The following is a 52,450-nucleotide window of genomic DNA, read 5'->3' as shown; positions in this document are numbered from 1 at the left end:
CCCGCCCGGCGCGCGCCCGGCTGCTCGACCCGCCGCCCGAGGTGTGGGAACGGCAGCCGCCCATCCGCGAGCGCAAGAGCATTCCCACCGCATGGATCGAGCTCGCGATCCGCGAGGGCCGCAACCGCCAGGTGCGGCGCATGACGGCGGCCGTGGGGCTGCCGACGCTGCGGCTGATCCGCGCCGCGATCGGCCCTCACACGCTCGAAGGCCTCGCGCCTGGAACCTGGAGCGGATAGCGCCCTCCATCCACCGACATTCCGACCTTCTCTTCAAATGAAGCAAACGCCCTCCTATTCCCTCACCCATCTCGCCCTCGACCGCCGCAGCGCCGTGCTCGGCACCATCGGCCTGATCGCCGCGATGCACGCCTGCGCCGCGACCAAGTCGACGGCAGCAAAGAAACAGCCTGCGGCAACACCCGGCGTATGGCCACGCGCATCGCAGGTGCCCGGCGGCGTCGCCCGCCTGTCGCTGGGGCCGTCGGCCAAACGGCCGCAGGCCTTCGCGGGCGACATCCCCCTGCTGGTGGTGGGCGACGCCATCGAATGGACCGCGCTCGTCGGCATTCCGCTCGCGACCGAACCCGGCGAGGCAAGTGTCACCGTGCGCGCCGAAGGCAAGCCCGAACGCCAGATCGCCTACACCGTGGCCCCGAAGCAGTACCGCGAGCAGCGCCTCACCGTGGCCCCACGCACCGTCGACCTGTCGCCCGAGGACGAGGCGCGCTACATCAAGGAGCGCGACCACCTCACCGGCGTGATGGCCACCCTCACCGACATGAGCCCCGACTCCGCCCTGCAGATGCGCGTGCCCGTCCCCGGCCGCCGCTCCAGTTCCTTCGGCCTGCGCCGCGTGTTCAACGGCCAGTCGCGCAATCCGCACAGCGGCATGGACATCGCGGCCGGCACCGGCACGCCGGTGCTCGCGCCCCTGCCCGGCAAGGTGATCGATACGGGAGACTATTTCTTCAACGGCGGAACCGTCTGGCTCGACCACGGCGGCGGCCTGCTGACCATGTACTGCCACCTGAGCCGCATCGACGTGAAGGTCGGCGACGTGATGAAGACCGGCGAACAGCTTGCAGCCGTGGGCGCCACCGGGCGGGTGACGGGGCCGCATCTGCATTGGTCGGTGATGCTGAACCGGGCGATGGTGGACCCGGCGTTGTTCATTGCGGCCTGACATAGACGAAACCGCTCCAACGATGGCCGCCGATCCCGCCTTCACCGAAGCCTGCCTCGCCACATCGATCCGCCCCGGCAGCCGGCGCGACATCCTCGCCCTGCTCAACGAGCGCCTGCACCCGGCCCTGAAGGCGATCGTCGCGGCCGAGGTTTCGTCAGGCAACCGCGTCTGCGACGCGGGCACCGACTGGCCCGACCCCGGCTCGGTGCACGTCACGCTCGACAAGCACTTCGACGCCCGCCACGCCAGCGCCGAAGCCATCTTCAGCCCTTGCGACGACCCGCACTACTGGCACGCGGACTACAGCACCGCGGACAAACCGCGGCACCTGCTGATCTGCTGACCGACCGACCGGCCTCAGATCGGCTTGGTCAGATAAACCGCCTCGCGCCCCACGATCGCACGCTGGGCCGGCATGAAGATCGTGCAGTCGTCGCACAGCGCACGGATCTCCTCGTCGCCGTTGGTCGCGATCAGCTCGCCCTTGGCGAAGGTCTCGAAGCCGATGAGCGGGCGCACGAAGGCGAAGTCGGGCGACTTGATGACGTAGGTCTGCAGCAGCTGGAAGCGCCGTTGCGGCTCGGGTGGCGGGGTGGCCGGGTCCTTGTCGACGAGGCCGAAGTGGGCGAGGAAGTCGTAGGTGACGGCGGTGGCGAGATCAGACGCGGAGCGCAGGAAGTGCTGGCCGCATTCGACCACCATCGCCACGCCCTTGCCGTCGGGGCCGCCGTGGCTGCCGTACTGGATGAGCGGCGTGCCGGAGCCCAGGCCGTCGGGCATCACGAGGTGCACCGCGGGGCGGCCGATGGCCTGCGCGACCCGGGCGTTGCGCTCGAAGCCCGGGTACACCCAGAAGGGCACGACGGGCTGGCTGGTCGAGTGGATGTCGAGGATGTGGTCGGCCGCGTCCACCACCGGGCGCAGGATGCGCGCGCGGCTCAGCTCGGGGCTGTCCTCCTTGCCGTCCAGCCATTCGGGCGACCAGATGCGGTTGAGGTTGTGCACCAGCTGCCGGCTGTCGAAGGGCAGCGCCTCGTTGAAGGATTCATACGCCGCCACGTTGGCGAAGCTGACGGTGAGCGTGCCGATCTTGGGACGCACGTCGTTGTCGAGCAGGTGCGTGGCCGCCGTCATGCCGCAGATCTCGTTGCCGTGCGTGAGCGCGTTGATCAGCACGTGCGGGCCAGGCTTGCCGGACTCGAAGCGGTGCACGTAGTCGACGCCGACGTTGCCCTTGCGGTAGGCGGACAGGTCGCGGGGGAGGACTTCGAGGGCGGGGGGAGCTTGGGTCATGGGGCGATGGATGATGAAAGCGAAGCAGCCGGCCAGTTTGCTACAGGGCGCGCCTTTGCGCCCGCGGGCGCCGCAACACCGGCCCGCGCCGCTCAACCTTCATCGCTGGCTCAGCGCACCTGCTGGTAGTCCACCGGCACCCAGGCGTAGCCCTTGCCTTCGGCCCGCACGTGGCCGAGCCCCGGGAACGGCAGGTGCGCGCTGCCGACCAGGTAGCGGCCCTTGGCCGCGTCGGCGTACGCCTTCTTGCGCTCGGCCGCTGCGGGCCTGGAGTCGACGTCGAACGAAATGGTGATCTGCGGCTGCGCGAACTGCACGGCGGCCACGTGCATCAGGTCGCCCCACAGCACCAGCTTCTGGCCCTTGGACTCGACGACGTAGATGTTGTGACCGGGCGTGTGGCCGTGGGCGGGCACGGCCCTGATGCCGGGCGCCAGTTCGGTGCCGCCCTTCATGCCCTTGAACTTGCCGGCTTCCACGTAGGGGTTGAGCGAGGCCATCGCGCCCTGGAAGAAGCCCTTCATCTCGGCGGAGGCCTTCTCCAGGTTGGCCTTGTTCAGCCAGAAGTCGGCGTCTTCCTGCCCGGCGTGGATGGTGGCGTTGGGAAAGACCAGCTTGCCGTCCTGCACCAGGCCGCCGACGTGGTCGCCGTGCATGTGGGTGATGAGCACGTCGTCGACCTGCTCGGGCTGGTAGCCCGCGGCCTTGAGGTTGGCCTGCAGGTTGCCGAGCGTGGGGCCGAAGAGGCCGCCGGCGCCGGTGTCGACCAGCACCAGCTTGCTGCCTGTGTTGATGAGGTAGCCGTTCACCGATGTGGGCACGGCGTCCTTCTCGAAGCCGCGGTCGAGCAGCTTGCCGACCTGAGCTTGGGTGGTGTTGGTGAGCAGCTTCTTGGGCTCGAGGTCGAGGGTGCCGTCGAACAGCGCCGTCACCTCGAAGTCGCCGAGCATCATCCGGTAGAAGCCCGGCGCCTGGGTCTTGACCTGCGGCGCGCCGGCCTGCGCCACGGAAGAGAACGAAAGGATCAGCAGGCTGCCGGCCAGTGCGGCGACGCCTTTGCGCAGCCAGCGAGCGGGTGTCGTTGTCATGGGTCTACTCCTCGGCGGTTGTAAGGGGCGCCGAGAATAGCCCAAGCCGCTGCACCTTGCCGCTTACCAGTTGACTTCGCGCTCCGGTGTCGCCGAGATGTGGTGGATCGACAGGTCGGCGCCGTCGTATTCCTCTTCCTGCGACAGCCGCAGTCCGGCCACCGCCTTGAGCGCGCCGTACACCGCCGCGCCAGCCAGTGCGGCCCAGGCCACGCCCATCACGGTGCCGATGAGTTGCGCCCACACGTTCACGCCGCCGATGCCGCCCAGCGCCTGCGTGCCGAAGATGCCCGCCGCGATGCCGCCCCAGGTGCCGCACAGGCCGTGCAGCGGCCACACGCCGAGCACGTCGTCGATCTTCCACTTGTTCTGCGTGAGCGTGAACAGCTTGACGAAGATGCCGCCGGCCACGCCGCCCACCACCAGCGCGCCCAGCGGGTGCATCAGGTCGGAGCCGGCGCACACCGCCACCAGGCCGGCGAGCGGGCCGTTGTAGACGAAGCCCGGGTCGTTCTTGCCCATGGCCAGCGCCACCAGCGTGCCGCCGACCATCGCCATCAGCGAGTTCACGGCCACCAGGCCGGAGATCTTGTCGATGCTCTGCGCGCTCATCACGTTGAAGCCGAACCAGCCCACGCACAGCACCCACGCGCCCAGCGCCAGGAACGGGATGTTCGACGGCGGATGCGCGCTCAGCGAGCCGTCGCCGCGGTAGCGGTTGCGCCGCGCCCCCAGCAGCAGCACCGCCGGCAGCGCCAGCCAGCCGCCCACCGCATGCACCACGACGGAGCCAGCGAAGTCGTGGAACTCGTGGCCCGTCAGCGAGGCGATCCATTCCTGGATGCCGAAGTGCTTGTTCCAGGCGATGCCCTCGAAGAGCGGGTAGACGAAGCCGACGATCACCGCCGTGGCGATGAGCTGCGGCCAGAACTTGGCGCGCTCGGCAATGCCGCCCGAGATGATGGCCGGTATGGCCGCGGCGAAGGTCAGCAGGAAGAAGAACTTCACCAGCTCGTAGCCGCTCCTGGCCGACAGCTCGGTGGCGCTCACGAAGAAATGCGTGCCGTAGGCCACGCCGTAGCCCACCAGGAAATACACGATGGTCGAGACCGAGAAGTCGACCAGGATCTTCACCAGCGCATTGACCTGGTTCTTCTTGCGCACGGTGCCCAGTTCGAGAAAGGCAAAGCCGGCGTGCATGGCCAGGACCATGATGGCGCCGAGAAGGATGAACAGCGCGTCTGCGCCCTGTTTGAGTGCGTCCATTGGAGCTTCTTGCGGATTTTTGGTTTGAATTGGTGCGTCGCACCTGAATCAACCGGCGCGGCGGGCCAATGAAGCAAAAATGGTGCCTGAAAGCTCTCTGATGGTGCGAAATGAACCAATACCGGGCCGATCACGGCCCGCCGCGCACCGGATCAGGCCGCGCCGATGCCCGTGCGCAGGGCATCGCGATAGCGGCGACTGCAGGGCACGGTGGTGCCGTCGCGCATGTGCAGCCGGGCGTCGCCGCCGTCCAGCGGCTCGATTTCCTTGATGCGCCCCAGGTTCACTGCATGGCTGCGGTGCACGCGCACGAAGAGCGCCGGGTCGAGCTGGGCCAGGAAGTCGGTCAGCGTGGAGCGCAGCAGGTAGTCGTGGCCGTTGACGTGCAGGCCGACGTAGTTGCCCTCGGCCTGGAGCCAGTCGATGTCTGTGGCGGCGATGAGGAATTCGCGGCGCAGCTTGCGCACCAGGAAGCGTTCGGGGCGGGCTGGCGGTGGCGGGGGTGCGTCGGGCACGGAGGGTTCGAATCCCTCCGGTGCCGCCAGAGCCGGAATCGGGACGGGAGCCGGCGCAGTCACGCCCTCCTCCGGCGCATCCAGCACCCGCGCCTCCCCCTGCAGACGCAGCAGGAACAGCCGGTACGCCCAGATGCCGAACACGATGCTCGCGTACACCCGCACGTCCTTCAGGTACTCGTAGCTCCACTGGCCGGCCCAGTTCCAGAAGTCGTAGCGTTCGCCCGCCATGGCGTAGACCATCGACCGCAGCCCGAACATGCCTGCCACGTGCACCACGCTGAACACCACGCTCGCCACCAGGTGCCAGGCCAGGAAGCGCAGCAGATGGGTGCGCGCCAGCGGCGACAGCCGGCGCTCGACCGCCGCCAGCGCCGGCACCAGCAGCAACAGCACCAGGTGGCTCGACACCTCCCAGGTCGCGACCTCCCAGTTGGGCCGGGGCACGGCGCGCGTGCGCACGTCCATGATCGCCACCATGGTGCTGAACGCGGCCTGCAGCGTCATCAGCACGATCCAGAAAGCCACCTCCAGCGGACGGCGGATCGGCGCGTAGCGTTCGTACAGGTTCTTGCGGGGGTCTCCCATGGCCGGGATTCTCCCGAAAACGGGCCCCGGGACGGCTTTTCGGGGCCGGATTTCGTCCCCGCGGGCCACCGCTCGTCACAAAGCGGGAGCGATCCGTCCCCCGGCCGCGCCGCGCGGGGCGGCCGGGCCGAGCATGGCGGCCTTCCCGCTTCGAGGAGCCGCCCATGACCGCCGATCCCGTTCCAGCAATTCCATTCGACCACCGCCGCCACGACATCGACGCCCTGCGCGCGCTGGCCTTCCTCTTCGTCATCCTCTATCACGTGGGCATGTACTACGTGGCCGACTGGCCCTGGCACCTCAAGAGCCCGCACGCGGCCGAATGGCTGCAATGGCCGATGCGCATCCTGAACCTGTGGCGCATGGACCTGGTCTTCCTGATCTCGGGCGTGTCGCTCGGCTTCCTGAGCCGGGGCCAGGGCACCTGGGGCCTGCTGCGCAGCCGGGGCCTGCGGCTGATGCTGCCGCTGGCCTTCGGCATGGCGGTGATCGTGCCCTACCAGGCCTACGCGCAGGGCGTGGCCAACGGGATGGTCGCGCCGGGCTTCGGCGCCTTCCTGCTGCGCTACCTGTCGATGGCCCAGCCCTGGCCGAAGCAGGCCTTCGACGGCGCGGAGTTCGGCATCACCTGGAACCACCTCTGGTACCTGCCCTATCTATTTACCTACACGGCACTGGTCGCGCTGACGCTGCCGCTGTGGAAATCCGCTGCCGGCCAGCGGCTGCGCGCAGCCTTCAACGGCCTGCGCGGCTGGAAGCTGCTGCTGTTGCCGGTGGTGCCGCTGCTGGTCTTCACGGTGCTGCTGGCCTCGCGCTTTCCGGCCACGCACAACCTGGTGCGCGATTTCCACCTGCACAGCCTCTACTTCACGATGTTCCTCTACGGCTACTGGATGGGCGTGGACACCGGCGTGTGGAAGGAGCTGGAACGGCTGCGCCGCATGTCGCTCGCGCTGGCGGTCGCGGTGATCGCCGCCTTCATCGCGCTGCGCACCGGCATGAAGAGCCCGCCCCCGGGCCTGCTGATGGACACGCTGCGCATGCTCTACCTGTGGCTGGCCGTCGCGACCATCCTCGGCCACGGCCATCGCCACCTGAACCGCCCCTGGCCCTGGCTGCGCTGGGCCAACGAGTCGGTGTACCCGTGGTACGTGCTGCACCAGACGCTGATCATCGCCGGCGTGACCCTGCTGGCCCCGTTCGCGCTCGGTCCGGTCATGGAGCCCGCGCTGCTGGTGGCGCTGACGCTGCTGGGCTGCTGGCTGCTGACGGAAGGGCTGATCCGCCGCACCGACCTGCTGCGGCCGCTCTTCGGGCTGAAGCTCAGGCCGCGGGCTGCGCCTTCTTCGGCAGCGCGGAAGCAGGATCTTCGACCGGAACCAGGATTGCGTTCCCCGTCGCCACGAGCTTGAGCGAATCGGCACCCTCGCCCTGCGCATAGAGTTCGGCCGCCGCGAACACCTGCTTGCGCCCGGCCTTCACCACCCGCCCGCGCGCCACGAAGGCGCGGCCGATGGCGGGCGAGACGCAGTTCACCGAGAAATGCGACGCCAGCACGCGGCCCGCCACGGTGGCGGCCGCGTAGCCGCTCACGGTGTCGAGCATCGCGCCGATCATTCCGGCATGCAGGAAGCCGGCGTACTGGCCCATATCCTCCTCGCGCCAGTTCATGCGCAGTTCGGCTTCGCCGTTGGCAGCGCTGGTCACTTCGAAGCCGGCCCAGCGGTTGAAGGCGGCGGTCTTGTTGATGGCCTGGATGGTGTCGAGCATGGCGGTGTGTCCTTGTCCGGGGTTGGGTGGAAAGACGATGCAACCACTCTATGAAGCACGCACCGCATCCGCCGTCGCGCGCGCGACCGGAAACGCCGTGCCGGTTGCATTGGCGACAGCGCCGCCGGCTGCATGAAGTTTTTTTGACGATGCCTTAACCCCGATCGCCGGGGCCGCCCGTATGAGCCTGGGTCATTCATCACCTTCGCTCCAGAGGCATCCCATGAAAGCATCGACTTCCGCCCTCCTCCGCGCCACCGCCGGTGCCGCCGTCCTGCTGGTCCTGAGCCTGAGCGCCCAGGGTCAGGCGACTACACAACCCTCCACGGCAGCCACCGACTCGCGCATCACCCAGGTCAAGGTCTACCCCGGCAGCGCCACCGTGGAGCGCGTGGCGCGCGTCGCGGCCGGCGCGCGCTCGGTCACCTTCGCCTGCCTGCCCGCGGGGCTGGACGTGCAGAGCCTGCAGGTGTCGGCCGATGCTTCGGTGCGCATCGGCGAAACCTCGGTGCTCAGCGAGCAGCGCGAGCTCTCGGCACGCTGCTCGACCAGCCCGCTCGACGGCCGCATCCGCGAGCTCGAGGACCAGAAGGCCGCCCTGCAGGCCGAGAACGACGCGCTGGGCATGGTCACCGGCTACCTCAAGGGCCTGGCCGGCGGCGGCGGCGACGCCCCCGGCGCGCGCGCGCCGATGGACGCGCGCAACCTCGCCGCCATGACCGAGGCCATGCGCCGCACCGGGCAGGATTCGCTGCTCAAGCAGCACCAGATTCAGCGCAAACAGGCCGAGATCGACCGCCAGCTCAACCCGCTGCTGGCCGAGCGCACCCGCACCCAGGGCAACGGCGGCCAGGTGACGGCCGTGACGGTGACCCTGGCCGCGGGCGCCGACGCCGACGTCAAGCTCAGCTACCAGGTCAACGGCCCCGGCTGGACGCCCACCTACCGCGCGCTGCTCGACACCACCACGCGCAAGGTGCGCATCGAGCGCCAGGCGCTGGTGGCGCAGGCCACGGGCGAGGACTGGCGCGGCGTGAAGCTGGTGCTCTCCACCGGCCAGCCGCGACGCGAGACCGCCGGCCGCCTGCCCACGGCGTGGCGCATCGGCATCGAGCCGCCGCCGCGCCCGCTGGCGGAGATGGCCTACCCCGCCGCGCCGGCGGCGGCCATGGCGCCCTCGCCCATCATGGCCAGCAAGTCCATGGACAGCCGCGAGCGCCGGACGGAACCGCTGTTCGACGTGAGCGTGTTCGACAACAGCTTCGCCACCGAATTCTCGGTGCCGCAGGCCATCGACGTGCCCTCCAACGGCCAGCGCGTGACCATGGCGCTGGGCCAGCACGAAGATACGGCCAAGCTCGCCGCGCGCACCAGCCCGCGCGTGGACGCCAGCGCTTTCCTCGTCGCCGAACTCGACCAGCCCGCCGGCGTGTGGCCCGCCGGCCCCATGCAGCTCTACCGCGATGGCGCCTTCGTCGGCAGCGGCCGCTGGAACGCGCCCACCGATGCGCGCCTGACGCTTTCCTTCGGCCGCGACGAGCTGGTGCGCGTGCAGGCCGAGCCCGAGCGCGACAACCAGGGCACGGGCGGCTTCGCCGGCTCGCGCGCCGAGCGCAAGGTGCAGCGCGCCTACGTGGTCGAGAACCGCCACCGCACGCCGATCACCGTGCAGGTGCTCGAAGCCGCGCCGGTCTCGGTGGACGAGAAGGTGCGCGTGGCCTCGGAGTTCTCGCCGCAGCCCGCCGAACTGGCCTGGAACAAGCAGCCCGGCCTGGCCATGTGGCAGCTCGACCTCGCGGCCGGCCAGACCGCACGCGTGACGGCCGACTACACCATCGGCTATCCGAAGGACGCGCGGCTGCAGATGCGCTGAGCCGCCTGCTCCGTCAGAAGTCGAACCTGGCCGACAGCTCGAAGGTGCGCCGCGGCGCCAGCAGCACCTGCGAGGTCGCGCGGCCCACCCAGGTGGCGTAGAGCTTGTCGGTCAGGTTGCGCACGCGGAAAGTCAGCAAGGCGTTGCGCATCCTGTAGCTCACCGCCGCGTCGAGCGTGGTGAAGCCGTTGATGCGGATCTGGTTGGCGTTGTCGGTGTACATGTGGCCCGTGTGGTTCAACGACGCGAAGTACTCGAACTTCGATCCCTCGGGCCGGTAGGTCGCGAAGAGATTGGCCACCCGCTCGGGCACGTTCGGCGGCGTCTTGCCCACGCGCGAGACGCCGCCGGCCTCGATCAGCGTGTCGTAGCGCGCATCGAGCGCGGCGAGGTTGCCGGCCAGCGTCCATTCACGCGTCGGCCGCCACACGGCCGAGAGCTCCACGCCGCGAGAAGACTGCCGCCCGTTGTTCACCGTGTTGCGCGCATCGTTGGGGTCGCGCGAGAGCACGTTGTCGAGCTCGATCCTGTAGAGGGCCGCCGTCCACTCCAGCTTCGCCTCGGGCAGGCTCTGCTTGAAGCCCACCTCGGCCTGCTTGCCGCGCGACATCGGAAAGGCCGCGTTCGACGCCGAAAGCAGGAAGAGCGAGTTCACCGGCAGCGTCGCGTTGGTGTACTGCGCATACACGCTCGAATCCGGCGTGATGTCGTACACCGCGCCGATGCGCCCCGAGGTCGAGCGGTAGCTGGTGCCGAAGCGGGAGTAGCTGCCCAGGTTCAGGTCGGCGATGCTGCGGTCGACCTCGGTGCGGTCGTGGCGCAGGCCGCCCACCAGCGTGAGGCCGCGCACCGGCTTGATCGCGTCTTCCACGAAGGCCGACGCGACCTTCACGTTCGACGTGGTGTCGGTGCGGTTGCCCGCGCCCGTGGTGAGCGCGAGGCTGTCGTTGAAGGGTGCGATGTACGGGTCGAACACCGGCACGCGCAGCAGGTTCGCGGTGGCGGCACTGCCGTTGGAGAAGCGGCGCTGGCTGCCGAAGCGCGTCTCGCTGTATTCGCCGCCGGCGACGAAGCGGTTGTCCATGCCGCCGAGCGTGCCCTTGTGCGTGGCATCGAAGCGGTTCAGCCAGAAGTCCTGGTCGTGGGTGATCAGCGTCTGGTCGCGCGCGATGCTGGCGGGCGCAACGAAGACCGCGCTCTCGGAGTTGCGGAACACGCGGTTCGCCTTGTTGGCCGAGAACTCGTTGCGCCACGACCAGCCGCCGTCGAGCTGGCCCGTGAGCCGCGCGCGCAGCCAGTAGGTTTCAGACGAGTTCTCGTCGTCGGGCACGTTGTAGTTGCTGCGTGCCAGGCGCCGGTCGATCACGCGGCCGTCGGGCGTGCTGACCACGTTGGTCGGCTGCGTGGCGAAGCTGGCCGGCACCAGCGGCGTGCCCCAGTAGGCCTGGTTGTTGTCGCGCAGGTAGTCGAACGAAAGATCCAGCTTCACCGAGCCGCCGAAGTCGACCATCAGCCCGCTGGTGAAGTGGTCGATGCGCTCGCCGTTGCGCGCGATGGTGCCCACCTTCGTGTCGTTGCGGCTGTAGTCCAGCCGGTAGGCGCTGGCATCGCCCAGCGCGCCGCCGAAGCCGAATGCAGCGCGCGTGGAGCCGTAGCTGCCGTACGAGAGCAGCGCCTCCTTGTTCGGGTTGCTGCGGTCGGGCCGCTTGGTCACGAAGTTGACGACGCCGCCGATGGCACCCTCGCCATCGAGCACCGAGGCCGGGCCCTTCAACACCTCGATGCGCTCGTAGTTCCAGGTGTCCTGCACGCGGTTGGTCACGCCCGCGCCGGAACTGCGCACGCCGTCGTACAGGTACATGAGGCTGGTGAAGCCGCGCGTGGACAGCGTGGTCGGCGACGACGGCGGCCCGCCGCCCGAGAGGCCCGCCATGCCGCGCAGCGCCTCGCTGAAGGTGCGCGCGCCGCGCTGCTGCATGGTGTCCTGCTGCAGGATCTCGACCGAGGCCGGCGTCTCGCGCACCGAGAGGCCGAGGCGCGAGGCCGTGCCGCTCGACTCCTCCAGATGCAGGCCGCTGGCGTCGCGGCTGCCTTCGACGGTGATGGTGCCGAGCTCGCCGCCGCCGGCCTGCTGCGCGTACGAAACCTGGAATGCGGTGGCTGCGGCCATCGCCATGGCCGTGCGGATGAGGGTTGTCATTGGATTGATTGCAAGGAATTGCGGGAAGAAAAGAAAAGCCGGGTGGCCGCTAGGCGACCGAGAAGCGCCGCAGCCGCCACGCCGCGAGGCCGAACAGCAGCAGGCTGGGCACCAGCAGTTGCATCACGGCGATGGCCGCCTGCTCGCGCACGAGGCCGGCGGACTCTTCCTGCCAGGCGAATGCGGGAATGCGGTCGAACTCGGTGGGCACCAGCGCGTCGCGCGCGTCGATGCGTGGGGAGAAGAAGCGCTTCCAGGCCTCGTGATAGGCGACGGTCTGGGCCTCGAAGCGCGCCTGGCGCCGCGTGCCGGTGCCGGCCAGCGCCGTCATGCCCTCGTAGGCCACTGCCGCCGGAGACACCGCGCTGAAGCGCGCGAGCAGCGCCTGCTGCCCGGCCTGCTGCGCGTCGAAGCGGTCGAGCTCGGGCTTGATGGCCTCGTCGACTTCCTTCTCGATCAGGTAGTTGCCCAGCGCACGGCCGGCGATCTCGACCTTGCCGTCGCGCGGCACGAGGATCGCGCCGCGGCCCACGTGCCGGTAGTCGGTGCTCATCAGGTCGGCGTGCCGCTTCATCGCCTCGGCGGTGACGATGCGCTGCCGCGTGGCCAGCTCGGTGCGCGATGGCGCGGGGCTGGCCTGCGTCACTGCAAGGTTCAGCAGCACCGGAGCCACCAGCACCAGCAGCACCCAGGCGATGACGAGCACCATCGCGTTGGTCGCCGACGAGGCGCCGAAGGCATTCACCGCCACCACCAGCGCGAACCAGAAGAGCACGTACGCCCCCACCAGCAGCGCCCACCACCACAGGGCGGCACCCGGCGAGCCGGCCAGCCCGGCCTGCCGCGCCACCAGCAGCACGGCCACCGGCAGCAGCACGGCGGGCCCCAGCAGCACCGCCGCGCGCACCGTAAGCTTGCCGGCGAGCAGCGTGCGCAGGCGCAGCGGCTGCGACAGCAGCAGCCTCAGCGTGCCGTTCTCGCGCTCGGCCGAGAGCAGGTTGTAGCCCAGCGCGAAGATGAGCAGCGGCAGCAGGTAGACGATGACGAAGGCCAGGTCGAAGTGCCCGCTCAGCAGGTGCCAGGGGCTTTCGATGTCGCTGGGGTTCATGAACACCACGCGGCTCTGGTTCGTGACCTTGAACTGGCTCGGATAGAGGTCGCTCTGCCCCAGCGCGAGCGGGCCCAGCGGCGCGGTCGGCAGGATCGCGTGCTGCCCGCCGTAGCCGCTGGCCATGCGAGAAGGATCGGCCGGGTTCTCGAAGGGCGTGGGCTGCGCGGTGCCGGCGAGGATGCTTTCGAGCAGCGCGCGCTGCGCCGCGCGCGTGTCGCGGTCGGCCTGCGCGACAGCCGCCTGCGCGCGGTCGCGGCTCGCCGTCTGCAGCAGCCCGTTGCCGAGCGCATAGGCCACCAGCAGCAGGAACAGCAGGCCGACGGCCCACAGCGTGCGCTCGGCGAACATCAGGCGGCATTCCTGGCGCATCACGGCCAGCAGCCGGCGGCCCTGCGGCGGATCGACGATGGAAACGGGAACGGAGGAGGAAACCGAGGAAGAAGTGGTCGTCGTCATGTACGGCTTGCCTCAGAGCGCGCGCTGCCGCGAGGCGGTGAATGCCGCGAAGGCGGCGGCCAGCAGCAGGCCCGCGCACAGCACGGCGAAGCTGCGCATCTGGTGCATCAGCGCCCAGGCCGCGCGCGGCGGCTGGTAGTCGAAGGGCGGCACCGTCGCCCACAGTTCGGGCGTCGCCTGGTAGGCGAAATGCTGGTCGCCCAGCGGGTCGGCGTGCGCCACCAGGTCTTCGCTCATCAGGTCCTGGATATGGCGGCGATGCAGCTCGGCGGCGGTGGTGAAGCTGCGGTGGTGCGCGAAGTCGGTGCCTGCCATGCCCATCGAGAAGCTGCGCACCGCGAGAACGGGCACCAGCAGGCCGCTCCATTCCTGCACCGCCTGCTGGCGCTCCCAGGTGTCCCACAGGCGGCCGTAGTGGCGGTCGTACACCGGGTACGAGGCCTGGTCGTCCAGGCGCAGCGCGATGCCCCACTTGCTCAGCGGCACGTCGCGCCCCCAGCGTTCGGTGGAGCCGAAGTTCTTCTGCCACACCTCGTCGGACACGGTCTTGAGTTCCGCGCCGAGCTGGCGGTTGAACTCCAGCCGCGTCGGGCTCGGGAACCATGCGCGCGACAGCTCCGAGAGCACGCGCGGCGCCATCACCGCCTGAGCGATCCAGATGGCCAGCAGCAGCGTGATCGCCATGCGCGAGGTCGAGCAGGCCGCGGAAACGCCGAGCACCAGGAACACGAAGATGCCCAGGTACACGGCATAGCCGACGGTCCAGGCGCCCAGCCTGAGCAGCGCGTCGAGCCGCTCGCCGTCGTCCGCGCCGGCCCCCACGGCGATGGCCGCGACAAGCCCCGCCGGCACCAGCAGCACGGCCAGCGACGCCGTCAGCGCCAGCGCCTTGCCGCCAAGCAGCCGCAGCGGCGACACGCCCAGGCTCAGCGTCTGCCGCAGGATGCCTTGCTCGCGCTCGGCCGCGAAGGCGTTGAAGCCCAGCACGATCACCAGCAGCGGGCCGAGCACCTGCAATATCCAGCCGACCGAGAGATTGCCGAAGCGCTGCAGGCCGGTCGCGTCCTGCGCCGCGTTGAACTTCACCTCGCTCTGGCGATGCGCCTGCAGCCACACGGTGCTGCCGATGAAGAGGTTGATGCCCGGATCGATCATCGACAGCACCGCCTCGGGCTTGAAGGCGTGCATGCCCTGGTGCGCGGCGTCGTGCGGATGGCGGCGGTCCTGCCGCAGCCAGTCGCGGTAGTCCATGGCCTGCGCGGCGCGCTGCTCGGCCTGCGCGTCGCGCTGGTGCGCCCAGCCCACGGCGAGCGCGGTCAGCAGCAGCACCGCCACCAGTCCACCGGCCCAGTGGAGGCGCCCGTCGCGCAGGCGTTCGAGGAATTCGCGGCGTGCGATCCAGTTCACGAGCTGCATGTCATGCCCTCATGTGCGCCAGGTAGAGGGACTGCAGGTCGGTGCGCGCGATCTGCGCCTCGCCGTCCAGGCTCTCGACGAGGCGGCCGCGCTTCATGATCCCGACGCGCGTGGCGGTCTGCTGCGCGTGGAACAGGTCGTGCGTGGTGGTGAGCACGGCCACGCCGTTATCGGCGGCGCGGCGCAGCAGGCCCGAGAACTCGCTCGCGGCCTGCGGGTCGAGCCCCGAGGTGGGCTCGTCGAGCAGCAGCGCCTTCGCCTGCTTGGCCAGCGCGACCGCGATCCACACCTTCTGTCGCATGCCCTTGGAGTAGGCCGACACGCGCCTGTCGGCCGCTGCATGGTCCAGCCCCACCTCGGTCATCAGCTCCAGCAGCCGCTCGCGCGGCAGCTCGCGGCCCAGCGCGAGCCCGGCGAAGAAACGCAGGTTCTCCAGCCCCGAGAGCGGCCCGTACAGCGTGACCTGCTCGGGGATGTAGGCCACGTGCTGCTTGGTGGCCACCGGGTGGCGCACGACGTCGATGCCGTTGATCTCCACCGTGCCGGAGGTCGGCTCGACGAAGTTCAGGAACAGGTTGATGGTGGTGGTCTTGCCCGCGCCGTTCGCGCCCAGCAGGCAGTAGATGTCGCCCGCGCGGATGTCGAGGTCGAGGCTGTCGAGCGCGGTGTGCGCGCCGTATTGCTTGGTGAGGCCGGTGGCTCGGAGCATGGAGGAAACCCGGTGAATGGAAGGACGAACGGGACGCGCGCAGGCACGCACCGGCGCACGCGCGCCGAGGCGGTCAGTCGATCGTTCGTTTGTTCGGTGTTGGGGAGATTCGGGCGCCGGCTCTTCAGTCGCCGCGCCCCTCAGCGGCGCATGCGCTCCTCAGCGCTTGTGCCTGTTCTTCGCGCCGCCCTGTCTGGCCTTGAAGCGCGGATTGGACTTGCAGATGACGTAGGTGCGGCCGCGCCGCGTCACCACCTGGCAGTCGCGGTGGCGCTTCTTTGCTTCTTTGAGCGAGGACAGGACTTGCATGATCGGATCGGAACCAGAGGATTCGGACCCGCGACTATACGTTATTGAGAATTCATTCTCAATAAATTGAAAGCCGGATGAAAGCCGACTGGTCAGTGCGCCTTGTCGGCCGCTCCCGAGCAAGACGCGCACACCCCGTGCAGCGTCACCTCGTGGCTGCTGACCTTGAAGCCCTCGGGCACCAGGTCGTCCATCGGCCCGGGGCAGGAATGCAGCATGTACACCTGCCCGCAGCTGGAGCAATGGAAGTAGTGATGGTGATGGTCGGCGTGCTTTGCGCCGCGGCCCGCCTTGCCATGCGCCTCGGGCTTGCACGCCACCTCGTAGCGGGCGGGCTCGCCGGGCAGCTCGACCTTGGCGATTTCGCCGTCCGCCAGCAGCAGCGAGACCTGGCGGTACACGGTCGAGAGGCTGATCTCGGGAACGATCTCGCGCGCATGCGCCAGGATCTGCGGAGCGGTGAGGACGCGGCCTGCGTCGCTGAAGGCGGAGAAGACGGCGTTGCGTTGACGCGTGAGACGTTGCATCTGGAGTCGGGTTGCTGGCGATGGGCTGGCTGTGGGCTGGCGTGGGGATGACCGGTCAGCCTACGGTGCCGACAACGTTCCCCTGCGGGTCCCTGATTGTCGTCTTCTGCACCTTCCAGCGCACGGCGCCAAGACCCTGCACCTCGTAGGTGCCGGCGACCGGCCTCAGCGTGCGGGCCAGCTCGCGCACCGTCGCATCGGAAAGCCGCAGCGTGAGTTTGCCGTCTTCTTCGGAAACGCTGTCGGTCTCGCCGTGCGCGAAAACCAGCGCCCGCTCGCGGCTCGCGAAGTGGAAGTCGCGCCCGAAAGGCAGCCGCAGCGGCAGCAGCGCGACCAGCTCGTCGACCTGCCGCGCGCCCAGCGTGATCTCGGTGACCGGCGCGCGCAGCAGCCGCTTGCTCGTCTCCCAGCCCAGCACTTCGGTGAAGAGAAAACCGCTGGACGAGCCCTCGCGCGCCGCGCCCTCCTCCACGCGCCCGCGCACTTCGGCATCGTCGAGCAGCGAGGGCCGCCCGAGGTCGGTCACCCACAGCGGCATCGCCGGCTGCAGCGCATCGAGCAGCCGGCGCGTGTCCCAGCGCTTGCCCGCGCGCTCCTCGTCTTCCGTCAGGCCCACGACCTGGATGAAGCTCACGCGGCCGTGGGGCGTGTCGATGGCCGGCAGCTCGGGATCGAACACGAAGCCCATCGAGCGGATCAGCGTCTCGCGCTCCAGCGCGATGGGACCGTTGGCGGTCATCCAGTGGCCGTCGTCGAACACGTTGCCGCTCTTGAACACGTAGCGCGCGAGGTTCTGCAGGAAGTTGATGGCCCATGCGGGCGGTTCTTCGTCCTCCGGCTCGCAGGCGAGGCGGAAAGTGAGTTCGAAGCCGTAGCCGCTGGTTTCGGCGACCTCCGACTCCTTGGTGTAGAGCTCGCTGAGCCCGTAGCTCAGGTAGTGCCAGTGCGGCACCGGCTCCATGCGCTTCCACACGCTCACGCCGTCCAGCGGATCGGGCCCGCCGAGCATCCACTTGATCACCGTGCCGTAGTGCTTCGGCTCCTGGCCGGGGTAGAGGCGCTCCATGGCGGCGGTGATGGCGTCCCAGCCGGGCGAGAGTTCGTCGTCACCGTCGTCGTCGTTGCCTCGGTCCTGCGCTGCTTCGGTCATGTCGCTCCTTGCGATGTGGATGCGGCGAGCCTACACCGCGCCCCTGACGCTCCCGATGCCCCGGCCGTCCTCAGGCAGATGTCAGGCCCGCATGGCATCCTCGTGCGCCGGACAGATAGCTTTTCCCTGGAGAGAACAAATTGAGATGGTTCCATCGGCGGGATGCGCTGGTACTTTCTGCCGCATGCGCCGCAACCGCCCTGCTGGCCGCCTCGGGCTGCGGCCAGTCGCAGGATGCGCCCGCATCCGCCCCGACAGCGCCGCCCCAGCCGGGCAGTATCGAGATCACGCAGGCCGACATCGACTGGTTCCGCCGCAGCCACGCCGAGTGGGTCGGCTGCGAATCCGGCGCGCCCGCCATCGTGCCGCCCGACATGACGCTCGAGCAGTTCGGCGACGTGCTCGACGGCGGCAGCTCGCCGGTCTTCGACCGATTCGTGAACGTGGCGGCCGCCTTCTTCCTGCACGCGAGCTTCGTGGCCGGCCACTACGCCTTCCAGCCGCCCTTCGAGAAGCGCGCGGCCTTCGACGTGACCGAAGAGCACATCCGCCTGCTGCAGCACGCGAACTGGAGCAGCTTCGTCATCGACTGCAAGCGCCCGTACGGCGACTTCACGCACTTCGAGATCGACATGGCCGACATCCTCGGCCTGCCCATCACCAAGGACGCCAAGGGCTACGCGCAGATCGGCAAGGAGGCGGAAAAGCGCATGAACGCGCTGCACGCCGACGTGCTCCCCACGCTGCAGGCCTACATCCGCTTCGCGCGGCTCAGCCCGGGGCGCTACGTGGTACCCGGACGCGGCATCGCGCAGACGCGCGGGCGGCCGCTGTGCAGGCCGGTGTCGGCCACGCGCGTGGCGATGTATCAGCGCGCGCTGCAGGCGGCCGGCCCGCGCTCCGACTCGCGCAGGGTCGCGGCGCTCGACGAGGCGGCGGCCGCGCTGTTCGCGCTGGACTGAGCCGCGGCCGATTCAGCCTTCCGGCGCCGCCTCTGCCTTCGGCTTGCCCTTCTGCTTGCGCGCGGCCTTCTTCGCCGCGCGCTCGGCGTCGGCGCGCTGGCCGTCGGCCAGCCACACGGCGAACTCCCCGGGCGTCTCGAGGGTGATGCGCCCGAGGTTGCCGGCGCGGAACTCGTGCATCACGATCTCGGCGGCCTTCTGCAGGTTGACGCGGCCCTTGCCCAGCAGCGCGCCGCGCTTGCGGCCGATGGTGTCGAGCAGGGCTTCGTCCTTCATGCCGGCCATGGTCTCGGCGTCGAGCTCCACGAGCTTGAATCGCGCGGCCAAGCCGGCGGCGTAGTTGGCCTTGAGGTAGCCGAGCAGTTCCAGCGCCACTTCCTCCTCGTCGAAGGCGTTGCGCCCCACCGCGCCACTGGCCGCGAGGTTGTAGCCGCTCTTGGGCACGATGATGCGCGGCCACAGCATGCCGGGCGTGTCCCACAGGTAGAAGTCGTCGGCCAGCGTGATGCGCTGCTCGAGCTTGGTGATGCCAGCCTCGTCGCCGGTCTTGGCCTTGCGCCCGCCAGTGAGCGTGTTGATGAGGGTGGACTTGCCCACGTTGGGAATGCCGCAGATCAGCACCCGCATCGGCTTGGCCAGCCCGCCCCGGTTGGGCGAGAGCTCGTGGCAGGCCTTCACAATCTGCTGCGCGGGCGTGGTCTGGCTCGCGTCGAGGGGAATGGCGCGGGTCGCGGGCAGCGCGTTGTAGTGCGCCAGCCAGAGCGCGGTGCGCGCGGGGTCGGCCAGGTCCTGCTTGTTGAGCACCTTCAGCGTGGGCCTGCCGGCCGTGAGCTCGGCCAGCATCGGGTTGGCGCTGGAGCCGGGCAGGCGGGCGTCGAGCAGCTCGATGACCACGTCGATGTCCTTCACCCGCTCGGTGATGGCCTTCTGGGTCGAATACATGTGACCGGGGAACCACTGGATCGCCATCGGTGGGCTCTTCTTTCTTTTCGCGCTGTCTCTGTGAATTCGGGTGGGCGGCAGGGCCGCCGGGGCGCATTGTGGACCGGGAACCTGAACGCAAGCTGGTTGCTACGCTTTCGATAGCTGCAGGCGCGCATTCTGCCTCCGCTTCGGGATTGTTCGCTCCTAGAATCCCTTCGCTGCCGAGGACAGCGATCCCGCAGCGATTCCAACAACTCCGAGGGAAATCCACAAATGCTCAAGCGCCTTGCCGCTGCCGCCCTGCTGGCAGCCACCGTCGTGCCCGCGTCCATCACCGTCGCCCATGCCCAGCGGCCCTCCCCGCCGCCCGGCCCGCTCGTCAGCGGCTACCTGTGCTGCAACATGCGCACCTACGGCGATTCGATCAGCGACATCAACTACGACGAGCAGGGCACGAGCATCGTCGCCGTCGGCACCCCGGCGCGCATCACGGCCTACGACTTCCGCTGGTTCAGCCTCGAGCTCGCCGGCAAGCAGCAGCGCATCAAGAACGACTACAGCCGCAACATCCCGTTGCCGGCCTTCGCGCAACGCTACGTGGTGACCGCCGACCCGAAGCAGAAGCTGGCGACCTTCCCCGCGCCGGTGCGCGAGGCCATCCTCGCAGGCAAGGTGATGCCCGGCATGACCCGCGAGCAGGTGCTGATGGCCATCGCCTACCCGGTAGCCAGCGAGAACCCCAGCCTCGACGCCCCTGTGTGGCGCTACTGGCGCGACAGCTGGTCGGAGTTCCAGGTGCAGTTCGACGAGAAGGGCCTGGTGAAGACGGTGGTCGGCGACGCAGTGGCGCTGAACCGCGTGTTCATCGCCACCCCTGCGGCCGCGGCTGCGCAGCCTTAAGTTCTCGCGCATTGCGCGTGTCTTGCACACACGCGCAATCCCTTAGAGTTTTTTGCGCCGCGCGGTCATTCATCGCCCCTATGATTTGAGCGAGTGCGGCGCCCGAGCGTCGGTCGAATCGAAAACCCTTCATGGAGTTGCACACGATGAAACCCGTCTCCGAACTGCTCAAGCGCCATGATTCCGCGGCATGGCGCACCTCCCCCGACACCAGCGTGTTCGACGCGCTCTCCATCCTGGCGCGCTTCGAGGTCGGCGCGCTGATGGTGATGGACGGCGAAAGGCTGGTGGGCTTTCTCTCCGAGCGCGACTACACCCGCAAGGTCGCGCTGCAGGGCAAGAACTCCAAGGAAATGAAGGTGCGCGAGATCATGACGCCCGACGTGATGACCGTGACGCCGCACACCCGCACCCGCGAGTGCATGGCGCTCATGAGCCAGCGCAAGTTCCGCCACCTGCCGGTGGTCGATGGCGACAGGGTGGTCGGCATGATCTCCATCCAGGACCTGATGGACGACATCATCTCGGACCAGGAAGCCACCATCGAGCAGCTGACCACCTACATCCAGAGCTGATTGGGGCCTGCCCGTCGCGCGGGTAGGAACCAGACCTACGGCCCGCCCGGCGCCGCACGGTGCAAAGTGGGCCTTCGTTCATCCATCCAGCGAGGATATTGCATGCAGATACAGGTCAATACGAGCAACGGCATCACCAACAAGGACGCGCTGGAGCGCTGGGCCGACACCGAGATCAAGCAGAACCTGGGCCGTTTCGTCGACGACGTGACGCGCGTCGAGGTGCACCTGAGCGACGAGAACCACGACAAGGCCGGCAGCGGCGACAAGTGCTGCGTGATGGAAGCGCGCCTCGCGCACCACCAGCCGCTGGCGGTGACGCAGCACGCGGCCAGCCTCGACGAGGCTTTCCGTGGCGCCTCCGACAAGCTCAAGCGCCTGATCGAGAACACGCTGGGACGGCTTCACAACCACCGGGACAGGGGTTCGATCCGCACCGACCCAGGCTTCATCGCCGAGTAGCGCCGCTTCCGCGCTTCCTCGGCGCGGGCAAGGGTTCCGCGGCAATGAGCGGCGGGCGATGCCCGCTGGCCATCCACTCGTCGTAGAAGTCGATCTTGCGCTCGACAAGCGACAGCGCCCTCTTCCACTCGGCGATGGTTTCGTTCACGCGCTCGCGGTGAGCGGCGAGCATGTCGCGCCGCTCGCGCAGCGTGGTCTTGCCCTGCAGCGCGAGCGCGGTGTATTCGCGCATCTCGGCGATCGACATGCCGGTGCGGCGCAGCCGCTCCATCAGGTCGAGCCAGCCGACATGCAGCTCGACATAGAGGCGCCGGCCGCCCTCGTCGCGCGCCACGCCGGGCACGAGCCCCTGCGTCTCGTACCAGCGGATGGCGTGCACCGTGCGGCCTGTGCGCTTGGCCAGTTCGCCGATGTGGAAGGGAGAGCCCCTCTTGGTGGCTTCCTCAGCCGGCATGGACAACGGCCGGAGGCTGCAGCGCCTCCTGCACCAGCGCGGTGTCGAAGTATTCGGTCAGCTCTTTAACCTTGCCTCCTTCGAGTCGGTAGACGTAGCAATAGCGGTTGTTGTAGCGCTTGCCGGCCTTGGTGGGCACGTCGCCGCTGAAGAGCACCACCACCCGGTCACCCTCGGCGATGATGCGCTCGGTCCTGCTCCTGTAGGGCGCGGCGAACTGGGCGAAGAGCGGATCCAGCAGCTCCTCGCGGATCGCCTTCTTGCCTCGGTAGGTGCGCGACCAGGCGGTGCTGCCTTCGAGCTTCCAGCTCGCGTCGTCGGCGAGGCTCTCGACGAAGGGCCGGCCGTTGCCCTTGTCCAGCTCGTCGTGGATGTGCTGGACCAGGGCCTTGTTTTCGATCGTGTTCATGGCTCGATTTCCTTGCTTTGAATGAATGAACCGGAGATCCGGTGAATTCATTGGAAATGCTCGAGTGCGCTCAAGGTCAAGCGCGCCATGAACACGGTGCCGGGCCGAACCGGTGGTCAGCCCCGCTTCGCGTTCGCCATGCCCTTGGCGACTTCGTTGGCGCCCTGGGCCGCGCCGCTTTGCGGCACGACCTCGCCTTCGCGGTCGGTCACTTCCGGCAGGCGCGCCGCCAACTGCTCCGGCGTGTCGGCCTCGATGCCCAGCCAGGCGCCCTGCGTCAGCGTGACGTGCGCGGCCTCGAAGGTGCCGGCGCCCGCGCAGAGGACGGTGCGGTTGGGCGCGTCCTGCCCGGCCAGCACCAGCATCGCCGGCACCACCGCCTCGGGGCGGAAGGCTTCGAGCATTTCCTTGGGGAACAGGTCCTCGGTCATGCGGGTGGCCGCCGTGGGCGCCAGGCAGTTCACGCGGATGTCGTTCTTCGCGCCCTCGATGCTCAGCGTCTGCATCAAGCCCACCAGCGCAAGCTTGGCCGCGCCGTAGTTGCTCTGGCCGAAGTTGCCGTACAGGCCCGACGAAGAAGTGGTCATCACGATGCGGCCGTACTTCTGCTCGTTCATCAGCGCCCAGACGGCCTTGGTGCAGTTCACGGCGCCCATCAGGTGCACGTCGACCACCAGCCTGAAGTCGGCCAGGTCCATCTTGGCGAAGCTCTTGTCGCGCAGGATGCCCGCGTTGTTCACGAGGATGTCGACGCGGCCCCAGGCGTCGACCGCCTCCTTGACCATGGCCTGCACCGCCTCGAAGTCGGTCACCGACGCGCCGTTGGCAATCGCCTCGCCACCGGCCGCCTTGATCTCGTCCACCACCGCCTGCGCGGCGCTCACCGAGCCGCCGGAGCCGTCGCGCGCGCCGCCCAGGTCGTTGACCACCACCTTCGCGCCGCGCGCGGCCAGCGCCAGCGCATGCTGGCGGCCCAGGCCGCCGCCCGCGCCGGTCACGATGGCCACGCGGCCCTTGAAATCGAGGTTGCTGCCGTTGCTCATGTCTCTTTGTCGCCTTCCATGGGAGTTGCCGTTGTTCGTTGCCGCGCCGGGCTTGCCTTGCCCGGGCGGCAGCGTGGCGTTTTACCCCAGAAAGCGGCCGCGGGGCAGCTTCGGCGCGGCGAGCCCAGTCGCCAGCGTGTCAGCGGCGCTCAGGCAGCGACCGGAGTGCGGCTGCGTGGCATGCCCAGGCGCGCGGGCGAGACGTACTGCTCGCGGTAGATCTCGAAGGGCATGGTGTCTGCCGCCTCGATGCGCTTCTGCTCCTGGATGGACTCGGCCGTCATCCGCTCGAATTCGGCCTGCTGCGCCGCAGAGAACGGCAGGTCCAGCAGCGTGGCGCGGGTCTGCTCGGAGCGGGCGCGCACGAAGCCGACGAAGGAGTTGGCGTGTTCCTTCTCGATGGCCGCCAGCACGCGGGCCGAGGGCAGGCTGTCGGGGTTGCGCAGCGCGGCGCCGGCGGCGCGCACCGCGTCGGCATGCGCCGTGCCGCTGCCTTGCGCCGCGTCGAGCGCGGCGGCGATGGGCAGGCACTGCCCGACCAGCTCCAGGCCCCAGTCGGCTAGCGTCACCTCGGCGCCGTTGCGCCGCAGCTTCAGGCCCGGCTCGCGGCCGCGCGCGGCGGTGAGATGCTGGTTCTGCGCGAGGTCGGCGATTTCCTGCGGCGTGTCGTCGGGGCTGTCGCTCAGCAGGCAGTGCAGCAGGAACACATCGATGAAGCGCATGGTCTGCGCGTTGATGCCGACGGTCTCGAAGGGGTCGAGGTCCATCAGGCGCACTTCGACGTACTCCACGCCGCGCTCGCGCAGCGCGTGCAGCGGACGCTCGCCGGGGTTGATCACGCGCTTGGGGCGGATGGTGCCGTAGAACTCGTTCTCGATCTGCAGCAGGCTGGTGCCGAGCTGGTTGTAGTCGCCGCCCAGGTTGCGGATGCCGATGGCCTCGTAGGCCGGCCACGGGCGCGTGAGCGCGTCCTGCAGCGAGGCGGCATAGCCTTCGAGGCTGTTGTAGCTCACGGCCAGCGAGGCCTGGGCGTCGCTCTGGTAGCCCAGGCGGCCCATGCGCAGCGAGGTGCCGTGCGGCATGAACATGCTGCCGTCGCCCAGCGGCTGCAGCTCGTGCGGGCGGCCCGCCACGAAGCTCGAACACAGCGCCGGCGAGGCGCCGAACAAGTACAGCAGCAGGAAGGCGTGGCGGCGGAAATTGCGGATCAGCGCGAAATACTCTTCGCTCGACACCTCGGGCAGCGACCAGTTGTAGTGGATGCCCGAAATCGTCTGCATGCGGCGGCCGTAGCGGTGGCTCAGGCCCATGCGGTAGACGCTCTTGGCGCGGCCCACGTTCGAGGAGCCGTAGCGGCCGATCGGAATGGTCTCGTCGGTCGGCAGGCCGCAGGGCATGCTCGACACCCAGAGGCGCTCGTCGCCGAGGCCGTCGAGCACGCGGTAGGTGAACTGGTGCACCCGCGTGAGCTCCTCGAGGGCCGAATCGACGTCGGCGTGCACGCCCGTGATGAGTTCGAGCTGCGATTCGCTGAAGTCGGTGGTGATGTGCGGATGCGTGAGCGCGGAGCCCAGCGCCAGCGGATGCGGCGTCAGCGCGAGCTTGCCGTCGGGCAGCGCGCGCAGGCTTTCCTTCTCGATTCCACGTCGCATGCCCTTCAGTCGTGTGGCTGAAAGTGCACCCAACCTCTCCTGCAATCTGTTGCTCATATTGTTATGACCCATCAATCTTCTGAGGGGCTGGAAGGTAGCACGGGCAAGCGGGCACTGCTCGTGCAGGGAATCCCTGGGCTGGCTACCCTGTCGGGCGCTATGTTTTTGATAGCTGTGGGCGTCGCGGGCGCGATTCAGGCCCTGGCCTGGCCGGCCGACAGGTCGATCTCGTCCGCGCGATAGACGTGCATCTGCGGCGTGCCCTCGGCCATCGCCGAGAGCGCCTTGGCGAAGGCGCGCGAGGCCTCGACCCGAAAATGCGCCTGCAGCGCGTCCATGTCGCTCCAGCGCTCCACGAAGGTCAGGCGCAGCGGCTCCTGCGCGTCGGTCGAGACTTCATGCGAGATGCAGCCTGGCTCCGCGCGCGAGCGCCGCACGTGTTCGGTGCTGATGGCGAGCATGGCCTGCAGGGTGTCGGGCTTGGCCATGGCGTGGCCGATGACGAGGATCATCGCTGGCTCCTTGTTCGTACTCGTTCGGGCTCAGCCGAGCACCCGCAGCAGGAAGCGGTTGAGGTCGGCGATTTCTTCCATGCACACCGAGTGCGCCATGGCGTATTCGTGCCACTCGACGGCGTAGCCCAGCGCGGAAAGCGCCTCGCGCGTGCGCACGGCCGCCGCGTAGGGCACCACCGGGTCCTGCCGGCCGTGGGCGAGGAACACCGGCGTCTCGTGGTTGGCCGCGTGGCGTTCGGCCGCGGTGGTGGCGGCGATCGGCAGGTAGCCCGAGAGGCCGACGACGCCGGCCAGCCGCTCGGTGTGGCGCAGGCCGGTCATCAGCGCCATCGCGCAGCCTTGCGAGAAACCCGCCACCACGATGCGCCCGGCCACGATGCCCCGGGCCTTCTCGTTGGCAATGACGGCCTCGATGGTCGCCTGCGAGCGGCGCAGGCCGGCTTCGTCTTCCTGTGCCTCGAGGTCGGGCACGACGATGTCGTACCAGGCCGGCATCCGGTAGCCGCCGTTGATGGTCACGGGCATCACGGGCGCGTTGGGGAACACGAAGCGCACCGGCCCCACGGCCGACAGGTCGAGCTCGCCGGCGATGGGAACGAAGTCGTTGCCGTCGGCGCCGAGGCCGTGCATCACGATCACCGTGGCGGTGGGGTTGGGGGCGGTTTCGATCTCGATGGGAGGACGGGACATGGTCGGCAAGGGTATTCAGGAACGGATGTCCGGACCTTAGCGCATCCCGGCCCGGCACTCCGAAACGGCCGGTAGGCCGACTTGCACATCGTTTCGATGTGCGGCCCCGCCGTTACCTCCAGGGGCGAAACGTTGCTATTCGGCCTTGATGCCCACGGCCTTCACGATCTGCGCATAGCGCTCGTACTCGGCCGACACCTGCGTCTGGAACTGGCGCTGCGCGTACCCCGTGGCCTCGATGCCCTGCGCCGCCAGTTCGGCGCGTGCGGCCGGTGCCTGCACAATGCGACCGGCCTCCGAGGCGATGGCATCGAGCACCGGCTGCGAAGTACGCGCCGGCGCGAACAGGCCGAACCACGTGCCCGAGCGATATCCCTTGTAGCTCTCGGCCACCGTCGGCACCTCGGGCAGCAGCGCATGGCGCTTCTCGCCGCTGGTGCCCAGCGCTACCAGCCGGCCGCTGCGGATGTGCGGCAGCGCGGGGCCGACGGCGATGAACATCACGTCGACCTGCCCCGCGATCACGTCCTGCATGCCCAGCGGGCCGCCGCGGTAAGGGATGTGGGTGACGTAGATGCCCGCCTTCTGCTTGAGCAGCTCCATGCTCAGCTGCTGCGGACTGCCGTTGCCGGCGGAGGCGTAGTTGATGTGCCCCGGCCTGGCCTTGGCCGCGCGCACGAAGTCGGCCACCGTGCGAAAGCCCGTCTTCGGATTGGCAACCAGCACGAAGTCGATCTGCCCCAGAGACACCACCGGCACAAGGTCGCGCCGCGCGTCGTAGGGCAGCCCGGCCTGGATGTTGGGGAGGATGGTGATGGGCCCGTCGGCGCCCACCAGCAGCGAATAGCCGTCCGGCTGCGCCTTGGCAAGCCCGTCGGCCGCCAGGATGCCCGCCGCGCCCGCGCGGTTGTCCACGACCACCGGCTGCTTCCACTGCTCCGAAAGGCGCTGCCCCAGATAGCGCGCCAGCACGTCGGGCGAGCTGCCGGGCGTGTTCGCCACCGTGATGTGCACGGGCTTCGACGGATAGGCGCCAGCCGCCGGCTGCGCCTGGGCTGCCACCGCCAAGGAAGCAAAGGCTCCCAGCAGCAGCATCGGCTTGAGCAGCTTCGACAGAAAAGGATGGGCACGCAAGGGGGCACGCAAGGGGGCACGCATGGGAGACTTTCGATCGCAAAAGACAAAGGGCGCGATTCTGTCGCGCCGCGGCCCGCAGGCGAACGACCCATTCGTCAGATGCTTAGGCGCATTCCGGCATATGCGCCCGGGCCGGGTGGAACATCGCCAGGCAGGTCATTTCCGCCAGCCCTACCCTTGCCGCCCCGGGATGCAACACAATGGCGTTTCGCAAGAAGACCTCATGAAGACCCCGACCTCGCACCCGAAGCCCCCGCGCGCCGCCCCGTTCGACAGCGAAACGCTGCTGCGCGAGAACGGCCTGCGCGTGACGCGCGCCGCCCAGACCGTGCTCGAGCTCCTGGAGCACAGCTCGCAACCCCTGACGCACGAGGAAGTGGCAGCCGCCTACACCGCCGCCACCGGCGAGGCGCCCGATCGGGTTACGGTCTACCGCGTGCTCGACCGGCTGGTCGAGGCCGGCCTGTGCGACCGCCGCGTGGGCGCCGACCGCGTCAACCGCTTCTCGCGCCACGTGGAGGCCGAGTCGGGCAACACCTTCGAATGCGACCAGTGCCACAAGGTGCTGGCGCTGCCTTCCGACCCGGAGCTACCGAAGGTGATGGGCCGGTTGGGGCGAGCGCTGCGCAAGCAGGGCATCGATACGCGCCACACCGCATTGACTCTCCACGGCACCTGCGGCGACTGCGCCAGATAGCGCGCCTCAGACGTTCCAGGACGGGAACGGATCCGGGAAGTTCTGCCACCACGAGGCGCCGAAGCGCATCTCGTCTTCGGTGAGCAGGCAGGCGTCCAGCCGGGCGCGCAGCGCCTCTTCGTCCATGCCGATGCCGATCAGCACCAGCTCCTGGCGGGCATCGCCGGTGGCAGGGTCCCAGTTCTTGCGGATGAGCTCCAGCGCATCCGGATCGGTCGGCCAGTGCTCGCGCGGCACCGCCGCCCACCAGAAGCCCGCCACGCCGTAGCGGCAGGCCCCGCCGGCCTGCGACCACGAACCCGCGCGCGTGGCACGGCTGGCGAGCCAGAAGAAGCCCTTGGAGCGCACCACGCCCTCCCACTCGCTCTGCACCAGCTTCCAGAAGCGCATCGGGTGAAACGGCAGCCGCGAGCGGTAGACAAAACTGCGGATGCCGTATTCCTCGCTCTCCGGCACATGCTCGCCGCGCAGCTCGGCCAGCCAGCCGGGCGCCCGCTCGGCCTGCTCGAAGTCGAAGAGGCCGGTGTCGAGCACGCGGTCGAGCGCCACGCGGCCGAACTCCGACACCTCGACGCGCGCACGCGGATTCAGGCTGCGCAATATCGCCATCAGCCGCTCGCGCTCCTCGGGCGTGACGAGGTCGGTCTTGTTGACCACCAGCACGTCGCAGAACTCGATCTGCTCGATCAGCAGGTCGACCACCGTGCGCGTGTCCTCGTCGCCCAGCGACTGCCCGCGCTGGCCGAGGCTGTCGGGCGAGCCGTAGTCGCGCAGGAAGTTGAAGGCGTCGACCACCGTCACCATGGTGTCGAGCCGCGCCACGTCCGACAGGCTCTTGCCGTCCTCCCCGGCGAAGGTGAAGGTCTCGGCCACCGGCAGGGGTTCGGAAATGCCGGTGGACTCGATCACCAGCTGGTCGAAACGCTTTTCCTTCGCCAGGCGCCGCACCTCGACGAGCAGGTCCTCGCGCAACGTGCAGCAGATGCAGCCGTTGCTCATTTCCACCAGCTTCTCGTCGGTGCGCGAGAGCTCGGCACCCCCATTGCGCACCAGCGCCGCGTCGATGTTGACCTCGCTCATGTCGTTGACGATGACCGCAACGCGCCGGCCTTCGCGGTTGTGGAGGATGTGGTTCAGCAGCGTGGTCTTGCCGGCGCCAAGGAAGCCGGAGAGCACGGTAACGGGAAGGCGGTCGGCCATGGGGATCGGCTCCATATATGCAACAGAATTGCATTATATGAACCCAATGCAACTGCGTTGCGTTTTCTGCCGCGCCGGGGCCTTCGCCTACCATCGGCGGCATGACCGCCCTTCCCGATTTCTCCGCCTCGCCCTTGCAGCTCGTCTGGCCTTCGCGGGAACATCTCCCCGGCTACATTGCGGCGCTGGAGCGCGGCTGGTCGCCCAACAACCTCCGGCCCGAGGCCGGCCTGGAAGAGCTTGCCCAGATCCGCATCGACCCCGCGCGCTTTCTGGCCAGCCTCGTCGACCCGGAAGCCAAGGGCCCGCCCGTCTCGCTGCCCGATGGCGGCACCGTGCCGCGCCTGCCGGGCTACCGGCGCTGGATGTGGGACGGCGAGTTCTGCGGCAGCATCCAGCTGCGCTGGCAGCCGGGCACCAACTCCCTGCCCGCCTACTGCCTCGGCCACATCGGCTACGCCGTGGTGCCGTGGAAAAGCGGCAAGGGCTACGCCAAGGCCGCGCTGCGCGCCCTGCTGCCCGAAGCGCGCGCCAGGGGCCTCGACCAGGTGGAAATCACGACCGACCCCGGCAACATCGCCTCGCAGCAGGTGATCCGCGCCAACGGCGGCGTGCTGGTGGAAGAATTCGTCAAGCTGCCCGCGCTTGGCGGCACCCCGGAGCTGCGCTTCCGCATCGATGTACGCGGGCTCGCCCCGGCCGCTCAGTAGGCCAGCTTCGGATACCAGTCCGTCCCTCGGCCCTCGGGCGTCATGTCGAGCAGGTTCCAGATCGGCATCGGATCGGGCGCGCCGCGGGGGTCCTGCCCCGGGTCTGACGCTCCGGCGCCCATTTCGCCGGCCCAGAAATGGCGGATGGTTCCGTCGCTCTCGCGCCGAAACACGTTGAACGCGGGGTTGTCGCCGCTGTCGGGCGTCTCGCCCGCATAGTCGCGGTTGAAGGTGTTGCCCGCCGACGAATACAGCGGCAGGTAGCGCCAGCCGCGCTCGGCGGCAAAGGCCGTCATCCGGGCGATGGGCGAAGTCGCGATCACCGCGAAAGCCACGCGCTGCAGGATGTCGGGCATCTCGCCGTCGTAGGCGCTCAACAGCGAAGTGCACATCGGGCACGGGCGCTCGCGCTTCGGGCCGAACATCCAGTTGTAGGTGATGAGCGTGCCGTGCCCGCCGAAGAGCCCGGAAAGCCGAACCGGCCCTTCCCTGCCCTCGAAGAGGTAGTCCTGCGGCACCACGCCGCCCGGCGGCAGCTCGCGCCGCTGCTGCGCCACGCGCTCCAGGTGGCGGCGCAGTTCGATCTCCTCGGCCAGGAGCGCCGTACGGGCCTCGCGGTATTCGGCGCTCTCGTTGGGAAAGCGCACCGGGTTGGCCCTGGCCAGTTCGATGGCGGGCTTGAGCTGTGGCCGGGCCGGGGATGTCTGGGTCACCATGGATCGCCTCCGGAAGAACAAACGATGAACGAGATTTCCTCACCGCGCGGCCGCCTGCACCTGTCAGCATTTGCCTGCTTCGGCCGCCGTCCCTGGCCTGCTACATCTCGAAAGGCGGAACCTGCCTGCCATCGATGTCGGTGAAACTGTATTCGCGCGCCAGGTCGCCCACGCGCAGCACCTCGCCGCTCCTGTCCATCACCATCGGGTCGCCGGCCAGCGCCGCGATGGCCCGCCCCACGTAGCGCGGCGACTCGGTGCGCGACAGTTCGGGGCGCTGCTGCCAGTGGGCCTCGTCGGTCTTGTGGCCGGCCAGCACGAACTCGGTGCGCATCCAGCCGGGCGACACCGCCACCGAGGCCACGCCGTGCGGCTTCAGGTCCTGCGCCATGCCGAAGGCCAGCCGCGTCATCGATGCCTTGGCCAGGTCGTAGAAGAGGCTGCCGCGCATGTAGTGGCCTCGGTCCCAGAAAGTGGTGGTGACGATCAGGCCCTTCTTCGCCCGCACCATCAGCGGCGCGGCGCAGCGGCTGGCCAGCAGGTGGTTGCGCACGCCGCGGTCGAACATCGAGTCCCAGTTCGACAGCGGGTGCTCCCAGAACGGCGCCTCGAACACGCCGTTGAAGGTCTCATGCCCGCCCCAGGCGTTGTTCACGAGCAGGTCGATGCGGCCGGCCTCCCGCTCCACCCGGGCGAAGAGCGCGGCGACCTCCTCTTCCTTCGTGTGGTCGCAGCGCACCGCGATCCCGCGCCCGCCCATGCGCGTGACCTCCTCGGCCGTGTCGTCGATGCTGCCGGGCACCGCCGCCATGTCGGAAAGGGCCAGCAGCTGTCCGTAGGTGTCGGCGGGCCGCTCGCGCGTGCTGCGTCCGGTGACGTACACGGTGGCGCCGGCAGCGCCCAGTTCGATCGCGATGCCGCGCCCCGCGCCGCGGCTCGCGCCGGTCACGACCGCCACGCAGTCCTTCAGCGGTCGGCCTGGCGTCTTTTCTTCGTCGTTCATCCTGATGGCTCCTTTGATCCTTTTGCCTGAGAGCGGATGAAGATAGCCAGCGCTCAACCCGCCGTCTTGGAAGAACCCGAAACCGCCTGGTCGAGGAACTCGGTCGGCGTGACGCCGCACAGCGCGCGGAACTCGTTGACCAGATGCGACTGGTCGTAGAAGCCGCCCTCCAGCGCCACCTCGGCCCAGGCCGGCGAAGGCTGCTGGCGCAGTGCGCGCAGGCAACCGTGCATGCGCGCGAGCCGGCTCCAGGCGCGCGGCGAAAGCCCCACGTGGGCATGGAAGAGCTGCTGCAGGCGCCGCTCTCCGACGCCCACGGCCGCAGCCACCTCGCGCAAAGGGCGCCGCCCACCGGAGTCTGCGATGAGTTGCGCCGCGCGAATGGCGGCAGCGTTGCCCCCGGCATCGTCATCGCAGAGCCTGCGCAGCAGCGCGGCCTGCAGCTGTGCCACACGCGTCGCGTCGTCACGCGCTTCGGTCATGCGTTCGAGCAGTTCCGCGCCTTCGCCACGCCAGAGCTCGTCGAGATGCACCGCCGTGCCGCCGATCTCTCCGGCCGGCAGTCCCAGCAGCGCGGCGGCGGCACCGGGGCGGAGGGTGACCGAAAGGCCCTCCACCTTCCGCCGCATGCGCAACATGACCGGCGTGATCGAGGCGCCGATGGCTTCCACCGCCTGCCCCTGCTCGTCCCCGACGAAGGGCGCATCGCCGAAGTTGAAGATCAGCCGCACAGCGCCGTCAGGCAACACCCGCTCGCGTACCTCGTGGCCGTCGGCAAGGCTCTCGCGGCACAGCATGAGGTGCGATACATGTCCGCGCAGCGCGGCCGCGACCGGAAACGCGCGCAGCGTGCCGGCGGGTGCACCCGATTCCGGCCCGTGCAGCGGGTCGTCGTCGAGCCGGAGGAAGAGGCGTTCACCCATGGGGCCCGATTGTCTGGAAAAACGGCCGTGGCATGTCCGAAAATCGACTGCTTCGCCTGTCCGGATCGAATGCCTCCCGCCCTGCCCGTTCTCTACTCGTTCCGCCGCTGCCCCTATGCGATGCGCGCCCGCCTCGCGCTGGTCGCCAGTGGCCAGCGGTGCGAGCTGCGTGAAGTGGCGCTGAAGAACAAGCCGGCCGACATGCTCGCCGCCTCTCCCAAGGGGACGGTGCCGGTGCTGGTCGCCGAAGACGGCGCGGTGCTGGAGCAGAGCCTGGACGTGATGCTGTGGGCGCTGCGCGGCAGCGATCCGCACGGCTGGCTCCAGCCAGAGACCGGCACGCTGCAGGACATGCTCGCGCTGGTCGCCGCCTGCGACGAGGGCTTCAAGCCTCAGCTCGACCGCTACAAGTACCCCGACCGGCATGCGGACGGCGGCGAGCCCGCACGCGAGCGTGGCGCGGCCTTCCTGCGCGATCTCGAAGCCCGGCTCTCGACCTCGGCGAACCTGGCCGGCACCCGCACGACACTGGCCGACGCCGCCCTCATGCCCTTCGTGCGCCAGTTCGCGATGGTCGACGCGGCATGGTTCGGCGCCCAGCCCTGGCCGCGCCTGCAGGCCTGGCTCTCGGGCTGGACCGCATCGGAACTCTTCGAGCGCGCCATGCACAAGTACGAGCCCTGGAAGTCGGGCGAGGCCGGCGTGGTCTTTCCTCCTGCCCAGGCCTAGGCAGCCACCGCCGCCGCCGAGGCACGCTGGATGCATTCGACGAAATGCTGCGCGGCCGGCGTCAGCAACTGCCCGCGCCGCTTGATGACGCTCACGCTGAGCATCGGCAGCTCTTCCTCGATCTCCACGCGGCGGATACCGTGGCGCTTGAATGTCAGCGTGGCCAGCGGCTCGACGAACAGGCCGACAAGGTCCATCTGCCCCACCAGCGCCAGCGCCACCGTGACCGACTGCCCCTGGATCACCCGCGCCGGCGGCGGCAGCCCCAGCGGCAGCAGCGGCGACACGGCCTCGCGGCCGCTGAAGTGGTCGTCGCCCGGAAGGATCCACTCGGCCTTGTAGAGATCGCGGATCGAGCGGCTCGCGCGCAGCGGGTGGCGCTCGCGCAGGCCCACCACCAGCTTCACCGGGAAGAGCTCCATCGCCTCGAACTGCAGATCGAGCCGGCCCGGCACCACGTGCGCCACCGCGAAGTCGAGCGAGCCCTCGCGCAGGCGCGCTAGCATCCAGGGCAACACGGTTTCGCTGAATTGCACATCGACGGCGGGCAGCCGCGCGTGGAAGTCCTTGAAGGCCACCGGCAGCACGGTGAGCGCGAAGGAGGTGCTGACGGCCAGCGCCACCTTGCCGGTGAGACCGTCGCGGATCTGTGCGATCTCGTCGCGGGCGCGCTGCATGTCGGCCAGCAGCAGCCGGGCGCGCGGCGCGAAGGCCTTGCCGAATTCGGTGAGCTGCACGCCCTTGACGCTGCGCTCCACCAGCGGCGCGCCGACCTCGCGCTCCAGCTCGCGCACGATCTTGGTGACAGCCGGCTGCGAGATGCCCAGCACGCGCGCGGCGGCACGGATGCTCAACTGCTCCACCACGGCCACGAAGGCATGCAGCTGGTTGGGTTTCATGAAAACCAAAAGTTATCTTCGAAGCCCAATTATTGTCTTTTCATGACAGCGGCGAATCTCTAGCATCCGGCGCGGCCAGGGCGTAGACCTTCGACCGACATTCCGAAAAGCAAAGCCAACACTGGAGACACATGAGCACCCCAAGCACCCGGCCCGCGCCGTCCTCGTCCCCCGCGCGCCGCCGTCAGACCATCGTGGCCACCACCATCGGCAACGGGCTGGAGTTCTTCGACTTCACCGTCTACGGTTTCCTGGCGCTCGTGATCGGCAAGCTGTTCTTCCCGACCTTCAGTTCCTACGGCCAGCTGCTGCTGACGGTGGCCAGTTTCGGCGTGGGCTTCATCATGCGGCCGCTGGGCGGCATCGTGATCGGCGCGTACGCCGACCGCGCAGGCCGCAAGAAGGCCATGACGCTCACCATCTTCCTGATGGCGCTGGGCTGCGCCATGATCGCCTTCACGCCCACCTATGCAGCCATCGGCGTCGCGGCGCCCATCGTCATCGTGCTGGCGCGGCTCATCCAGGGCTTCTCGGCCGGCGGCGAGGTCGGCGCATCGACCACGCTGCTGGTGGAACACGCCACGCCGGCCAACCGCGGCTACATGGCGAGCTGGCAGTTCGCGAGCCAGGGCCTGGGCGTGATGCTCGGCGCCGTCGTGGTGGGCCTGCTGACCTTCACGCTGTCTGCCGAATCGATGCAGAGCTGGGGCTGGCGCATTCCCTTCGTCATCGGCATGCTGATCGCGCCGGTGGGCATGTACATCCGCCGCCATCTCGAAGAGTCGCTGCACATCTCGCCGCGGGAGGCCGCGGCGCCGCGCGAGAGCAGCCTGAAGATCGTCTGCACGCGGCACGGCAGGACGGTGCTGGCAGCCATTCTTTCGCTGGTCGGCGGCACCACGGCGGCGTATGTCGTGACCTTCTACATGCCCACGTACGCCGTGCGCGAGCTGGGCTTCACGCCCTCGGTGGCGCTCTTCGGCGCCGCGCTCACCGGCCTCATCTCCTTCGCCTTCGCGCCCTTCGTCGGCAAGCTGTCGGACGTGGTGGGCCGCAAGACGCTGATCGTCTGGAGCCGCGTCGCGCTCGCCCTGCTGATCTATCCCGGCTTCCTGTGGCTGAACGCCTCGCCCACGCCCACGGTGCTGTTCGTGGTGCTCGGCGTGTTCAGCTTCGGCCTGGTCGTCCAGACGGTGCCCGGCATCACGATGCTGCCGGAGATGTTCCCGAAGGCTGTGCGCGCCAGCGGCATGTCGCTGGTGTACAGCGTGGGCGTGGCGCTCTTCGGCGGCTTCGCGCCCTTCATCAGCACCTGGCTGCTCAACGCCACGGGCAGCAAGCTCGCGCCAGCCTGGTACCTGGTGGCGATGACGGTGGTCTCGCTGCTGGGCCTGCTCTGGCTGCGCGACCATACGGGCCGCGACATCGACGCCGCCGGCGCCCATTCGGCATCGGCCTGACCCACGGCCCTCATCACCATTCAAAGCACAGGAGTCCCCACCCCATGCAAGCACAACCCACCGCCGCCACGCGCTTCTTCTCGGGCACGTATGTCGAGGCCCGCGCCAAGTTCCTGGAGGCTGCCGCGCAGCGCGGCGCCACGGTCGAATCCTTCGTGATGGACGCGCACCGGGGCGCGCTAGGCGAAGAGCTGGCCACCGACGTCGCGCTGGTCGGCGCCATCGACGCGAAGAAGGTGCTGCTCGTGAGTTCGGGCACGCACGGCCCCGAAGGCTTCTGCGGCTCGGGCACGCAGATCGCCACGCTCAACGACGCGGACCTGCTCTCGCGGCTGGAGCAGGCCGGCATCTCGCTGTTGCTGGTGCACGCGGTCAACCCCCACGGCTTCTCGCACCTGCACCGCACGAACGAAGACAACATCGACCTGAACCGCAACCACATCGACTTCAACGCGCCGCTGCCGGTCAATGCCGAGTACGCCGATGTCGAGCCGCTGGTGCTGCCCGCCACCTGGCCGCCGACGCCCGCCGACGAAGCGGCCGTGGCCGCCTACGTCGAGAAGCACGGCATGCGCGCCTTCCGCGCCGCCGTGACGCGCGGCCAGTACACCTCGCCCGACGGCCTGTTCTACGGCGGCACCGCGCCCTCGTGGAGCAACAGGACCATCCGCAAGATCCTGCGCAAGTACGCCGCCTCGGCCACGCACCTCGGCTGGATCGACGTGCACACCGGCCTGGGCCCCTACGGCCACGGCGAGAAGATCTACCCCGGCCGCAACACGCCCGAGGACCTGGCGCGCGCCCACGCATGGTGGGGCGCCGACGTGTTCGCGCCCTTCGCCGGCGACTCGGCCTCGGCCGACGTGTCGGGCCCTGTGATTTCCACCGCGTACGACGAATGCCCCAACGCGAAGATCGCGCCCATGGGCCTCGAATTCGGCACCCTGCCCGACCTGGAAGTGCTCGACCGCCTGCGCGCCGACACCTGGCTGCGCCGCCACCCCGAGGCGCCGGAAGCGCAGAAGCGCGAGATCCGCACGCGGCTGCGCGACGGCTTCTACTGCGACAACGACGAGTGGAAGGGGATGATCCTCGGGCAGACGCGGGTGGTGCTGCTGCAGACGCTGCAGGGATTGCGCAAGGCCTGAGGCCGGCCGGTCTTTCTTCAGCCGAAGTTGGGCGCGCGCTTCTCGCGCAACGAGGCGACGCCCTCGCGCACATCGGCCCCCGCGAAGCCCATGAATTCGAGCGCCAGCGAAGCATCGAAGGTCGGGCCGGCCTGGCGCAACCAGTTGTTCAGCGCGTACTTGGTGAAGCGGATCGCGCTCTGGCTGCCGGCCGCGAGCCGCTCGGCCACCTCGTAGGCGCGGGGCAGCAGGTCGGATTCTTCCACCGCGAGCGACACGAGCCCGATGCGCTCGGCCTCCTCGCCGCTCACCGGCTCGCACAGCAGCAGGTGGTACTTGGCCTTGGCCATGCCGCACAGCAGCGGCCAGACGATGGCGGCGTGGTCGCCCGCCGCCACGCCCAGGCGGGTGTGGCCGTCGACGATCTTCGCGTTCTTCGCGGCAATGGAGATGTCGGCCAGCAGCCCCGCCACCAGGCCCGCGCCCACCGCCGGCCCATGCATGGCGCTCACGATGGGCTTGTCGCAGTTGACGATGTTGTAGACGAGGTCGCGCGCCTCGCGCCACACGCGCTGGCGCACCACGTCGTCGGTGGTCATGTCCTGCACCATGGCGAGGTCGCCGCCGCCCGAGAAGCCCAGCCCCTCGCCCCGCAGCACCGCGCAGCGCACGCTGTCGTCGGCCGACACATCGCGCCAGATCTCGGCGAGTTCGCGATGGCCGTCATGGCCCGCCGTGGGCAGCTTGCCGTTGGCCGCCAGCATCCGGATGTCGAGCACCCCGCCGTTCGCGCCGCGGCGCTCGATGGCGAGGGTCTTGTAGCGGGCGGCGTAGTCCATGGCGGGTGCCTCTTTCTTTCGTCTCTCTGGGCTATTTATTTCCTTGCCGCCAGCTCCCGGCAGCGCTGCACGTTCGCGTCGAAGCGCGAGGCCAGCCCGGGCTCGCACTCGTCGGACGGTGCGAGCCGGCACATGCCGACCACAGCGTAGTCCATCACCGCCGCCGTGCACATCGGGTACGCCGCGAGCTCGGGATTGGCCTTGCTCTTGAAGCCCCAGCGCTCCGAGAACTGCACGGTGCGGACCATCGCGCCGTGGAAGAAGCTGCGGTCTTTCGCGGCGATGGCCGCCTCCATGCGGGGCAGTTCCTCGTTCAGGTAGCCGACCGAGTCGAGCGGAAAGCCCGACGGGTCCTGCTGTGCGGTGGCGAAGGAAGCGGCGAGCACGAAGGGCAAGGCCGCAAGGGCGCGCAGAACGGAAGGAGTCGCGCGGCTTTGGGAGGTGCGGTGGAGGTGCATGGCTGCGAATTCTGCAACGTTTTGAAGCATTTCTGAACTCGCCACGATGCGCGGGCGCTACGCTGGCAGGCTTCGCTAGCGGCCTTTCTTCTGCTTGTCGAATTTGCGCCAGTACTGGAATTCGTCCTCGTGCACCTCGAGGTCGATCTCCGAAACGCGCGCCTGCAGCCGCTCCTGCACTTCGGCCACCGCCCGGTTGTAGACCAGCGGCCCGATCTCCTCCAGGAAGAAACCGAGCAGTGCACCCGCCGCGACGTTGCCGATGGGTTCTTCCATGTTCTCGCGGAAATAGCGCTCGATGGAGGTGATGGCCTGCTGGCGGGCTTCCTTCGGTATCTCGATGGTCATGGGCTGTTCCGGAAGTTGGATCGACCGGCCCATTGTGCCGGCGGCCCCCTTCGCTACCATGCGCGCTCACAACAACACACACCGGAGACACCCATGAAGTTGCGTTCCACCGCGCTCGCGGCCCTTGCCCTTGCGCTCGTCGCGGGCTGCACGAACCTCACCCCAACGCTGCCCCAGCGCCAGCTGATGCTGGTGGCGAACGACGAGAAGCAGTCGTGGAACGACGCCGGCGCTGTGATCCTCGGCCCGATGGGGCGCGACACGGTGCAGGTGCTGGACATCGGCACCGATCCGCTGGCGCCCAAGGTGCTCGGCACGCTGCAGCTGGACAACACCATCGCCGGCCCGCCGACCAACCTCGCGATCACGCCCGGCGAGACGCTGGCGCTGGTCGCCAACTCGCTCAACGTGGTCGAGGACAACGGCGCGCGCAAGCAGGTGCCCGACAACCGGCTCTTCGTGATCGACCTGACCACCACGCCGCCCAAGCTGCTCGACACGCTGCAGGTGGGCAGGCAGCCCTCGGGCCTGTCGATCAACCGCGCGGGCGACCTGGCGCTGGTGGCCAACCGCGCCGACAACTCGGTGAGCGTGCTGCGCATCTCGGGCAAGAAGGTGACGCTGGTCGACACCGTGGCCATGGGCGACTCGGTGGCGCACGTGCGCTTCACGCCCGACGGCAAGCGTGCGCTGGCGGCCAAGTTCCCGAGCCACAAGATCGCGCTGCTCGACGTGAACGGCGAGAAGGTCAGCTACAACAAGGTCGACCTCGCCGCGGGCCTGTGGCCCTACAACGTCGACGTGACGCCCGACGGCAAGCTCGCGCTGACCGCCGACAACGGCAACTCGGGCGCCTCCGACGGACAGGTCGACACGGTCAGCGTGATCGACATGGAAGCCGCGCCGCCGCGCGTGGTCGACAAGGTGGTCGTCGGCGACGGCCCCGAGGGACTGGCCGTGAGCCCGACCGGCAAGCATGCGGTGGCCGTGATCCTGCGCGGCAGCAACGCGGCGAAGAACGCCTACTTCTACAACCGCAACGGCTCGGTGGTGCTGCTGAAGATCGACGGCAAGAAAGTCACGCGCGCCAACGAGGTGGTGGTGCGCGGGCTGCCGGAGGGTGCAGTGTGGAGCGCCGATGGCAGGTATCTGTACGTGGGCAACTTCATCGACCAGGACATCACGATCCTGAGGCTCGATGGCGACACGCTGGTGCCGACGGGCCAGTCGTTCCAGCTGCAGGGCCATCCGGCCGCGATGCGCGGGAAAATGACGCACTGATTTCCCGCTCCCCCTCACTCTCCCGGACAACGACGAAGCCATGGCGCAACCCAAACGACAACTCCGCACGCTCGAACGCGGCATCCTCTGCCTGGTGATCGGCATCGCCGTCCTGCTGGGGCCGCGCTTCCTCCAGGGCACGCGCTGGTTCGAGATGGTGGCGGGGGCCTATCTGGTGGGCTGGTTCGCGGTGGTGCTCGGGGTGGCGCTGATCGTGGTCGAGCTGGTGAAGCTGGGCAGGAAGCGCGAGTAGGGAAAAATCCGCAGCGCGGCGGGCTGGCGCAGCAGCAGCCAACGGCACGAAGCGGCGCGCCCCTGTGGACGATCATGAACTGCCGTGGGAAGACAGCTCAGCCGCATTCAACCCACAGGACCACGGCAGTTGGTCATCTTGGATCGATGACATCGAACTCGAACTGCACCGGGGCGGAGTCTTCGACGTAGGCGGTGATCAGGTAGTGGCCGGGAGGATCGCCCTCGACCACATCCCAGGACTTCGCAATGGTGCCGTCGTGGATGGTCAAGGTCACGTCCAGCGAAAGAGTCTTGCGGTCCGCCGACATGCCGTAAGGCCGGCCGCCGGTGCCCCATGTCTTCGGGGTTTCCGGCAATGTCATGCGTTCGAGAACGCGGACCTTGCCGGTCTTCCGGTTGAGCTTCAGGATCCAGCCGTAGTTCTGGTTGATCGTCCGGGGGACGGTGTTCGAAGCCTTGAAATCCAGCACGTCGTTGTTCGGCGCCAGCTTGAAGAGGCCGAAGACCGCATCGAGCGGGCACGTCCCATTCGCTATTGGGGCGTTGGCGCAAGCCTTGAACACGGCGGCATTCGATTCGGAAACGGAGCCATGCGACGCGGCGGGGCTCGGGAAGTCGCTGGAACCGCGCGGGGCGGCTCCCGCGGTTTGAGCGCCGGTGTGGGTGCACGCGGCCGCAGTGAAAAGAACGAGAAGGTGGCGAATTTTTTTCATGGCAAATGAGCTCGACAAATGGGCTCGGCAAACGACCAAGGCCTGCATCATGATCCAGTTGGCCCACAGCGGCATCCGGCGGCGGATTCAAGCGGTCGTTCCACGCCAGGCGACGGACGGCAGCCCTGGACTGGTTGCCGTCAGCCGGTATGGCCTGCTGACATCCGGCGCGGCAGCGGATGCTGTTCATAGGCACGGCCATCGGGCATGCGGATGGCGGCCAGTCGCGGGGCGTGCAAATGGAAGCGTGTCCCGATAACATCGCGGCCACATTTGTTTCCCAAAGAAAAAAATGCCGCCGCTGCCCCCTCGCAACCGCCTGAGCCTCGCCCTGGCCATCGCCGTGCCCTTGATGCTTGCATCGTGCGGCGGGGGCGGAGGCGGCGGTTTCTCCTTCGCGCCCTTTCCTGCGGCCAATGGCGGTGGAGGCGACGCACCACCTCCTCCTGCGCCGCCCCCGGGCGCGCCGAAGTTCACCGTCGGCGGCACCGTCACTGGCCTGGCAGGCAGCGGGCTCGTGCTGCAGAACAACGCGGGCGACGACCTGGCCATAGGCGCCGATGGCAGCTTCAGCTTCGCCACTTCGCTGGACGACGGTGCCGACTACGGCGTGACCGTGAAGACGCAGCCCACGGCGCTGCAGGTCTGCGTTGCGAAACAGGCCTTCGGGACGGTGGCGGGGGCGGCAGTGAACTCGGTGAGGGTCAATTGCTCGGAGGCCGGAGCCGATCGTTTCGGCTTTGCGGCCAACGAGCGATCGAATAATCTGAGCGCATACACCGTTTCTGCGGATGGCAGTTTGTCGGCAGCCACTCCCGCTGCGTACTCCCTGGCAGGCACCCCCCAGCACGTGACAGTGCATCCCTCGGGGAAAAAGCTCTACGCCAGCATCTACGTCGGTACCCAAGGCGTCACCCAATACACCATCGATCCCGCCGGCACGCTGTCGCAAGACCTCAATATCACCACCGGCGTCGGCACGAGCCCGGTTTTTGTCGGCGTCGAACCCAAGGGACGTTTTGCCTACGTGATCGGCGACGGGCAGATCCATCGGCTCAATATCGACGCGACCACCGGCGACCTCGACGGCAGCACGGCAGTGGCCGTGGCCGGCGGCAACAGCCGCAAGCTGGGTTTCGATCCCGACGGGCGATTCGCGTTCGTGCCCAACGGTGCGTCCGTCGAGGTGTTCCGCCTGGACCAGGGCACCGGCGTTCCGATCTCGCCACCCGTGTCGGTCGCGCTGCCGGTCGGCGGCTTCGTCGACGTCGCGGCCGAGCCCAGCGGGCGTTTCGCCTACGTGAGCACCGGCAACAACCCCGGCACCCTGCTCGCTTATTCCATCGACCAGACCACGGGCGCGTTGACTTCGATCGGCTCGGTGCCCTCCGGCAACACGCCCTTCGGCATGGCCATCGATCCGACCGGACGCTTCGTGTACGTTGCGAACCGGAACTCCCACGACGTCTCGGCCTACGCCATCAATCCACGAACCGGCGCGCTGACAGCGGTACCGGGCCAACCGTTCTCCGTCGGAGGCAACACACCCAACTCCGTGACCGTGGATCGCACAGGCCGGTTCGCCTACACGGCGAACCAAGGCGACAACACGATCTCGATCTTCACGATCGACCGGACCACCGGCGCGCTCGCTCTGCAAACCGCGCGACCAGCCGGAGCCAACGGGCCGCAGTTCTTCGCGCTCACGAAGTAGGTAGCGCGGGCTCCGGGTCAGGCCCCGCTAGTTTTGCGAATGGGCCCGCAGCCGTATCTGCAAGGCTCGGAACAGGTCAGATGAGGCACAACGCAACTGCAATACGCAGTTACGCAGTTACGCAGTTGGCGAAGGCCACAGAACGCCCCCGGTGCAGCAGCGGCCATCCTCCGAAGCTCAACAGCCCCTCACACCAACAACCGGCAGCCGGACCGCGTCAGGCCTTCTTGCCGCGCATCTTGCCGACGAGTTCCACCACGCCCAGCACGATGGCGCCGGCCACCAGGCCCACGCCGGCATTCACGCCCATGGAGCCCAGCGTGCCGAATACGCCGCCGGTGGCCTTGGCCCAGTCTTCGACTGCATGGCCCAGCGCCGGTACGCCGTGCACCAGGATGCCGCCGCCCACGAGGAACATCGCGGCCGTGCCGGCCACCGACAGCGCCTTCATGAGCCACGGCGCCGCTGCCAGGATGCCCCGGCCCAGGGCCTGGGCGCCCGCGCTCGCGCGCTGGCTCAGGTAGAGGCCCGCATCGTCGAGCTTCACGATGCCGGCCACCAGGCCGTAGACGCCGATGGTCATGATGAGCGCGATGCCCACCAGCACGCTCAGTTGGGTGGTGAAGGGCTGGCCTTGCACGGTGCCCAGCGTGATGGCGATGATCTCCGCCGAGAGGATGAAGTCGGTGCGCACCGCGCCCTTGATCTTGTCCTTTTCCATCGCGACCACGTCGATCGAGGCATCGGCCATGGCCTTCTCGTGGCGCTGCGTGTCGGTGTCGTGTTCGTCCTTGTGCAGGAACTTGTGCGCCAGTTTTTCCGCGCCTTCGAAGCAGAGGAAAGCGCCGCCGATCATCAGCAGCGGCGTCACCAGCCAGGGCAGCCAGGTGCCGATGGCCAGGGCGGCCGGCACGAGGATGGCCTTGTTGACGAAGGAGCCCTTGCACACGGCCCACACCACCGGTATCTCGCGCTCGGCCTTCACGCCGGTGACCTGCTGCGCGTTGAGCGCGAGGTCGTCGCCCAGGACGCCGGCCGTCTTCTTGGCGGCTACTTTGGTGAGGACCGATACGTCGTCGAGAACGGTCGCGATGTCGTCGAGCAGCAGGAGCAGGCTGGAGGCCATGGGCAGGATTCGGGCTGAAAAGGAAGCGGCGAGCTTATCCGCAGCCGGGTTGCGCCCCGGCAATACCCGTACGCCGGCGCCTCCCGGGCCCTCAGAGCGCGCTCAGCGCAATGGCCAGCATGGCCGCCAGCGAGGCGCCGAAGAGCGCCAGGCCGACGCGGCGGCGCCGGTGCGTGAGCATCCACAGCACCACGCCCGAGATCGACAGGAAGATCAGGCTGCCGGCCAGCGTATCGACCAGCAGGATCCAGGGCAGCGGCATGGCGCCGCCCTTGTGCATGTTGGTGAGCGTGGCGACGAAGCCATTGCGCGTGGTGGTCACGCCCACCGAGCGGTTGCCCTGCCAGTATTCGGCCTGGACGATCTCGTTGGGGCCGCCGAAGTTGAAGATCCAGTGCGCCGGCTGCGTGAGCGCGGGAGCCGTCTTGTCGCTCTTGTCGGCCCATGCGACGGGCTTGGCAGCCTCGATGCGGCTGGAATTCGGCGGGCCGCTCATGCGCAGCGCCTCCTGCAGCCAGCGGCTCATGGCCTCGGGCGTTTCCGGCACCGGATCGGGCAGCGCCAGCTGGGCACGGCTGCGCTCCTGGGCCTGCGGCAGCTTCAGCACGTTGCGGTGGTTGAGCCAGATGCCGCTGAAGCCGAACAGCAGCCCCAGCACCGCGCCCCACAGGCCGAACCAGCCGTGGGTGCGGCGGATCCACTGCACGGCGGCCGTGCGGCGCTGGTGCGAGCGCACGCGCGCGGCATGGCCGAGGGAGGAAGAACTGCTGCCGGCGGCGTCCATGTGGCGGTCGCCGGCTCAGGCCACGTTGCGCTTGAGGCGGATTTCCTCGATGCGCACGGTGCCGATGGCGGTGGTCTTGGCGGTCTTCATCTCGCGCTTGAAGCCCGCGAGCTCGTGGAAGCGCATGGCGCGGTCGTTGCGAATGGGCACCCAGATGGTGACCGTGGTGCAGCCCTCTTCCTCCAGGCCTTCGCGGGCGGCGTCCCACAGGGCCACGCCGGCGCCCTTGCCCCAGTGCTCGGGCTTGACGTAGATGGCCCAGATCTCGCCGGTGGTCGGCGGCGTCTTGGGGTCGCGCGAGCGGTCGAAGCCCACGAAGCCGACGACCTCGCTGCCTTGCACCACCACGTGCACCTGGGGTTCGCTGTATTCGATGGCCTCGCGCCACTTGGCTTCGCGCGAGGCCGGGGCCAGCGCGCGCAGTTCTTCCTCGGGAAGGATGCCTTCGTAGGCGGCCTTGACGGAGAGTGCGTGGATTTCTGCGACGGCCTTGGCGTCGCGCAGGGTCGCGGGGCGAACTTCGTAATCTGACATGGATGCGGGAAATCGGATGGAACCGGCTATTGTCGCCGCACCGCTAAACTGCTGGCCGCATACGTCGCAACTACAGGAGAAACCGACATGGCCAAGGGTCAGCAACGCAGCAACAAGGAAGCGAAGAAGCCAAAGAAGGACACCTCGCCGCCCAAGCCTGTGAGCACTGGCGGCATCGAGCCGGTCCGCACCATCACGACCGAAGTGATCCCCCGCGGCAAGCTCAAGAACAAGTGATGAGCGAAGCGCCAGCGCCCGCCCCCAGGCCCCAGCCTCGCAATCCGCTGCACGGGGTCACGCTGGAGGCCATCGTCACGGCGCTGGCCGGCCACTACGGGTGGGAGCGCCTGAGCGAGCTCGTTCCCATCCGCTGCTTCACGCTCGACCCGAGCGTGAGCTCCAGCCTCAAGTTCCTGCGCAAGACGCCATGGGCGCGCGAGAAGGTCGAGAGCCTGTACCTCTTCATGCTGCGCGAGCAACGCCGCGAGCAGCAACAGCAACAGCAACCATGAAGGTCCGGATCGAGCCTTCGGGCCTCGACTTCGAGACCGACGCCGAAACCACCCTGCTGAAGGCCGCCGAGGCCGCCGGCATCGAGTTGCCGAGCTCGTGTCGCAACGGCACCTGCCGCACCTGCATCTGCCTGCGGCTCGCGGGCGAAACCCGCCACATCATCGAATGGCCAGGCCTGAGCGCCGAGGAAAAGGCCGAGGGCTGGATCCTGCCCTGCGTGGCACAGGCGCTGGGCGACGTCACGCTCGAAGTGCCGGGCGCGCGCTCCCTGTTTGCCGACTAGGCGGCCGGCGGCCTGACCGAAGGCGCCGCCACCACCAGCCGGTCGCGCTGCGCCAGCGACGGAAACAGCTTGAACCAGGTCAGCGCGACCAGCATGGTGCCCACGCCGCCCACCACCACCGAGCCGACCGGCCCCAGCAGCGCCGCCGTGGCGCCCGACTCGAACTCGCCGAGCTGGTTGCTCGCGCCGATGAAGATCGAGTTGACCGCGCTCACCCGCCCGCGCATGGCGTCGGGCGTTTCCAGCTGCACCAGTGTCTGGCGGATCACCACGTTGACCATGTCGGCACCGCCCGAGACCGCCAGCGCGATCAGCGAGACGACGAAGCTCTTCGAAATGCCGAACACCACCATGCACAGCCCGAAGAGCCCGATGGCCAGCAGCAGCGTGCGCCCGATGTGGCGCTCCACCGGCCGGCGCGTGAGCGCGATGGACATCACCAGCGCGCCCACCGCCGGTGCGCTGCGCAGCAGGCCCAGGCCCCAGGGACCGGTGTGCAGGATGTCCTTGGCATAGATCGGCAGCAGCGCCACCGCGCCGCCCAGCAGCACCGCGAACAGGTCGAGCGAGACGGCGCCGAGCACGGGCTTGCGCTTCCAGATGAAATCGACGCCCGCGAACACGGTGGACAGCGTCACCGGCTCGCGCGCGGCCGGCGTGTAGGCATAGCGCAGACGCAGCACCAGCGCGCAGGCGACACCGAAGAAGGCCACGCTGGCGCCATACACCACCGCCATGCCCGCCACGAACAGCAGGCCGCCAAGGGCCGGCCCGCCGATGATGGCGCCCTGCATGCCCGCCGAGCTGAAGGCCATTGCGCGCGCCAGCATGGTCGGCGGCACCAGCAGCGGCGTCAGCGCCTGCTGCGCCGGCATCTGGAAGGCCCGCACCGCGCCCAGCACCAGAGAAAGGCCCAGCAGCAGGCCGCGCGTGTCGTGCTTCTCGAGCACCGCCAGCAGCAGCACCAGTGCCACCAGCCCCTGCACCGCGAAGCAGGCCGCCACGATACGCCCGCGATGGTGACGGTCGACGATGTGCCCGGCCAGCAGCGCCAGCAGCAGCGCGGGCACGAACTGGTAGAGGCCGACCAGGCCCAGGTCCCAGGCGCTGCCGGTGAGCTCGTACATGTGCCAGCCGATGGCCACCAGCAACATCTGCGAGGCGGCCGTGCCGAAGAGGCGCGCCGTCCACATCTGCATGAAGGGGCGTTCGCGCGTCAGGTCGGAGAAGCTGGGGGGAGAAATCGCTGCGGCCGTCGATGTGGCTTGGGCGTCGGGGGAAGAGGAAGCGGAGGCTTGGGCGGGGCCGGACATTCGTCCGAGGATAGCCGAGGCCGGATGAGCGGGGCGTGAGCGTGGGCAAGGGGCCCGGCGCCCCGCTGTCTACACTCTGCGGCTTCCATGACCGCCCCGCCGCCACTGCAACCCGTTCACGAAGACCCGTACCTGCTGGTGCTAGACAAGCCTGCGGGCCTGCTCTGTGTGCCCGGCCGCGGCGAGGACAAGCAGGACTGCCTGAGCGCCCGCGCCATGCGGCAGTGGCCCGACGCGCTGATCGTGCACCGGCTCGACATGGCCACCAGCGGCCTGGTGCTGATGGCGCGCGGCATCGAGATGCAGCGCGCGCTGAGCGCGGCCTTTGCCGACCGCGAGGTACACAAGCGCTACGAAGCCATCGTCGATGGCGCGATGCCGCTGCGCCAGGAGTGGTCGCTGATCGACGCGCCGCTGATGGCCGACTGGCCGCGCCGCCCGCTGCAGAAGATCGATCCGGAGGGCAAGCCCAGCCTCACGCGATGGAAGGCGCTGTCAGTGCTGCCCGGCGAGCCCGCCGCCACACATGTGCTGCTGGAGCCCCTGACGGGCCGTTCGCATCAGCTGCGCGTGCATCTGCTGTCGATCGGACATCCGATCCTGGGAGATGCGCTGTACGGCGACGCCGCACTGCAGGCGCGTGCGGCGCGCCTGCTGCTGCATGCGAGCGAACTTGGGTTCGTGCACCCGGTGACGCAGCAGAGCCTTTTCTTCAACCGGCCGCCTGATTGGACGTGACGGGCTGGGCCCTTCCTCAGCCGCCCTTCACCACCAGCACGGGCATGTTCGCGTCCTGCAGCACACGCTGCGTCACGCTGCCCAGCAGCAGTTTCTCGATGCCGCTGCGGCCGTGCGAGCCCATCACGATCAGGTCTGCCGCGATGGCGATGGCCGTGTCGACGATGCCTTCGTGCACCACGTGGCCGTCGATCACGCGCTGGTCGCTGTGAAGGCCTTCCGCCGCGAGCGCCGCCACGCCGCGTGCGAGGGCGGCATTGGCACTGGCAGTGGCCGCCGCGAGGTATTCGTTCTGGCCGAGCGCATAGTCCGCGCCCACGCCGATGAAGGGGTAGTTGTCGATCACGTGAATCAGCGTGATGCGGCTACCGAAGGCCAGCGCGAGGCCGCTGGCCTTGCTGACGGCGAGCATGGAAGTTTCGGAGCCGTCGATCGGAACCAGGATGTGATTGAACATGGCGGGACCTCGCTTTCGTTCGCAGACAGACTCGGCCCATACCGGACCGGGGACCCGAATTTAACCGTTGTTGCGCAGAGCAGGCTGTAGGACTCGTGCCAGCAAGGGCAAGCCCCGAGATCGCCCAGCTTCAGTCCCCCTGGAAACCCTCGGCCCGGCAGGTGATCACCAGCGTGTCGCGCCAGCCCTCGCCGCCCTCTTCGAGCGGCTGGATCGGCGTCGACTCGTGGATCACGCGCGCATCGTCGAGCAGCAGAAGCGTCCACGGCTCGGTCATCGTGAAGCGCTCGCCGCGCCTTCCGTTGGCCTCGAACACGCGCGTCTCTCCGCCCTTGATGCCGTGCCGCCCCACGAGCGCGACAGCCACCAGATCCACGCCATCGCGGTGCGCGCCCTCGGGCGTGGGGCGACCGATGCCGCCCGCGGTATCGATGCGGAACTGGTGCGCCTCCACGTACCAGCGCTGCGCCGAGCCGCGCATCTCGCTGCTGGCCTTCCCGAGCTGCTGCAGCAGCCGCTGCCACACCGGCTGCGCGATGGTGGCGTCGAGCATCGGCGCGAACCAGCGCTGCATGCCGCCATGCAGCGCGTTGTATTCCACCGGCTGCCAGTGCGCGCGATGCGGCACCTGGGCGAGCGTGGCCTGCTCGTCGGCTTCGACGGTGAAGCAGGCATGGCGTCGCGTGCGATAGCGGCCGCCGTCCTTCAGGTAGTCGTCAGGCGGAAGATCGTTCCAGTCGGCATGCAGCGCTTCGAGCTGCGCGACCGGGAGACCGAGCCATTCGGCTACGCCTTGGGGGCTCAGCACGGCATAGCCTTGATCGCGCAGCGCGGCGGGCAGCTCGGCCGGCGAAATGAACGGAGGAGTGAAGGCGGCGGTGGTCACTGCGCGCTGACCTTCACGTCCTTCCAGAACGCGACGCGGTCGCGGATCTCTTCGGCTTCGGGCTTCGGGTCGGCGTAGTACCAGGCGGCGTCGGTGTTGAGCTCGCCGTTGACCAGCAGCGAGTAGTAGTTCGCTGTGCCCTTCCAGGGGCAGGTGGTCTTGTGATTGCTGAAGGTGACGAAGTCGCGGTTGAGCGAACTCATCGGGAAATAGTGGTTGCCTTCGACGAGGACTGTGTCGTCGCTTTCGGCGATGGTTACGCCGTTCCAGGTTGCTTTCATGGTTTTCGGGGTCTCCGGGGGCGGCCGGGTGCCGCTTTTCGGGGGTTATTGTGCCGCTGCTGGTGGTTTGGCTTTTTTGGTGGTTGTTATCTACCCTGCTGGGGGTTTGTTTTCCGGGGCCGGGTCTCGGCCCGGCGGCCGACCTACTTTTCTTTGCTTCGCTGTATGGACCGGGGACCTGGGTAACGGGTGTGCGCGGACATAGGAAACACTTTCTGGGTCGAGATGACCGAGGAAGTGCCCCATGCCCTGGCAACCGAGAGACCTGATGGACACCAAGCGAGAGTTCGTGGAACTGGCTTTGCAGGAGGGGGCGAACCGGCGCGAGCTGTGCCGGCGCTTCGGCATCAGCCCCAAGACCGGCTATTCGCTGCTCAAGCGCCATGCGCTGCAAGGCATGGCGCAAGCATGCACACCGCGCAGCACGCGACCGCTGAACTCTCCTACGCGCAGCACCGATGCGCTGGAGCAGGCCGTGGTCCAGCTGCGGCTGGCCCACCCCAGTTGGGGTGGCCGCAAGATCGCCCGCCGGCTGGCCGACCAGGGCCTGGGCGAGGTTCCTGCGCCCAGCACCGTCACCAACATCCTGCATCGCCATGGGCTGATCACTCCAGAGTCCAGCAAGGCAAGCGAACACTGGTGCCGCTTCGAGCACGAGCAGCCCAATGCCCTGTGGCAGATCGACTTCAAGGGCGACTTCGCCATGGCTGCGGCGCGCTGCTATCCACTGACCGTGCTGGACGACCATTCGCGCTTCAATCTCGCGCTGAGGGCTTGTCCCAGCGTGGGCACCGACAGTGTGCGACCGCACCTGGAGCAGGTCTTTGCCCGCTATGGGCTGCCGGTGCGCATCAACACGGACAACGGCGCTCCCTGGGGCGCTCCGCGTCAACCGGCGCATGGACTGTCCGAGCTGGGCGTGTGGCTCATCAGGCTGGGGATTCGGCTGAGCCACAGCGCGCCGTACCACCCTCAGACCAACGGCAAGATCGAACGCTTCCACCGCTCGCTGAACACGGAGGTGCTCGCCGGGCGCAGCTTCGCCGATCTGGGCCAGGCCCAGGCGGCCTTCGAGCGCTGGCGCGGCATCTACAACCACGAGCGCCCACACGACGCGCTGGACCTTCTCACGCCCGCCAAGCGCTACGCGATCAGCCCCAGGCCCTATCCGCGGGCGTTGGCTCCCATCGAGTACCAGCAGGGGGACACGGTGGTGATCGTCAAGCACAACGGCGAGGCCAGCTTCCGCGGCCACAAGCTGAAGGTGCCAAATTGCCTTCTGAAACTGCCCATCGCATTCCGCGCGGATCCACAACACGACGGCCACTTCGACGTGTTCTTCTGCCATCAGCCGTTCATGCGACTGGACTTGAACTGCCTGACAGCAAGGCGATAACCTGCCAGAGTGTTTCCTATGTCCGCGCACACCCGTTACCCAGGTCCCCGGTCCATACACTTCGCCAAAGAAAAGTAGGCAAAAGAAAGGCGACCCTACTGTCTGCGTCCCTTCGCTTCGCTACGGGCAACCTGCGGTGCTCGACGTAGGAGGGGGTCCGCAGAACTCGCTCCACTGCGTTGCGCTCAGACAGCTGCGGCCCTTATCCCTCCTACGTCTGCGCTCCTCGGCGCAGCCAGAAGGGATCGACACGCGCCATCGCTGCGCTCGGCTTTTGAACAGCCTTGGACTGGCCTTTGCTTCGCTCGGCCGGGGATGCACGTTAAGGAACCGATCTCTGCAGCACTAAGTGCATGCAAGCCGACCGCCCTATACCAAGCACAGCAGGCGCGAAGCGCCTGCTGTGCCTTGGGGGCCGAGCGAAGCAAAGGCCCGGGCATCTCCCCTCCCCTCTGGCTGCGCCGAGGAGCGCAGCGTTTCGCGGATCAGGGCTCGCCCTTGTCTGAGCGAAGCGAGTTTGGGCGAGACCCCGCGAAACGCGAGCACCGCAGGTTGCCCCGTAGCGCAGCGAAGGGGTCGCAGACAGTGGGGTCGCCTTTTCTTTGCCTACTTTCTTTTGGCGAAGCAAAAGAAAGTAGGTCGGCCGCCGGGCCGAGACCCGGCCCCGGGAAACAAACAACCAAAGGACTCAAGCAGCCAACCAGTGCACGCTGAAAAGCCTCTCCGGATCAGTCCAAACCGCCCCAGGCCGGAACCCAGCCCTAACAGCCAGCGCCCGAAGCCCCTCAACAGTGAACTTATGCGAGTACTCCGTATGAATAGTCTCGCCTTCCTCAAACCCGAACACCTGCCCATTCAAAGAAACACTCTGAGCCCGCCGGCTCACAAGATGCATCTCGATCCGCTGCCGAGGCGCGTTGTAGAACGCCGCATGCGAGAACCCATCGAGGTCGAAGTCGGCATCCAACTCAGCATTGGCCCGACGCAACAGATTCAGGTTGAACTCCCCCGTAACCCCCTGCGCATCGTTGTAAGCCGCATGCAACCGCCCCGGATCCTTCACCAGATCCACCCCGATCAGCAGCCCGCCTCCACGCAACATTCGCGCAGCCAGCTGCAGAAAAGCCAGCGCCTCGTCGGGCTCGAAGTTTCCGATCGTCGACCCGGGAAAGAATCCAACCCGTCGACCTGAACCAGCCATGGGCGCAGGCAGCACCAGCGGCATCGTGTAGTCGGCAGCGATAGGCTGCACCACCAGCTCCGGATAGTCCGCCTTCAGCCGCTGCGCGGCAGCCTCCAGATACTCCCCCGAGATGTCGATAGGCAGATACCGCTTGGGCGTCTCCAGCGCATCGAGCAGCAGCCGAACCTTGGTCAGCGACCCCGCTCCGAACTCGACGATCTCCGCATTCGGCCCGATCTGCTCCGCAATCTCCCCAGCGCATTCGCCAAGAATGCGCAGCTCCGTACGCGTGGGGTAGTACTCGGGCAGTTCGCAGATGCGGTCGAACAGCTGCGAGCCTGCCGCGTCGTAGAAGAACTTCGGCGAGATGCTGCGCGGCGAACGCGCCAGTCCCGCCTGCATCTCGCGGCCGAACTCGGACAGCGGCGCTGCAGTTGCATCGGCCCGCGACGAAGACGAAGCTGCCGGCTTCTGCCGCGCCTTCGCGGGCACGAAGGATGACAGCGAGGACGAGGAAGTTGGATTGCGCATGATCAAAGGTCTTTCGCGAGCCGCAGCCCCGTGAACTGCCAGCGCGCCGCCGGCGGGAAGAAGTTGCGATAGCTGGGCCGCGCATGCCCGGCCGGCGTGGCGACGCTGCCGCCGCGCAGCACCAGTTGCCCCACCATGAACTTGCCGTTGTATTCGGCGGCGATGCCCGGC

General features: G+C 68.4%; 60 protein-coding genes (2 of these 60 only partly in view). 22 read left to right on the top strand and 38 right to left on the bottom strand.

The genetic code is table 11. The annotated features are described in order from the left end of the window. The 3 genes in view from ABL844_RS10965 to ABL844_RS10955 are tightly spaced (at most 37 nt apart) and all read left to right on the top strand, a layout consistent with a single transcriptional unit that may run on beyond the window. Positions 1 to 239: the final stretch of a pseudouridine synthase gene (locus tag ABL844_RS10965; RefSeq protein ID WP_418131257.1), read on the top strand. The gene continues 343 nt to the left of window position 1, outside the view; the window shows 239 of its 582 coding nt (coding positions 344–582); its start codon lies off the left edge, out of view; it ends in the stop codon at positions 237 to 239. A gap of 37 nt (positions 240 to 276) precedes the next feature. Further along, positions 277 to 1,185 (top strand): peptidoglycan DD-metalloendopeptidase family protein, encoded by a 909-nt coding sequence (locus ABL844_RS10960; RefSeq protein WP_418131256.1) that lies wholly within the window; start codon positions 277 to 279, stop codon positions 1,183 to 1,185. A gap of 22 nt (positions 1,186 to 1,207) precedes the next feature. After that, complete coding sequence (locus tag ABL844_RS10955; RefSeq protein ID WP_418131255.1) at positions 1,208 to 1,531, top strand: hypothetical protein; 324 nt, start codon at positions 1,208 to 1,210, stop codon at positions 1,529 to 1,531. 14 nt (positions 1,532 to 1,545) lie between these two features. On the opposite strand, the gene ABL844_RS10950 is transcribed toward ABL844_RS10955, so the two are convergent. The 4 genes from ABL844_RS10950 to ABL844_RS10935 all read right to left on the bottom strand — a co-directional run bounded on the left by ABL844_RS10950 (position 1,546) and on the right by ABL844_RS10935 (position 5,938). Continuing rightward, positions 1,546 to 2,481 (bottom strand): succinylglutamate desuccinylase, encoded by a 936-nt coding sequence (locus tag ABL844_RS10950; RefSeq protein ID WP_418131254.1) that lies wholly within the window; start codon positions 2,479 to 2,481, stop codon positions 1,546 to 1,548. 110 nt (positions 2,482 to 2,591) lie between these two features. Continuing rightward, complete coding sequence (locus tag ABL844_RS10945) at positions 2,592 to 3,569, bottom strand: MBL fold metallo-hydrolase (protein ID WP_418131253.1); 978 nt, start codon at positions 3,567 to 3,569, stop codon at positions 2,592 to 2,594. A 63-nt stretch (positions 3,570 to 3,632) separates the two neighbouring features. Continuing rightward, positions 3,633 to 4,835 (bottom strand): ammonium transporter, encoded by a 1,203-nt coding sequence (locus ABL844_RS10940; RefSeq protein ID WP_418131252.1) that lies wholly within the window; start codon positions 4,833 to 4,835, stop codon positions 3,633 to 3,635. Between the two features lie 152 nt (positions 4,836 to 4,987). Beyond that, positions 4,988 to 5,938 carry a LytTR family DNA-binding domain-containing protein gene (locus ABL844_RS10935; protein ID WP_418131251.1) on the bottom strand — a complete coding sequence of 317 codons (951 nt, stop codon included), beginning with the start codon at positions 5,936 to 5,938 and terminating at the stop codon, positions 4,988 to 4,990. Positions 5,939 to 6,102: 164 nt separating this feature from the next. Here ABL844_RS10935 and ABL844_RS10930 point away from each other — a divergent pair, with 164 nt between their 5' ends. After that, complete coding sequence (locus tag ABL844_RS10930; protein WP_418131250.1) at positions 6,103 to 7,350, top strand: acyltransferase family protein; 1,248 nt, start codon at positions 6,103 to 6,105, stop codon at positions 7,348 to 7,350. Here the strand turns inward: ABL844_RS10930 and ABL844_RS10925 are convergent. Then, complete coding sequence (locus tag ABL844_RS10925) at positions 7,262 to 7,708, bottom strand: PaaI family thioesterase (protein ID WP_418131249.1); 447 nt, start codon at positions 7,706 to 7,708, stop codon at positions 7,262 to 7,264. The genes ABL844_RS10930 and ABL844_RS10925 overlap by 89 nt on opposite strands. A 223-nt stretch (positions 7,709 to 7,931) precedes the next feature. Here ABL844_RS10925 and ABL844_RS10920 point away from each other — a divergent pair, with 223 nt between their 5' ends. Beyond that, the gene (locus ABL844_RS10920) at positions 7,932 to 9,581 is read left to right on the top strand and encodes a DUF4139 domain-containing protein (RefSeq protein WP_418131248.1); all 1,650 of its coding nucleotides are present in this window, start codon (positions 7,932 to 7,934) and stop codon (positions 9,579 to 9,581) included. Positions 9,582 to 9,594: 13 nt separating this feature from the next. On the opposite strand, the gene ABL844_RS10915 is transcribed toward ABL844_RS10920, so the two are convergent. The 7 genes from ABL844_RS10915 to ABL844_RS10885 all read right to left on the bottom strand — a co-directional run bounded on the left by ABL844_RS10915 (position 9,595) and on the right by ABL844_RS10885 (position 17,459). Next, positions 9,595 to 11,781: a TonB-dependent receptor gene (locus tag ABL844_RS10915; RefSeq protein WP_418131247.1), complete on the bottom strand. Its 2,187-nt coding sequence runs from the start codon at positions 11,779 to 11,781 to the stop codon at positions 9,595 to 9,597. Between the two features lie 49 nt (positions 11,782 to 11,830). Beyond that, positions 11,831 to 13,348, bottom strand: coding sequence for an ABC transporter permease subunit (locus ABL844_RS10910; RefSeq protein ID WP_418131246.1), 1,518 nt, complete (start codon positions 13,346 to 13,348; stop codon positions 11,831 to 11,833). A gap of 12 nt (positions 13,349 to 13,360) precedes the next feature. Then, complete coding sequence (locus tag ABL844_RS10905) at positions 13,361 to 14,764, bottom strand: ABC transporter permease subunit (RefSeq protein WP_418131245.1); 1,404 nt, start codon at positions 14,762 to 14,764, stop codon at positions 13,361 to 13,363. A 1-nt stretch (position 14,765) separates the two neighbouring features. After that, complete coding sequence (locus ABL844_RS10900; protein WP_369658768.1) at positions 14,766 to 15,473, bottom strand: ABC transporter ATP-binding protein; 708 nt, start codon at positions 15,471 to 15,473, stop codon at positions 14,766 to 14,768. Between the two features lie 159 nt (positions 15,474 to 15,632). Further along, positions 15,633 to 15,782 (bottom strand): type B 50S ribosomal protein L36, encoded by a 150-nt coding sequence (gene ykgO / locus ABL844_RS10895; RefSeq protein WP_019654976.1) that lies wholly within the window; start codon positions 15,780 to 15,782, stop codon positions 15,633 to 15,635. Between the two features lie 92 nt (positions 15,783 to 15,874). Then, the gene (locus tag ABL844_RS10890) at positions 15,875 to 16,309 is read right to left on the bottom strand and encodes a Fur family transcriptional regulator (RefSeq protein ID WP_184636289.1); all 435 of its coding nucleotides are present in this window, start codon (positions 16,307 to 16,309) and stop codon (positions 15,875 to 15,877) included. A gap of 55 nt (positions 16,310 to 16,364) precedes the next feature. Next, entirely contained in the window at positions 16,365 to 17,459 is a 1,095-nt protein-coding gene (locus ABL844_RS10885; protein WP_184636287.1) for a suppressor of fused domain protein, read from the bottom strand. 140 nt (positions 17,460 to 17,599) lie between these two features. Here ABL844_RS10885 and ABL844_RS10880 point away from each other — a divergent pair, with 140 nt between their 5' ends. Next, positions 17,600 to 18,421 (top strand): hypothetical protein, encoded by an 822-nt coding sequence (locus ABL844_RS10880; protein WP_418119840.1) that lies wholly within the window; start codon positions 17,600 to 17,602, stop codon positions 18,419 to 18,421. Positions 18,422 to 18,433: 12 nt separating this feature from the next. Here ABL844_RS10880 and ylqF read toward each other — a convergent pair whose 3' ends face one another. Next, positions 18,434 to 19,390 carry a ribosome biogenesis GTPase YlqF gene (gene ylqF / locus ABL844_RS10875; protein WP_369658772.1) on the bottom strand — a complete coding sequence of 319 codons (957 nt, stop codon included), beginning with the start codon at positions 19,388 to 19,390 and terminating at the stop codon, positions 18,434 to 18,436. A gap of 228 nt (positions 19,391 to 19,618) precedes the next feature. Here ylqF and ABL844_RS10870 point away from each other — a divergent pair, with 228 nt between their 5' ends. From ABL844_RS10870 to ABL844_RS10860, 3 genes are all read left to right on the top strand, one after another. Continuing rightward, entirely contained in the window at positions 19,619 to 20,245 is a 627-nt protein-coding gene (locus ABL844_RS10870; RefSeq protein ID WP_369658773.1) for a cell envelope protein SmpA, read from the top strand. Between the two features lie 146 nt (positions 20,246 to 20,391). Continuing rightward, positions 20,392 to 20,820: a CBS domain-containing protein gene (locus tag ABL844_RS10865; protein ID WP_126024199.1), complete on the top strand. Its 429-nt coding sequence runs from the start codon at positions 20,392 to 20,394 to the stop codon at positions 20,818 to 20,820. Positions 20,821 to 20,922: 102 nt separating this feature from the next. Further along, positions 20,923 to 21,282, top strand: a complete 360-nt coding sequence (locus tag ABL844_RS10860; protein WP_418131244.1) for an HPF/RaiA family ribosome-associated protein — start codon at positions 20,923 to 20,925, stop codon at positions 21,280 to 21,282. Here ABL844_RS10860 and ABL844_RS10855 read toward each other — a convergent pair. The 7 genes from ABL844_RS10855 to ABL844_RS10825 form a co-directional block, all read right to left on the bottom strand. Next, positions 21,269 to 21,736, bottom strand: a complete 468-nt coding sequence (locus tag ABL844_RS10855; RefSeq protein WP_418125279.1) for a MerR family transcriptional regulator — start codon at positions 21,734 to 21,736, stop codon at positions 21,269 to 21,271. The genes ABL844_RS10860 and ABL844_RS10855 overlap by 14 nt on opposite strands. Beyond that, complete coding sequence (locus ABL844_RS10850) at positions 21,726 to 22,145, bottom strand: nuclear transport factor 2 family protein (protein ID WP_418131243.1); 420 nt, start codon at positions 22,143 to 22,145, stop codon at positions 21,726 to 21,728. The genes ABL844_RS10855 and ABL844_RS10850 overlap by 11 nt, the downstream gene beginning before the upstream one ends. Positions 22,146 to 22,261: 116 nt before the next feature. Further along, complete coding sequence (locus tag ABL844_RS10845; RefSeq protein ID WP_418131242.1) at positions 22,262 to 23,188, bottom strand: SDR family NAD(P)-dependent oxidoreductase; 927 nt, start codon at positions 23,186 to 23,188, stop codon at positions 22,262 to 22,264. 149 nt (positions 23,189 to 23,337) lie between these two features. Then, the gene (gene gshA / locus ABL844_RS10840; protein WP_418131241.1) at positions 23,338 to 24,897 is read right to left on the bottom strand and encodes a glutamate--cysteine ligase; all 1,560 of its coding nucleotides are present in this window, start codon (positions 24,895 to 24,897) and stop codon (positions 23,338 to 23,340) included. Between the two features lie 137 nt (positions 24,898 to 25,034). Further along, on the bottom strand, positions 25,035 to 25,352 hold the full coding sequence (locus ABL844_RS10835; RefSeq protein ID WP_132755366.1) for a putative quinol monooxygenase: 318 nt from the start codon (positions 25,350 to 25,352) through the stop codon (positions 25,035 to 25,037). Positions 25,353 to 25,382: 30 nt separating this feature from the next. Further along, positions 25,383 to 26,045, bottom strand: a complete 663-nt coding sequence (locus tag ABL844_RS10830) for an alpha/beta hydrolase (protein ID WP_418131240.1) — start codon at positions 26,043 to 26,045, stop codon at positions 25,383 to 25,385. Positions 26,046 to 26,180: 135 nt separating this feature from the next. After that, a complete protein-coding gene (locus ABL844_RS10825; protein ID WP_418131239.1) occupies positions 26,181 to 27,203 on the bottom strand; it encodes a Bug family tripartite tricarboxylate transporter substrate binding protein in 1,023 nt (340 codons plus the stop codon). A gap of 202 nt (positions 27,204 to 27,405) precedes the next feature. Between ABL844_RS10825 and ABL844_RS10820 the strand changes: the two genes are divergently transcribed. Continuing rightward, entirely contained in the window at positions 27,406 to 27,879 is a 474-nt protein-coding gene (locus ABL844_RS10820) for a Fur family transcriptional regulator (protein ID WP_126024190.1), read from the top strand. A 6-nt stretch (positions 27,880 to 27,885) separates the two neighbouring features. On the opposite strand, the gene zigA is transcribed toward ABL844_RS10820, so the two are convergent. After that, positions 27,886 to 29,079: a zinc metallochaperone GTPase ZigA gene (zigA, locus tag ABL844_RS10815; RefSeq protein ID WP_418131238.1), complete on the bottom strand. Its 1,194-nt coding sequence runs from the start codon at positions 29,077 to 29,079 to the stop codon at positions 27,886 to 27,888. Between the two features lie 101 nt (positions 29,080 to 29,180). Between zigA and ABL844_RS10810 the strand changes: the two genes are divergently transcribed. Next, positions 29,181 to 29,789, top strand: a complete 609-nt coding sequence (locus ABL844_RS10810) for a GNAT family N-acetyltransferase (protein WP_418131237.1) — start codon at positions 29,181 to 29,183, stop codon at positions 29,787 to 29,789. On the opposite strand, the gene ABL844_RS10805 is transcribed toward ABL844_RS10810, so the two are convergent. The 3 genes from ABL844_RS10805 to ABL844_RS10795 form a co-directional block, all read right to left on the bottom strand. Further along, positions 29,783 to 30,505: a DUF899 family protein gene (locus tag ABL844_RS10805; RefSeq protein WP_418131236.1), complete on the bottom strand. Its 723-nt coding sequence runs from the start codon at positions 30,503 to 30,505 to the stop codon at positions 29,783 to 29,785. The two genes, ABL844_RS10810 and ABL844_RS10805, sit on opposite strands and share 7 nt — an antisense overlap. Positions 30,506 to 30,605: 100 nt before the next feature. Next, positions 30,606 to 31,508: an SDR family oxidoreductase gene (locus ABL844_RS10800; RefSeq protein ID WP_418131235.1), complete on the bottom strand. Its 903-nt coding sequence runs from the start codon at positions 31,506 to 31,508 to the stop codon at positions 30,606 to 30,608. A gap of 53 nt (positions 31,509 to 31,561) precedes the next feature. Further along, complete coding sequence (locus tag ABL844_RS10795) at positions 31,562 to 32,431, bottom strand: helix-turn-helix domain-containing protein (protein WP_418131234.1); 870 nt, start codon at positions 32,429 to 32,431, stop codon at positions 31,562 to 31,564. A 69-nt stretch (positions 32,432 to 32,500) separates the two neighbouring features. On the opposite strand from ABL844_RS10795, the gene ABL844_RS10790 reads away from it, so the two are divergent. Continuing rightward, positions 32,501 to 33,160: a glutathione S-transferase gene (locus ABL844_RS10790; RefSeq protein WP_418131233.1), complete on the top strand. Its 660-nt coding sequence runs from the start codon at positions 32,501 to 32,503 to the stop codon at positions 33,158 to 33,160. Here ABL844_RS10790 and ABL844_RS10785 read toward each other — a convergent pair. Beyond that, positions 33,157 to 34,059: a LysR family transcriptional regulator gene (locus ABL844_RS10785; RefSeq protein ID WP_418131232.1), complete on the bottom strand. Its 903-nt coding sequence runs from the start codon at positions 34,057 to 34,059 to the stop codon at positions 33,157 to 33,159. The two genes, ABL844_RS10790 and ABL844_RS10785, sit on opposite strands and share 4 nt — an antisense overlap. Before the next feature lie 131 nt (positions 34,060 to 34,190). On the opposite strand from ABL844_RS10785, the gene ABL844_RS10780 reads away from it, so the two are divergent. Together ABL844_RS10780 and ABL844_RS10775 are read left to right on the top strand one after the other, a co-directional pair. After that, positions 34,191 to 35,519 (top strand): MFS transporter, encoded by a 1,329-nt coding sequence (locus ABL844_RS10780; RefSeq protein WP_418119823.1) that lies wholly within the window; start codon positions 34,191 to 34,193, stop codon positions 35,517 to 35,519. 44 nt (positions 35,520 to 35,563) lie between these two features. Next, the gene (locus tag ABL844_RS10775; RefSeq protein ID WP_418131231.1) at positions 35,564 to 36,667 is read left to right on the top strand and encodes a M14 family metallopeptidase; all 1,104 of its coding nucleotides are present in this window, start codon (positions 35,564 to 35,566) and stop codon (positions 36,665 to 36,667) included. Positions 36,668 to 36,684: 17 nt separating this feature from the next. Here ABL844_RS10775 and ABL844_RS10770 read toward each other — a convergent pair whose 3' ends face one another. The 3 genes from ABL844_RS10770 to ABL844_RS10760 all read right to left on the bottom strand — a co-directional run bounded on the left by ABL844_RS10770 (position 36,685) and on the right by ABL844_RS10760 (position 38,291). Next, on the bottom strand, positions 36,685 to 37,485 hold the full coding sequence (locus ABL844_RS10770; RefSeq protein ID WP_418131230.1) for an enoyl-CoA hydratase/isomerase family protein: 801 nt from the start codon (positions 37,483 to 37,485) through the stop codon (positions 36,685 to 36,687). Between the two features lie 35 nt (positions 37,486 to 37,520). Next, positions 37,521 to 37,943, bottom strand: coding sequence for a hypothetical protein (locus ABL844_RS10765; protein ID WP_126024179.1), 423 nt, complete (start codon positions 37,941 to 37,943; stop codon positions 37,521 to 37,523). Between the two features lie 75 nt (positions 37,944 to 38,018). Beyond that, positions 38,019 to 38,291 carry a DUF2164 domain-containing protein gene (locus tag ABL844_RS10760; protein WP_126024178.1) on the bottom strand — a complete coding sequence of 91 codons (273 nt, stop codon included), beginning with the start codon at positions 38,289 to 38,291 and terminating at the stop codon, positions 38,019 to 38,021. A 93-nt stretch (positions 38,292 to 38,384) separates the two neighbouring features. Here ABL844_RS10760 and ABL844_RS10755 point away from each other — a divergent pair, with 93 nt between their 5' ends. Next, the gene (locus ABL844_RS10755; protein ID WP_418131229.1) at positions 38,385 to 39,572 is read left to right on the top strand and encodes a YncE family protein; all 1,188 of its coding nucleotides are present in this window, start codon (positions 38,385 to 38,387) and stop codon (positions 39,570 to 39,572) included. Positions 39,573 to 39,612: 40 nt separating this feature from the next. Next, a complete protein-coding gene (locus ABL844_RS10750; RefSeq protein ID WP_418131228.1) occupies positions 39,613 to 39,825 on the top strand; it encodes a hypothetical protein in 213 nt (70 codons plus the stop codon). Between the two features lie 133 nt (positions 39,826 to 39,958). Here the strand turns inward: ABL844_RS10750 and ABL844_RS10745 are convergent, their stop codons facing one another. Next, complete coding sequence (locus tag ABL844_RS10745; protein ID WP_418131227.1) at positions 39,959 to 40,615, bottom strand: hypothetical protein; 657 nt, start codon at positions 40,613 to 40,615, stop codon at positions 39,959 to 39,961. Between the two features lie 217 nt (positions 40,616 to 40,832). Between ABL844_RS10745 and ABL844_RS10740 the strand changes: the two genes are divergently transcribed. Continuing rightward, on the top strand, positions 40,833 to 42,254 hold the full coding sequence (locus ABL844_RS10740) for a lactonase family protein (protein WP_418131226.1): 1,422 nt from the start codon (positions 40,833 to 40,835) through the stop codon (positions 42,252 to 42,254). 217 nt (positions 42,255 to 42,471) lie between these two features. Here the strand turns inward: ABL844_RS10740 and ABL844_RS10735 are convergent, their stop codons facing one another. The 3 genes from ABL844_RS10735 to ABL844_RS10725 all read right to left on the bottom strand — a co-directional run bounded on the left by ABL844_RS10735 (position 42,472) and on the right by ABL844_RS10725 (position 44,698). After that, positions 42,472 to 43,380 carry a DUF808 domain-containing protein gene (locus ABL844_RS10735; RefSeq protein ID WP_184636222.1) on the bottom strand — a complete coding sequence of 303 codons (909 nt, stop codon included), beginning with the start codon at positions 43,378 to 43,380 and terminating at the stop codon, positions 42,472 to 42,474. A 91-nt stretch (positions 43,381 to 43,471) separates the two neighbouring features. Next, complete coding sequence (locus ABL844_RS10730) at positions 43,472 to 44,164, bottom strand: PepSY-associated TM helix domain-containing protein (RefSeq protein ID WP_184636220.1); 693 nt, start codon at positions 44,162 to 44,164, stop codon at positions 43,472 to 43,474. 15 nt (positions 44,165 to 44,179) lie between these two features. Next, on the bottom strand, positions 44,180 to 44,698 hold the full coding sequence (locus tag ABL844_RS10725) for a GNAT family N-acetyltransferase (RefSeq protein ID WP_126024170.1): 519 nt from the start codon (positions 44,696 to 44,698) through the stop codon (positions 44,180 to 44,182). Between the two features lie 87 nt (positions 44,699 to 44,785). On the opposite strand from ABL844_RS10725, the gene ABL844_RS10720 reads away from it, so the two are divergent. Genes ABL844_RS10720 through ABL844_RS10710 form a run of 3 tightly spaced genes read left to right on the top strand, consistent with a single transcriptional unit; the run spans position 44,786 to position 45,494 of the window. Next, entirely contained in the window at positions 44,786 to 44,935 is a 150-nt protein-coding gene (locus ABL844_RS10720) for a hypothetical protein (protein WP_165909684.1), read from the top strand. After that, a complete protein-coding gene (locus ABL844_RS10715; RefSeq protein WP_369658798.1) occupies positions 44,935 to 45,210 on the top strand; it encodes a VF530 family DNA-binding protein in 276 nt (91 codons plus the stop codon). Before ABL844_RS10720 ends, ABL844_RS10715 begins: the two co-directional genes overlap by 1 nt. After that, positions 45,207 to 45,494 carry a 2Fe-2S iron-sulfur cluster-binding protein gene (locus tag ABL844_RS10710; RefSeq protein ID WP_126024168.1) on the top strand — a complete coding sequence of 96 codons (288 nt, stop codon included), beginning with the start codon at positions 45,207 to 45,209 and terminating at the stop codon, positions 45,492 to 45,494. Before ABL844_RS10715 ends, ABL844_RS10710 begins: the two co-directional genes overlap by 4 nt. Here the strand turns inward: ABL844_RS10710 and ABL844_RS10705 are convergent. Next, positions 45,491 to 46,807: an MFS transporter gene (locus tag ABL844_RS10705; RefSeq protein WP_418131225.1), complete on the bottom strand. Its 1,317-nt coding sequence runs from the start codon at positions 46,805 to 46,807 to the stop codon at positions 45,491 to 45,493. The two genes, ABL844_RS10710 and ABL844_RS10705, sit on opposite strands and share 4 nt — an antisense overlap. An 87-nt stretch (positions 46,808 to 46,894) precedes the next feature. Here ABL844_RS10705 and ABL844_RS10700 point away from each other — a divergent pair, with 87 nt between their 5' ends. Next, positions 46,895 to 47,545 (top strand): RluA family pseudouridine synthase, encoded by a 651-nt coding sequence (locus tag ABL844_RS10700; RefSeq protein WP_369658800.1) that lies wholly within the window; start codon positions 46,895 to 46,897, stop codon positions 47,543 to 47,545. 16 nt (positions 47,546 to 47,561) lie between these two features. On the opposite strand, the gene ABL844_RS10695 is transcribed toward ABL844_RS10700, so the two are convergent. The 3 genes from ABL844_RS10695 to ABL844_RS10685 all read right to left on the bottom strand — a co-directional run bounded on the left by ABL844_RS10695 (position 47,562) and on the right by ABL844_RS10685 (position 49,169). After that, positions 47,562 to 48,002: a universal stress protein gene (locus tag ABL844_RS10695; RefSeq protein WP_007833935.1), complete on the bottom strand. Its 441-nt coding sequence runs from the start codon at positions 48,000 to 48,002 to the stop codon at positions 47,562 to 47,564. Positions 48,003 to 48,132: 130 nt separating this feature from the next. Next, positions 48,133 to 48,888: a 2OG-Fe dioxygenase family protein gene (locus ABL844_RS10690; RefSeq protein ID WP_418131224.1), complete on the bottom strand. Its 756-nt coding sequence runs from the start codon at positions 48,886 to 48,888 to the stop codon at positions 48,133 to 48,135. After that, complete coding sequence (locus ABL844_RS10685) at positions 48,885 to 49,169, bottom strand: DUF427 domain-containing protein (protein WP_126024165.1); 285 nt, start codon at positions 49,167 to 49,169, stop codon at positions 48,885 to 48,887. Before ABL844_RS10685 ends, ABL844_RS10690 begins: the two co-directional genes overlap by 4 nt. Positions 49,170 to 49,413: 244 nt before the next feature. Between ABL844_RS10685 and ABL844_RS10680 the strand changes: the two genes are divergently transcribed. Beyond that, positions 49,414 to 50,565, top strand: coding sequence for an IS481 family transposase (locus ABL844_RS10680; RefSeq protein ID WP_418129051.1), 1,152 nt, complete (start codon positions 49,414 to 49,416; stop codon positions 50,563 to 50,565). Positions 50,566 to 51,253: 688 nt separating this feature from the next. Here ABL844_RS10680 and egtD read toward each other — a convergent pair. Then, positions 51,254 to 52,150, bottom strand: coding sequence for an L-histidine N(alpha)-methyltransferase (gene egtD / locus ABL844_RS10675; protein ID WP_418131897.1), 897 nt, complete (start codon positions 52,148 to 52,150; stop codon positions 51,254 to 51,256). A 131-nt stretch (positions 52,151 to 52,281) separates the two neighbouring features. Next, positions 52,282 to 52,450, bottom strand: partial view of an ergothioneine biosynthesis protein EgtB gene (gene egtB, locus ABL844_RS10670; protein ID WP_184636212.1) — the 3' portion only. The gene runs 1,091 nt beyond the window's last position; only the last 169 of its 1,260 coding nucleotides appear in the window; its start codon lies beyond the right edge, outside the window; the stop codon is at positions 52,282 to 52,284.

The organism is Variovorax sp. 278MFTsu5.1, from assembly GCF_048305045.1.
Taxonomy (GTDB): Bacteria; Pseudomonadota; Gammaproteobacteria; order Burkholderiales; family Burkholderiaceae_C; genus Variovorax; species Variovorax guangxiensis.
This window is presented reverse-complemented; position numbering and strand designations above follow the sequence as displayed.

Excerpts from the sequence above, each read along its gene's own strand:
- ABL844_RS10855 (WP_418125279.1), bottom strand. The coding sequence starts at position 21,736 with ATGCCGGCTGAGGAAGCCACCAAGAGGGGCTCTCCCTTCCACATCGGC.
- ABL844_RS10940 (WP_418131252.1), bottom strand. The coding sequence starts at position 4,835 with ATGGACGCACTCAAACAGGGCGCAGACGCGCTGTTCATCCTTCTCGGC.
- ABL844_RS10850 (WP_418131243.1), bottom strand. The coding sequence starts at position 22,145 with ATGAACACGATCGAAAACAAGGCCCTGGTCCAGCACATCCACGACGAG.
- ABL844_RS10925 (WP_418131249.1), bottom strand. The coding sequence starts at position 7,708 with ATGCTCGACACCATCCAGGCCATCAACAAGACCGCCGCCTTCAACCGC.
- ABL844_RS10920 (WP_418131248.1), top strand. The coding sequence starts at position 7,932 with ATGAAAGCATCGACTTCCGCCCTCCTCCGCGCCACCGCCGGTGCCGCC.
- ABL844_RS10810 (WP_418131237.1), top strand. The coding sequence starts at position 29,181 with ATGACCGCCCTTCCCGATTTCTCCGCCTCGCCCTTGCAGCTCGTCTGG.
- ABL844_RS10945 (WP_418131253.1), bottom strand. The coding sequence starts at position 3,569 with ATGACAACGACACCCGCTCGCTGGCTGCGCAAAGGCGTCGCCGCACTG.
- ABL844_RS10930 (WP_418131250.1), top strand. The coding sequence starts at position 6,103 with ATGACCGCCGATCCCGTTCCAGCAATTCCATTCGACCACCGCCGCCAC.
- ABL844_RS10755 (WP_418131229.1), top strand. The coding sequence starts at position 38,385 with ATGAAGTTGCGTTCCACCGCGCTCGCGGCCCTTGCCCTTGCGCTCGTC.
- ABL844_RS10785 (WP_418131232.1), bottom strand. The coding sequence starts at position 34,059 with ATGAAACCCAACCAGCTGCATGCCTTCGTGGCCGTGGTGGAGCAGTTG.
- ABL844_RS10730 (WP_184636220.1), bottom strand. The coding sequence starts at position 44,164 with ATGGACGCCGCCGGCAGCAGTTCTTCCTCCCTCGGCCATGCCGCGCGC.
- ABL844_RS10700 (WP_369658800.1), top strand. The coding sequence starts at position 46,895 with ATGACCGCCCCGCCGCCACTGCAACCCGTTCACGAAGACCCGTACCTG.
- gshA (WP_418131241.1), bottom strand. The coding sequence starts at position 24,897 with ATGAGCAACAGATTGCAGGAGAGGTTGGGTGCACTTTCAGCCACACGA.
- ABL844_RS10960 (WP_418131256.1), top strand. The coding sequence starts at position 277 with ATGAAGCAAACGCCCTCCTATTCCCTCACCCATCTCGCCCTCGACCGC.
- ABL844_RS10900 (WP_369658768.1), bottom strand. The coding sequence starts at position 15,473 with ATGCTCCGAGCCACCGGCCTCACCAAGCAATACGGCGCGCACACCGCG.
- ABL844_RS10765 (WP_126024179.1), bottom strand. The coding sequence starts at position 37,943 with ATGCACCTCCACCGCACCTCCCAAAGCCGCGCGACTCCTTCCGTTCTG.
- ABL844_RS10750 (WP_418131228.1), top strand. The coding sequence starts at position 39,613 with ATGGCGCAACCCAAACGACAACTCCGCACGCTCGAACGCGGCATCCTC.
- ABL844_RS10950 (WP_418131254.1), bottom strand. The coding sequence starts at position 2,481 with ATGACCCAAGCTCCCCCCGCCCTCGAAGTCCTCCCCCGCGACCTGTCC.
- egtD (WP_418131897.1), bottom strand. The coding sequence starts at position 52,150 with ATGCAGGCGGGACTGGCGCGTTCGCCGCGCAGCATCTCGCCGAAGTTC.
- ABL844_RS10845 (WP_418131242.1), bottom strand. The coding sequence starts at position 23,188 with ATGAGCAACGGCAGCAACCTCGATTTCAAGGGCCGCGTGGCCATCGTG.
- ABL844_RS10800 (WP_418131235.1), bottom strand. The coding sequence starts at position 31,508 with ATGAACGACGAAGAAAAGACGCCAGGCCGACCGCTGAAGGACTGCGTG.
- ABL844_RS10830 (WP_418131240.1), bottom strand. The coding sequence starts at position 26,045 with ATGTCCCGTCCTCCCATCGAGATCGAAACCGCCCCCAACCCCACCGCC.
- ABL844_RS10770 (WP_418131230.1), bottom strand. The coding sequence starts at position 37,485 with ATGGACTACGCCGCCCGCTACAAGACCCTCGCCATCGAGCGCCGCGGC.
- ABL844_RS10825 (WP_418131239.1), bottom strand. The coding sequence starts at position 27,203 with ATGCGTGCCCCCTTGCGTGCCCCCTTGCGTGCCCATCCTTTTCTGTCG.
- ABL844_RS10905 (WP_418131245.1), bottom strand. The coding sequence starts at position 14,764 with ATGCAGCTCGTGAACTGGATCGCACGCCGCGAATTCCTCGAACGCCTG.
- ABL844_RS10745 (WP_418131227.1), bottom strand. The coding sequence starts at position 40,615 with ATGCCGCTGTGGGCCAACTGGATCATGATGCAGGCCTTGGTCGTTTGC.
- ABL844_RS10780 (WP_418119823.1), top strand. The coding sequence starts at position 34,191 with ATGAGCACCCCAAGCACCCGGCCCGCGCCGTCCTCGTCCCCCGCGCGC.
- ylqF (WP_369658772.1), bottom strand. The coding sequence starts at position 19,390 with ATGGCGATCCAGTGGTTCCCCGGTCACATGTATTCGACCCAGAAGGCC.
- ABL844_RS10720 (WP_165909684.1), top strand. The coding sequence starts at position 44,786 with ATGGCCAAGGGTCAGCAACGCAGCAACAAGGAAGCGAAGAAGCCAAAG.
- ABL844_RS10760 (WP_126024178.1), bottom strand. The coding sequence starts at position 38,291 with ATGACCATCGAGATACCGAAGGAAGCCCGCCAGCAGGCCATCACCTCC.
- ABL844_RS10955 (WP_418131255.1), top strand. The coding sequence starts at position 1,208 with ATGGCCGCCGATCCCGCCTTCACCGAAGCCTGCCTCGCCACATCGATC.
- ABL844_RS10685 (WP_126024165.1), bottom strand. The coding sequence starts at position 49,169 with ATGAAAGCAACCTGGAACGGCGTAACCATCGCCGAAAGCGACGACACA.
- ABL844_RS10935 (WP_418131251.1), bottom strand. The coding sequence starts at position 5,938 with ATGGGAGACCCCCGCAAGAACCTGTACGAACGCTACGCGCCGATCCGC.
- ABL844_RS10790 (WP_418131233.1), top strand. The coding sequence starts at position 32,501 with ATGCCTCCCGCCCTGCCCGTTCTCTACTCGTTCCGCCGCTGCCCCTAT.
- ABL844_RS10710 (WP_126024168.1), top strand. The coding sequence starts at position 45,207 with ATGAAGGTCCGGATCGAGCCTTCGGGCCTCGACTTCGAGACCGACGCC.
- ABL844_RS10680 (WP_418129051.1), top strand. The coding sequence starts at position 49,414 with ATGCCCTGGCAACCGAGAGACCTGATGGACACCAAGCGAGAGTTCGTG.
- zigA (WP_418131238.1), bottom strand. The coding sequence starts at position 29,079 with ATGGCCGACCGCCTTCCCGTTACCGTGCTCTCCGGCTTCCTTGGCGCC.
- ABL844_RS10775 (WP_418131231.1), top strand. The coding sequence starts at position 35,564 with ATGCAAGCACAACCCACCGCCGCCACGCGCTTCTTCTCGGGCACGTAT.
- ABL844_RS10795 (WP_418131234.1), bottom strand. The coding sequence starts at position 32,431 with ATGGGTGAACGCCTCTTCCTCCGGCTCGACGACGACCCGCTGCACGGG.
- ABL844_RS10735 (WP_184636222.1), bottom strand. The coding sequence starts at position 43,380 with ATGGCCTCCAGCCTGCTCCTGCTGCTCGACGACATCGCGACCGTTCTC.
- ABL844_RS10740 (WP_418131226.1), top strand. The coding sequence starts at position 40,833 with ATGCCGCCGCTGCCCCCTCGCAACCGCCTGAGCCTCGCCCTGGCCATC.
- ABL844_RS10865 (WP_126024199.1), top strand. The coding sequence starts at position 20,392 with ATGAAACCCGTCTCCGAACTGCTCAAGCGCCATGATTCCGCGGCATGG.
- ABL844_RS10870 (WP_369658773.1), top strand. The coding sequence starts at position 19,619 with ATGCTCAAGCGCCTTGCCGCTGCCGCCCTGCTGGCAGCCACCGTCGTG.
- ykgO (WP_019654976.1), bottom strand. The coding sequence starts at position 15,782 with ATGCAAGTCCTGTCCTCGCTCAAAGAAGCAAAGAAGCGCCACCGCGAC.
- ABL844_RS10705 (WP_418131225.1), bottom strand. The coding sequence starts at position 46,807 with ATGTCCGGCCCCGCCCAAGCCTCCGCTTCCTCTTCCCCCGACGCCCAA.
- ABL844_RS10725 (WP_126024170.1), bottom strand. The coding sequence starts at position 44,698 with ATGTCAGATTACGAAGTTCGCCCCGCGACCCTGCGCGACGCCAAGGCC.
- ABL844_RS10910 (WP_418131246.1), bottom strand. The coding sequence starts at position 13,348 with ATGACGACGACCACTTCTTCCTCGGTTTCCTCCTCCGTTCCCGTTTCC.
- ABL844_RS10715 (WP_369658798.1), top strand. The coding sequence starts at position 44,935 with ATGAGCGAAGCGCCAGCGCCCGCCCCCAGGCCCCAGCCTCGCAATCCG.
- ABL844_RS10820 (WP_126024190.1), top strand. The coding sequence starts at position 27,406 with ATGAAGACCCCGACCTCGCACCCGAAGCCCCCGCGCGCCGCCCCGTTC.
- ABL844_RS10835 (WP_132755366.1), bottom strand. The coding sequence starts at position 25,352 with ATGATCCTCGTCATCGGCCACGCCATGGCCAAGCCCGACACCCTGCAG.
- ABL844_RS10885 (WP_184636287.1), bottom strand. The coding sequence starts at position 17,459 with ATGACCGAAGCAGCGCAGGACCGAGGCAACGACGACGACGGTGACGAC.
- ABL844_RS10805 (WP_418131236.1), bottom strand. The coding sequence starts at position 30,505 with ATGGTGACCCAGACATCCCCGGCCCGGCCACAGCTCAAGCCCGCCATC.
- ABL844_RS10915 (WP_418131247.1), bottom strand. The coding sequence starts at position 11,781 with ATGACAACCCTCATCCGCACGGCCATGGCGATGGCCGCAGCCACCGCA.
- ABL844_RS10695 (WP_007833935.1), bottom strand. The coding sequence starts at position 48,002 with ATGTTCAATCACATCCTGGTTCCGATCGACGGCTCCGAAACTTCCATG.
- ABL844_RS10890 (WP_184636289.1), bottom strand. The coding sequence starts at position 16,309 with ATGCAACGTCTCACGCGTCAACGCAACGCCGTCTTCTCCGCCTTCAGC.
- ABL844_RS10860 (WP_418131244.1), top strand. The coding sequence starts at position 20,923 with ATGCAGATACAGGTCAATACGAGCAACGGCATCACCAACAAGGACGCG.